Origin of the sequence: Acinetobacter sp., from assembly GCF_036666595.1 — a bacterium.
In the GTDB taxonomy this organism is placed as follows: domain Bacteria; phylum Pseudomonadota; class Gammaproteobacteria; order Pseudomonadales; family Moraxellaceae; genus Acinetobacter.
In genome coordinates this window covers 1-57,671 of sequence record NZ_JAVWVO010000012.1, presented here as the reverse complement: position 1 = coordinate 57,671, position 57,671 = coordinate 1, and the positions used below count along the sequence as shown (strand labels likewise).

Genomic DNA, 57,671 nt, shown 5'->3' with positions numbered 1-57,671 from the left:
CAAAGGGATGTCAGGAGAGGAAAACAGCTTATCAAAACTTCAAAATTCGACAATGAATCAAGGTCAGACAACTTCACCTGTTAAAGATTCTTCTACTACTCAGGGTATGTTTAATCCTGATGTTGAATGTCGTAAAGGTGCCAATGTAGAAAAACCTGAATGTGTTAAGTGGTTTGATGATCTCTCCAAAGGCAAACAATCTATTGGATCGACTGAACCAAATGCTATAACTACTGTTTCATATAATCCTAATACGCCTTTTAATGATGAATCATTTAGCAATTTAACTTATGAAGTCACTGCAAAACATGTCTTTGCAGGCTGTGCCAAATTGAACGGGAGTATATTGCATATACACAGCAGGGAACACGCTTAAAAGTCTCTCATGCTGATTGCAGATGTGTCATTAATGATGGTGATAGACCTTTCAATTATTTCGCCCAAAAACAAGAAAACAACCATCTAGAACAAACGCAAGATGATACCTATAGAAAGGCTTATCAAGAAAACATTGCTCGTTTAGATGCTGAACGCCACGTAAAGGCACAAAACCCAGATTTAAGTGGAAATTTAAATGTTTCAATTAACCTAGAAGTTTTACAAAAGATATTAAGTGATGAAGATATGTCTCATGTCTTTATTACTGAATTTAATAGTTATTTAGATAAGTACCGTAGTTGGTATTCTAAAGATCAGGCATAAATAAGATGCCGGTAAAGATTGGATATACAACAATGAATGTTCTTGAACTTTGGTTTGTTACTTCATTAATTGCTTTAACTTTTTGGCTTTTTTACGATGCCTAGCAGACACATTTACAAAACTGGAAGCTATGACAGATCAAAGGGTGTTTTAACAAAGGCTGACTATGTGTACATGCGCGATCTACTGGAGACCGTGCTAGAACAACTGCAAAATTCAGAATTAGACAACGATAGAGAAATAGATCAGCTCAAACAGTTTTTTATCAAGTTAGATCATCACATCGATAGGCTGCGCGCGTAGATTTCGGCATAACGTATATTATGTTCATTCACGGTAATCAGCAGCGTGAATATAATTGTGCAGATTCACGATGCTGAGCTGTGGCACCAACTGAGGTTGCGTAGGCTACAGTCTTGGATATACTATTTAACATAAAATTACGTTATGCGACATTCGGCTCTGAGCCAAAAGAAAAGGGAGTTTAAAAACTCCCTTTTTTAATGTGTCTAATAATCTGGATCAACATAAATAATTAATCGTCTTTTTTAAGCACCTCAGCTCGGTACTTCATTACATCTTCTGTTTTTATATCTTTTAGGTGCTTTCTGATCAAAGCATGGATCACATCAGATTCTTTAATTCTAATTTTAGTTTCGAACATCATTTCGAGAGTTACGTCTTTAATCATCTCTTCTTCATCGTCTCTTAAACGAACCGTTGTAGCCATTGTCTTCTCCAAAATTTCGACATCATATCTGATTTATATTTTATGATATGTTGCAATATCACAAATCAAATGTTATAAAACGATCAAATATCATTTGTGATAAATCATAAATATGAAATCAATCACTTTTAGCAGCCCTCAAGACTTCACCCAAGCAGCATTTAACAGGGTGGCAGAGCTTGTTTCTCAACATGGCCAATGTGCATTAGATAACTTTGTACCTGCTTTCTCCACAGAGCAGTGTTTAGAGCACTTGGCATTTGTTGCGTCTGAAATGGCTTATGACTATTCGCTGATTGATGTTCATGCAGATTTATACAAAAAAACAAACGCTGAATTAAAAGAAGAAATGGGGGATTGCTAATGAGAATTTTAAGCATCGTTCTAGGTTCAGTTGATGTTGAGTGCCCAAAGTGCTTCTCAAGATTTCATCACCAGTATTTGCCATTTCATATGTCTAAGTGTGAGGGCTGATTCATGTTAGAACCTCATCAAGAAAATTGGTTCATTGGGATTTTAATAGTTGTCTTTATTTTGGCTTCGGCTTCTTTCTTACTTTTTTTAGATCAATATTCAGGGGTACAGCTCTAATGACTTATAAATCTAAATACACAAAGACATACCCAAAAAGTCAGGGCAACACAGAAACTCGCTCAGAAACAACTCTGAAAAAACCTGTACAAAAAACAACCCAAACCCGTAAAAACACGGTGGAAAGCCCTAAATCTGCACAATTCTTCTCAGCAGAATCTAGTCGCCTGACTGATTTTTCTACCCCCGTTTATAACATGCGGGTTACGATTGACTAAATTTGAATCAAAATAGGTATAAATATGCTGTTTATTCAAGAGGCTGAGCAGATTTGGTTGTCTAAATTTGGACATATGAATTTGCCTTGTGATGATTCAGGGCATAAAGCTTTAGTGTCTAAGGTTGCGTGGGTAAATGGCTATGTATTTGCAAAGATAGATTTATCATTAGCTTTGGATAGGGAAATTCAACAGCTAATTGAAAAAGAAAAGCTACATGGTGTTTATGACATTGAATTCAATAGTGGTTGCTTGCATGGGAAGCGCTCACGGATTTCGGCATAACGTATATTATGTTCATTAGCGTACTCGACATCGTGAATATAATTTTACTGAGATTCACGATGTCGAGCTGTAGCACCAACTGAGGTTGCGTAGGCTACAGTCTTGGATATGCTATTTAACATAATATACATTATACGTAATCTAAGTTATTTATAAAAAGCTACATAATCAATTGTGGCTTTTTATAAATAACTTAGATTACATCAAACTCAATTCGACGGTTTTTCTTACGACCATCTGCAGTTGCATTATCAGCAACAGGTTTGTTCGAGCCCAATCCTTCGACGCTTAAACGTTCTGCTGCAATACTTTTATTGATTAAATAATTTTTAACAGCCACAGCACGTTCTTTACTTAAAACAAGATTCTTTGCAGCATCACCTGAGCTATCGGTATGTCCAATAATTTTGACCTTTTTCCCACCAACCTTATTTAGAGCCACCGCCATTTCATCTAAGATCTGAGTCCCACTCGCAGCCAAAACTGCACTGCCAGATTCAAATTCTATAATTCTGTTTTTAAGCGCTTCATCTATAATTTGCTGCTCAGCCTGATTGACAGAAAGCTGCGCATTTAAGCGATATGGTGGCGTTACTAAACTTTGGAATAAACTTGTTGTTGGCTGAACTTCATTTGAACTCGATATTTTCCCATTAAGTTCCATTTGCGTACCACGTACAGAAAGTTTACCTTGATGAACTTTTTTTAACTCTGGAACCACCATATTCGCAACAGATTCACTCCAACCATTCGGAGCGCTAACCGCTTTAACCTTTATTTTATCAATCACTTGGTCAGCGCCATAAACACTGTACATCTTGTTTAAAATAATTTGCTTACTGGCATCATTTGGAACAACACCTTCCACAATAATCGGTTCAGCCCAGACATTCACACTCAGGGCTAGCGTTAAAGTAAGCAGCCATTTATTTAGCTTAAGTTCATGATTTATTTTCATATTTCATTTATCTATAAAAGTTTTTTTAAAAAGTTTCACAGCTTGTATTAAGCTCAATTGCCGCTCACACAAAGCTTGCTCAAGTGTTGCCAAACCTGCATTTTGTTCTAAATATGCATCAATCCAATTGGCTTGAACCAATGAAACCCAGTGATCTGAATCTAACTTTTGCGTGAAAATTTCACTTAAAGTCATAATATCTGCCCCTTGAAAGCCAAAAAGAAGTACGGGTTTTTCGCTATGTAAAATTCCTATCAGAAGCTCAGCATTTTGATCTTGAATAAAAAAACTAATTAGATTGACCCAAAAAGCTGCAATTTCATAGCAGTAGCTAGAGTTATTAATAGGTAAAATCAACACCTTAGTTAAGCGACTAGTACCATGTTGAATAACGGGTTGTAACAATAACCCGAGTCCAATCATGCTTTGTGCAAGCTCGTAACTGCTCATTCTTAGTAATTGAGCAAATGAATGTATCGTATGGTGTTCATAAAATGCCGAAACTTCGCTGTTATTAAAAACTTGTATCTCATTATTTAATTTAGATAATTTATCAAGCACGATATTGGGGTCACGTATCGAACGTACCACACGATTTTTTTGGAATAAATCGATTAAAGTTTGCTTATAGCGATATGGCGCATAAATAAGATTATCAAAACTATTTTCAACCTCTAATAAGTGGCTCAAAACCATTGGAAATTGACGACCAGAACTATCGTGACTGGCTATCAAATTTGCCACAAGAAAATTATTTTCTTGTGGATTGGCAATAAAAAAGTCTAATGAAGGTAGCTTTTCATACGCTTGACTAAATCCCTCTGACTGCATGGCATGTTCTAATGCCTCAGTAATCCACTGATCAATCAGTTGAATTAAAGCATACTGACCGCGTGTTTTTAAGAAATCACCACGCGCAGGACATTTTCCATAATATAAAGCTAAGGTCCGCAGTTCATCCATCACAATACTCCTTACAACCCAGCCACTTTCGAGAAATCATAAACGAGACTCCTGTATGCCTGGTGTTGAAGCTTTAGGACTTGCAACTGTTGCTGACGGTGTGGTTTGCGCTGCTACCACACGTACGGATTTATTGGTGACGATTTGATCGACCAGTTGCATCCCATTGTAACTGCGCTGCCCGCCTACTCCACCATTGGCGTCTCCGCTGATTAAACGGAAATTGACTTTTACTGCAAGCTCTGGATTTTGCTGATTTCTCCAAATCATTTCATAGCTTCCGCCACGTTGCGTTCGCTCAGCACCATCAATTAAACGATTAATACCATATTCACCAGGTGCCTCAAAAATCGTATGCGTTTTCCCATCTAAATCAATGGCTGTAATACGCGCGCCTGGAATTGCTCCAGCATTTGGCCATACAAAATTCACCCATTGTTGAATGCCGTTTTCATAAAGCATTCTTTGTCCATCGATATCAATGGTATAAGATAAAAACTTAGGATTTTCAATTGGGTAAAATTGAAAATTGGATTGTGCTGTAGTGGCAGGTGCAGACGAAGCTTGATTTAACGCTCCTGTTGCCATGCCATTACTTGGCGCAACATAGCTTTGAAAACTCATTACAAATTGTGGATTTAAACTAATCCCTAAATCTTTCCATGTCTTAGAGGTCAAGGTATAGCCACGACGAATAACCAGTGGATCAAGATACTCTTTGACATAACGCGCAATACTGCCATTTTCACCAAGAATCTGGCTAATTTCATTGCTGGTTGCTTGTAGTGTCGCTGAAGAGTTAAATGGATATTTTTTACTCAGATTCGTATTGAAAGGTTGATAGACTTGCATAACCCATAGCTTATTCATCTCATCTTGTGCGGGGAGAATTAAACTTTCAAATGATTGTGTCAGAGGCGATATCAACAGCTTTTGGAGAAGTTTCTGATCAACCTCAGACAAGCCCACGGACATTTTTTCATCGACCAACTTCTGCGTTGTATTAAAGACAGAGTTTTGCTCATTAATGGTCGACTTAACCAAATTCATCGCAGATGGTCCAATATCCCCTGAGCTTTTCAAGTCATTGAATTTACTTCGGACTTGAGCTAAAGATTGCATGTATTCATCAAGCAAAGACTTATTTTGTTGATCATCACGCTTACGCACCAGCTGATAAAACATCTGGAATTCTTTAGAAATCGGGCCTTGCGCTTGATTCATGACTTTAGCATCAAGCTGAGTTTCATCTCGTCTTAATACTTTGCGTTTAAACCAAGCCACAAAACCTGTTTGTGGCGCTGCCAGCTCCGCCATTACGACTGGATTGTCCCAACTGGTTTCTTTCGCAACGCGATCAAAAACACTCCGAATGGGTGAGTTTTCAGGCTCACCTAAAACTTGGACAAAGCTCGCCTGTTGTCCATAATCCTTAGCTTTTGCATAATGTATCGCACCTAAGAATTTCCGCCATTCCGCAATATATTCTTTTTTATAGAGTTCTGTGAGTTGTTTACGGATTTGATCTGGACTACCACTAAATGATAAGTCATCCGACTGTGTGCTGTTGAGTACCCAGTCTTTAGTATCCGTAGGACGTTTTGCAACTTCATCGATGGCTTGTTCAACATATTCTGACCATGCAGCATGTGTAAACATACCCGGTAAGGCATAACTGCCTAAGACTGCATTTTGATTAGCATCACCAAGCATTTGTTTTATGGTTAATGCTGGATAACGGACAGCCGCACGCATTTTTAATTCATTATAAACGCGGTCTCGTGCAGGCATTCCACGAACAACAGACAGGAGAACTTGACGCGTTTGATCCACCACTAAGCTATCTGAGCTGAGTACTGGAAATTTAGGATCGCTAGCTAAAGTCATGCTATATGACAAAATTTGCTCTGCCTTCTGGATCATTTCTCCGCGCGGCATTTGACCACGATTATTATCTAACCATGAACGCCAGAAGCGTGTGACTTGATCACTTAAATGGCTTGCATCCATATATTGAGTATTACCCATCATTAAATAGGCTTTTAAAGCATTGTATGCATCTTGTGGATTTGCATCATTAGGCTCTAAATATTGCTGAGTTTTCGCAATAGGTGTCAGCTCTACATTTGCATGGTTTGTACGCAATTTCTCTTCATTGCTTTTCACCCGTTGTAGATATTGGGCAATATTTTGTTGTGTTGGAATCAATACGATCTGCTCAACACCTTTTAAATATTCTGTTTTTAGCTTCTCCCGCAGCTCATCTCCCTGATATAGACCAAAACCCAGCTTTAAAGGACGATCTTCTTCAAATTGGTCCAACTGTTGCATGCGTTCCTGTAAAATCAAGAGTGCACTCAATTGTGTAGACAGCTCTTGACCCGATTGCTTTTCAAGTAAAACGACTTTGTCTAAATCGGCTTGTACGTCTGCAATCAATTGCTGATTATTCCGATAAGACCACACCCATAGACTTAAAATGATGGCTACACCGAATAAAGCCGCAACAAAGGCAATATAACGCTGACGCTTTCGACTAGGGTTAATATGCTGTTTAACGAGGTTCTTGTCTTTCAGAATAATGTCTGAAAATAAACCTTTTAAAAAATAGCCATGGTTTTGCGAAACTGAGCGCGTTGGAATGCCATTTTCATTGTCTAAACCTTTTTGCAATAAAAAGTCTTGAGCAATTTGCTCTGTCATTGGACTTTCAATAATGCCTTCTTGAAGTGCGCTGGTGAAATAAAAGCCACGAAAAACAGGTTTAAATTGATAAGGGTTATCTTCAAACAACGTGCCGATAAATGTCTTTAACGCAGGCTTTAAGCTCTTAAACTCTAAAGGAAATGTCATGACACTTGGAGAAATATTCTGCGAATGTCGGCGGCTGAGATGTGTCGTACTGACGCCTTTTAAACCGTCATATAAAATTGAATAGTGTTTTTCAAACAATTCAACAGCATTATTGGCCCCATCGGTTGTATAAGGCAGTGTTGCCCCCCAAACCTGATCAAATTCACCGACTTCATAGCATTCAAAAAACTCAGTAAAACCTGCAATCAAATCCATTTTAGAGAAGACCAAATAAACAGGCGAAAAAACCTCTAAACGCTCAGTAAGATCTTGAATCCGTGCACGTAAATTCTTTGCCAGTTTGATCGACTTTTCTGGACTGTTACTCACCAACTCAGCAATACTGACAATCACAATCAAACCATTGATTGGTGCTTTTGAGCGGTTTTTTTTCAAAATATTTAAAAAACCTAGCCACTCAAAATGATCTTCTGCATAAACGGAATAACGACCCGCGGTATCTAATAACACGCCTTCTGTTGAAAAAAACCAGTCGCAGTGACGGGTTCCGCTGAGTCCAGCAGAAACTGATTTTTGATGTGTTTCTTCAAAAGGGAACTTTAAGCCTGAGTTATAAATGGCCGAACTTTTACCCGCAGCAGGATTACCAATCACCATATACCATGGCAACTCGTAGAGTGCAGCATTGCCCTTTTTATCCCCCAGTTTTGATTTTCGAATCAACTGAATAGATTCTTTCATTTGTTGCTGAATCAAATGAAGTTCATCTTTGTTTTTTTGTTTGCCATATTCCGCATGCGTATCATGCGCAATGGCATCGGCAAGAGCTTCACCTTGTGCCGCATGTCGACGACGTACAATGAGTAAATAAATCCCCCACAGCATCAACCCGAATACATAACAAATCATTAAAGGCCAAAAGATTTTGGCTGGAATGACGTTATACATGGCCATTAGTGCAACAAAACCCGATATAGCCATAATGGCTTTAGGGTTGCTCACATACTGCCAAACATAACCTAAGACGTTATAAAATAAAGAATTCACAATGCTCTCTTATTCTTTTTTAATTTAAATGGTTGGTTCTACAGAAATATTACTGTCTTCGCACGCATGTAGAAAACAATGTGTAGACAATTGATCGGTGCTATAAATCATCGCCATCAGTTCATCAGGCAAATGCATACTCAACATAAATCCAAATACTTTGGCCAAATGCTGCGTATGTCCAAAGTTTTGTTTGGTATGAATGAAGTGATGCGATTCAATCCCACTTCGATCGAAAATTTGGTTAAGTTTTTTCATGGTTTGAATGTCTGTAATATCATCGAGCATCAGTACAAAAGGCTGAATATCCTTAAATTGTTCTAATTGCTTCATCGGTGGGGATGCAAACTGATTGGCTAGATTAGCCTCGTTTAGAGCAATCTTGAGTTGTTTTAAAGGTTTGATCTCAAGTAGAGCTAAAGACGATGATGCTAAGCACCAACTAGAGGCATACTCAGCAGGCAAGTAATGATCAGTTAACCATGTTTTTTCATCGAGCAATTCTTGGTCAATTTCAGAATCTACATTCAGGATGAATGTGATTTCCTCTGACTGCTGAGAAATTTGTTCCAATAGCAGCATCCAATCTTTATAGGCTGTTTCTTGGCTGAAATAATGGTGCTCTAGATGAATTTGCTGCGTAATCACGCCCAGTGAACTTAAATAATCCTGTACGACGCCACTGCTTTGTTTTTCATTCCAAACATGTAACATCGATTCAGGCAGCAGCATATGTATATTGATACGGTTTAATTTAGCAACTTGCTGCACATCAGGTTGTTCCTCTGGTTCATTGCTATCATATTCACTCGTAGGATCAATCCATGCCGGATGCATACGATACTCATAGGCCAATTCACTGTCATAAAATAAGGCCGATTGCTTTAAATGCTGTGAGATTTGCCACAATGTTTCTGCATGTTGTTCTAGTTGATGCTCGATCAGGGCCTGAATTCGCATATGACGCGGATGATCAACTGCCTCATCATCATCCTGATCTGTAATGACATGGTCGAGTGCATGTATGCGATAAGACAGCATTGGTAAGCCATAGGCATTTTGTAATTGCGTATCGAGCTCTGGGCTTTTAAATTTTTTAATCTCGTCAAGAATCTCGTCATTTTCCCCAAAGGCACTATATGCAGACGATGAATAAATATTCAGGTTCAGCCACTGAACCTCAACAGGTTCAGCCTGTTGGTTGTCATCATCCTGATGCTGTTCTACTTGCGCTTGTTTTTGCTGCTCTTTGCGCTTTTGGTGAGCTTTAATGCCATGATAAATAAATACTGGAGACCATAAAATTACGCATAGAATCAGTGGAAATAGAAGTAAATAATTAAGCAGGTCTGCCCCAGTTGGGTCATACTGAATGTCACGCCAGTAAAAAATGACGATTCCTGCGACAAGCAACAATAAGCTGCTCAAAGTACCAATAAAGAGCTTAAGCATGCCCCATCCCCATCAATGTATAACAGGTTTCATGATTGTGTTCGGTCGGCATCGGCATTAAAAAAGCGCCTTGTGATAAACCAATGGTCATCGTTGAACTCAGCTGAATTGGTTGAATATCGTCTTTCCTCAGGATGATTCTTAAATCCACCCCAAGCGTTGGACTGAGCCAGCTCGCGAGTAATCGTTTGAGTTTTATACTCTCAGCTTGATCCGGTAAAAATTTTAAGTATTCGGCATATGGGACAGGGCCAACTTCTATTTCAATTTTTCCATCTATTTGACGGATACTTTCTCCACAAAAGGTATTGATGCCCAATTGGTTAGCATTACCCCCCAGTGTGCTTCTTTGTTCAGAGGACAAGTGAAATATCTCTTCCACAAATTCTTTAATTATAAACGGTTGCTTAAACACGCAACTCAGCATAGTTTTTAGCGCATGTGATGTATTATTTTGCCCCTGCATTAGCCCAGCGAATTCAGCAAAATAATCATCTAAATCCTGTTGCTCATGCTGCGCACTCACATAGCCATTTAGTGCATGCAAAATATCGAGGTAATGGTTTTCTTGCTCAATTTCATAGCGAATCGGTAAATGGTAAGCTAAAGATGCGTCCACATATTGCGCCGTGAGCTTATGATTAAATAAACCTAAAAAATGAAGTGTTTCATTTCGTTGTATACGCGCACTTTGTTTAATCTTATTGGTATAGCTATACGGTAAGGTGCCCTGAATCCCAGTCAAACCAATCATTAAGTTGGTTAAGTGAATTTTTTCTTCGTCAAGGGTCAAACTCTCAATTTCTGCATTCGGAAAATTGAGATTCAGTGAACTATGAAACTTAAATTGCTTTGCCCAATCCCCTTCTTTTTGAGCATGGGGAGCTTCCGCATGACGTAGTAATCGCGTGGCCTGAATAAACTCAAAAGCGTTCGGTTGTTCAACCAGTACGTCAACTATAGAAGTGTCTTGCCACCAACGTTCTGCACGCATTGGTATAACTCCTGTTGAGATTGAGCATCTGAAATAACAACATCGACAAAACTGTTCATCTGAACTTTTAGATTAAAAACATGTGACAGCAACTGACTAAAAATATACAGGCTATGTCCTCTGAACACTTTCGAATCAATCCCTAGATTTACTTTCAACCCTCGTATAAAAAGTGGGAATGGTTTTGCATCCACCATCTTTTGCTTTAATTCAAAATTAACCGACTGAATCGCATTAATAATAAGGTGGTTTTCTTTAAGCTGAGGCAGATTGTAGAGTTCAAGTAGTTCTTGAATATGACTTAAAGCATCCCCCTTAGTGAGAGATAAAGTATTTAATGATAAATGCGAAATGATCCGCCATTGCTCTTTTTTATTTTGTTCAAAGTAATAGGGTTTATTCGGTCTTTTTAAAACCACAGCTCGCCGTGCCAGACTACTGTCATTCAAATTTAATATATTGTTGGCTTGGCTCAATGCCTCATGGGGTAAATCACGATTGGAGCATAATAATTGCGTACTGATAAAATCAGATTTGGTTGTTTCAGGCGATAAATGTTTTGAAATAATACTATAACCTGTTTCAACATATTTATTTTGTAGCTGTGCCGAATTCAAACTATAAAAAAACTGAGTCTCATCCTTTTGATAATGACTCATCGCAAAGAATGGATAAATGTCAAAAGTAGTTTGATCTTTATTCGACTTTTCACGAATCATTTGCATTTTGGTAATCGAATAAGTTTGATAAAACTCAGGATGATGAGCATCGGTAATTAAAGGATATTCGAGTTGTTGATGATTAATTTTTTGAGGTTCAGCCTGTTTTTTAAATAAATTGATAACTGGTACCACATATAATTTAAAGTTTGCGACATTCAACTCAGAATAATTTCGAATATTCACCTGATCATTTAAATTCAGTTTAAGATGAATCAAAATTTCAAACTGATTTTGCTCTTTTTCTAGATGTTTTAAAAACTCTAAGTTCATATTAAGAAAGTTAAATTTTTCAGAAAAACAGAAATATTCCATCAACAGTCGATATGCATGATGTGTATGTTGATCCAAGGGCAACAGACTTTCAGTTTCAGCAAAACCCATGATACTAAACGGATTTGGGATGTCGATGACGCGATGACCAAACTTTAATGAAAAGCCTGTACTCGACTGGAACACCGCATCCAAAACTTGTAGTGGAAAATTGGATATCGCATCCAGATAAATAGGCAAATTTTCTTTTTCTAAAATTCGATGCGTCTGATTAAAAATATTAAACCCCAAGCTTAGTGTTGCATTTTGATTTAAATGCATATGCGCACTAGGATTGGTTTTAAAATTGAGGTGACTCAGCTCAATGGGTAATAACTTTAGCTCTTGTGTGATGCTAAATTCACACTGTACACCTTTAAAACTTCGTGATTTTATTGCGGTATTTTTAGGAATAAGATGAGCTTCAGTTAATTGTTTACACTTATTTAGGTCTTCAAAACTGACCACAGTACATGCAGGAAATGGTTTGAGGTATTGAGGGAACATCACCTCAAACAAAGACCGGGTAAAGATGTCGTAACTGTCCGCCAGTTTCTTATCGATTCTTGCTGCAATTAAAGAAAAGGACTGAATTAAGCGTTCAATATGTGGATCATCTACTTGCTCTTGGTTTAAGGATAAACGCTGAGCGATTTTTGGATATTTTTGTGAAAACTCACGGGACTGCTGCCCAAATTCTTGTAATTGTTTTTCGTAGTACGGTAATAATTCTTCAATCACAAATTAGCCCCATTAAGCTCTTGCAGAAATAACATATTGTTGTGTTGTCGGTTTGAGCAAAGCATCAAAAATCACGGGTTCATATAAAGGATGAATATTTAAATAGGCTTGAATACTCAAACACAAAGCCCCCATATTCTGTCCATCAAGCAACATTTCGACTTTGATTTGTTTTAGTCTCGGCTCATGCGCTGTAATAGACGCTGCAATCGACTGGCAAATTTTATCGCGATCGGTCGGATTCGCAGTCGATAATCCAACAAAATCAATGATTCCAAACTGAACAATCGACTTTTTTACCAGCGGAAAAGCATCAATAGAATCATTAAAATTGGCCATACGACTGTTCAATAAATCTTCTAAGTCGGTCGCGACGGATTCACGTAGCTCCTGAAGAGACATCCCCAATCGGTCCTGTTCAGTGGTCGGTAGTAATCGGTCAAATAGCGTTTTTCTAAACCCATAGGGATAAAGCTGATCTAGATTCATGTTGCTTAAAATCATCTCGCATAAATAAAGGCCAACGTTGGTTAGCCTTTATTTTTTCAGTTATTTTTATGCAGCGTATGATGCAGTATTGTTTGATAGAGACCATTTCTTGGTCACAGCACCTTTTTGTGTGCCATTAATATCTTGCTGATTATACGTCCATTCCACAGCAGCATATTTCAAACCAAATCCTTCAAGCGGAACACCTTCCTCACTGACTGTTGGTGTAACACTTGAAACTAAAACATGCTTCAGTTTAATTTGTAGATATTTGATGCGCTTATCGCCATTTGCGCGATAAAAATCAATTTGTACTTCATCAAAGGTATAACCGGCTGAACATGCTTCCCAAAGTTTTGGACTGGTTGCATCCAAATCTTTAACAAACAACATATCTGAATGTTCAACACGTTCCGCCGTATGACCACCAACACTTGATGATGTTGCAGACTTTGGCTGACGAATATTGTGTGACCAAGAGTTCACCTCTAACCAGCCTTGGTGCTCTGTATCACGTGACTCGCCATCGACCTTATATTTACCTCTGAACTGTACGTATATGTCTTTCATTTGTAATCTTTTCCTATTCTAAAGTTATTATGTGTTGGCACTCAAATTAGTTTGAGGACTGAGGTAACTCAGTAACAAGTCGCAGTGATACTGACAACTCATCCAACTGGAAATGTGGTCTTAAGAAAACCACAGATTTGTAGTGCCCCGGTTGTGCTGGGTTCTCTACAACTTTGACAGATGCTTCACGCAGCGGATATTGCGCTTTCGCCTCTTGTGAAGCCCCGTCATCAAGCAAAATATATTGAGCCAACCACTCATTTAAAAATGTTTCAATGTTTCCAGCCGAAGCGAAGCTTCCGACTTTGTCTCGCATCATGGCTTTTAAATAATGTGCAATACGTGAAACGGCCATAATGTACTGAATTTGGCTAGATAAAGCCGAGTTTGCATTAGCAGAATCGCTATTATACTTTTTAGGTTTCTGCGTCGATTGCGCACCAAAAAATGCTGCATAATCCGTGTTTTTACAATGTACTAAAGGAATAAAGCCAAGATCACTGAGTTCTTTTTCACGACGGTCGGTGATGGCAATTTCAGTTGGACATTTAAAGACCACTTCACCATCACTGGTTTTAAAGGTATGAACAGGTAACCCTTCAACTAAGCCACCGCCTTCAACACCACGAATGGCAGCACACCAACCGTGCATATCAAAAGCATTGGTTAAACGCGTGCCAAAAGCATAGGCAGCGTTCATCCATAAATATTCATCATGATTTTGCCCGGAGACTTCTTCGACAAAATTAAAGCCTTCGGTTGCTGTACCTTCCTTAGGGTGATAAGGCAGGCGGCCCAATACACGCGGCATGGTTAATGCAACATAGCGTGCATCATCACTTTCTCGGAAAGAACGCCACTGGACATATTCAGCAGTTTCAAAAATTTTAGATACTTCACGCGGACGGTCAATATCCGTAAAGGATTCCAACCCAAGGATATTGGCATCTGCTGCAGAAATAAAGGGTGCATGTGCAGCTGCAGCAACATGTGAAATTTGTTCCAGCAAATACATATCTGAAGGTGTGCGATCAAACTCGAAATCGCCAATTAATGTGGCATATGGCGCACCACCAAATGAGCCATATTCTTCTTCATAGATCTTTTTAAACAATGTACTTTGATCAAAGTCCGTTGCGCCTTGAAAATCCTTGATTAATTCTTTCTTCGTTGTATTTAACATACGAATCTTAATCAGTGGATTAGAGGGTGTTTCTTGGCAAAAGTAATATAAACCGCGCCATGTAGATTCAATTTTTTGAAACTGCTCATCATGGATAATTTTACTGAGCTGCGTCGAAATGAGCGCATCGATTTCAGCAATACGTTTATCAATCGATAAAGTCATATTTTCTGAAACAGTAATCGTCCCCGCCATCACTTCTTTAGCGAGCTCACCAATTAAGCTTTTCGCTCGATCATGCTCTTCTTCATTTCGAGCAATTCGACTGCGCTCAACAATTGAATCTAATAGCGTAAACTCTTCAGTAGTATCTTGGACAACTGCAGCGGATTGGGAATTATTCATTTTCAGCCTCCACACTCATTTTGCGCACTTGATCTGTATTTTGCAGAACTTGATCAAGTAGATCTTCTAAGCGCTCATTATTCGAAATTTTGTTGCGCAAATCAGTTAAACGTTCACGAGCCTCCACCAATTTTCTCAAAGGATCCACTTGCTGAACCACATTTTCAGGACGAAAATCTTCCATCGACTTAAAAGTCAAATCAACAGACATACGCCCACCATCTTCAGTCAATGTATTTTCAACTTGATAGGCTGCACGTGGCGCTAAAGACTCCATGACTTCATCAATGTTTTCTAGATCAACATTAATAAATTTTTTGTCTTTTAGCTTGGTTTTTTCTATTTCAGATGCCGCCGAGAAATCACCTAAAACACCAACAACAAATGGTAATTCCTTGATTTCTTTAGCATCGCCGACTTCAACATCATAAGTCAGTTGCACCCGAGGTGGTCGAATACGCTGTAACTTTTTTTGGACGCTTTCACGTTTAGCCATATGAAAATCCTATTTTTTATTATTTCAAAAATGAAATTTTTTAAAGTGAATTGAAGGGATTTGTATTCGGTTTGCTCGCCACTTCAGTTGATTGTACTTTCTCAACTTTTTTGGGTTTTGCCACCTGAGCTGTTGTTTTCTTTGTGGTTTGTTTGGTTGAACTTGCGATTTTACGCGTGGTTTTTTTTGGTGTTTTGATTACCACAGCCTTTGCATCACTCGTATCTGGAGCAGGCAAAGAGTTTCGAACGAGATTAGACAAATCTTTGGCAGGCGGATAAGTTAAGTCTGCAGATAAATAGCGCATTTCTTCTTGGCGCATATGGTTTAACGCCGTATTTGCAATTGAAACACCAGCTAAAAACCGAGTATCAGTTAATGATGTATGATTAATATTTCGCGCATTTAACTCTTCAACCAGTTGAAGTGCTTTATAACTTTTCCCAAGTTCTTGATAGCGGCTTGCAGCTTGAACCAATAATTTATTTTTTAGCTCATCATTTTTTTTATTTTTACTATCACAAATTTGTGCATATAAACTTAGTAAATTGTGATCAGTCTCACCATTTACTAATGGGTAATCTTTAATACACTTATTTTTTAAACTAATACCCTCTTCTGCCGCTGCAAAAGTAAATGGTGTCACCGTTAATAAAACGAATGTAGGTAAAATTAAATAATATTTTTTCAAAACTTGCCTCAAATCTTTATGAATAAAAAATTAAAATTATTATCAGTAACTTCGATTTAAAATATACGCATCCTAGGTAAATATTTCTGGTTATATAATGCGCTTGGATTTAACAAAAATATGGCACCTAAAGTCAAGGAAAGAAATGTTACTCAAAAGTAACCATGTTTGTTTTTTGTAATATATCTTCTTTTTTATCTAAATTTCATTTGTGTATTCTGATGGCATATATATAAAATACCCGCAAAATAGCATTTATAATGACTTGTAAAATGCTAATTTATAAATAATTTTATATTTACACTAAAAACACGGATAGCCATTGGCATATTTGTCTTGTAAAAACTTTGCTATAAAGCATGACTGAGTTACATATGAATAACCTTAAAATATTAATTAAGAAGCTATCTAATCATGCACGTGTTGCTCTAGAGAAGTCTGCAAATAGTTGTATTAATCAACAAAATTATGAAATCGAAATTGAGCATTTTTTTCTTGAATTATTAGAACAATCAGAACCAAATGATCTCCACTTATTAGTTGAAAAATATAAAATTTCCCATGATTTTTTAGTTAAGGATTTACAACTCAGTCTTTCCCAATTGCCTAAAGGAAATACCCGCACCCCTATATTTGCTCAATCCATTATTCGTTTATTAGAGCAAGCGTGGTTACTTGCTTCAGCCGAACAAAATCCTGTCATTCGAACGGGTCATATCTTGGTAGCACTTTTAACAGCACCAGATTTGCATCAAATGGCATTACGCGCTTCGAGCCAATTTGAATTGTTCCCAATCGATACAATGAAACATAAATTTTTAGACCTTTGCTCAAACAGTATCGAACAAGACGTTTTACAGGAACCCGTGCCAATCGAAAGCAGTGAACCTGCGCAACATCTGGTTAAAAACAAAACTCCAGCACTTGATCAATATACGATTAACCTGACCCAAAAGGCACAAAATGGTCTTATCGACCCTGTTATCGGTCGTGAGTTTGAAATACGTTTAATGCTCGATATTCTGATGCGTCGACGCCAAAACAACCCCATCTTAACTGGCGAACCTGGTGTAGGAAAAACAGCTGTCGTTGAAGGGTTGGCATTAAAAATAGTGAACAATCAGGTGCCTGATACTTTAAAGAATGTCCAACTGCATACGCTTGATATGGGGCTATTACAAGCAGGTGCCAGTGTAAAAGGTGAATTTGAAAATCGCTTGAAACAAGTGATTCAAGAGGTTCAGTCTGCCACTCATCCTATAATTTTATTTATTGATGAAGCTCACACTTTAATTGGTGCAGGAGGTCAAGCAGGCCAAAATGATGCTGCCAATCTATTAAAACCTGCACTGGCTCGTGGTGAGTTACGTACCATTGCAGCAACTACGTGGGCTGAATATAAACAATATTTTGAAAAAGATGCGGCGCTCAGTCGACGTTTCCAAGTCGTTAAAGTTGAAGAACCAACCGAAGATGTCGCCATCGATATGTTACGTGCCATGCTACCAGTCATGGCCAATCATTTTAATTTAAATATTGATGATGAAGCCATCATCACAGCCGTACACTCTTCGCATCGTTATATTAGTGGTCGCCAACTCCCAGATAAAGCCATTAGCGTACTCGATACAGCCGCAGCGCGTGTAGCACTCACTCAGAATGCACAACCTGTGAAGTTAGATCAGATACTTGCTCAACAACATAATCTCAAACTTGAATATGAAATTTTAGAAAATGAACATAAAAATTTACCGATTCATCATGAGCGCTTGCACGATTTGAAACAAAAACTAGCGCAGCTTGAGTGTGAAATTGAACACACTCAAACGCAATGGCAAAAAGAAAGAGCGCTTGTTGAACAGATAAAACAACGCCAACAAGATACAACTGATAACAACGATCAAAAAGAGATTGCTTTGCTTCGTGAAGAATTAAGCAATGTACAAGGCCAGAATCCCTTAGTGTATGAGCGCGTTAATGCACAAATCATTAATGAAATTATTTCAGACTGGACCGGTATTCCTGTGGGCAATATGGTGAACGATGAAATAAAACAAATTCTCAGCCTAGAAAGCAAACTGGCCGAGCGTGTTATGGGGCAAGACTCTGCTCTACATCAACTGGTTCAGGGAATTAAAACATCTAAAGCAAAATTGGATGATCCCAATAAACCGCAAGGTGTGTTCATGTTGGTGGGGCCAAGTGGGGTCGGTAAAACTGAAACTGCACTTGCGCTGGCGAGTGAGCTTTACGGTGGAGAATCCCACTTGATCACCATTAATATGTCTGAATACCAAGAAGCACATACCGTTTCTTCTTTAAAAGGCGCTCCGCCTGGATATGTGGGATATGGTCAAGGTGGTGTGTTGACTGAAGCAGTTCGCCGCAATCCTTATAGTGTGGTTTTACTGGATGAAATTGAAAAAGCGCACAACGATGTTCAAGAACTCTTTTATCAAGTTTTTGACAAAGGTACGCTTGAAGATGGTGAAGGTCGAATCATCGACTTTAAAAATACCACCATTATTTTGACCTCTAATGTGGGTTCGAATGCCATTATGCAGGCATGTTTGAATCAACCGACTGAGACATGGCCAACCGCGGAAAGCTTAGCTGAGCAGTTAAAACCAAGTTTATATAAACAATTTAAACCTGCTTTTTTAGGGCGCATACGTATCGTTCCCTATTTCCCACTGCATGATGATTTACTGATTCAAATTATCCATCATAAAATCAAAAAAATAACCTCTCGCCTTGAGAAACAGTACCAAACCAAAGTTCAATATTCAGAGGAACTGGTAGAACTGTTATTAAGTCGCTGTACAGAAGTCGATAGCGGTGCCCGAAATGTTGATCACATTTTAAATGCCAGCATATTACCTGCTTTAGCCACAGAAATATTGATGGCTTTAGCAGCAGATCATTTGCCTAAAGTTATTCAGATTGATGTCAAAGATGATGAAATTACTTATATTTTAGACCCTGTTGAAAAAACCACGGCTAAAAAGAAACGACATCCTGCTAAAAATAAAGCGAATCAAGTTTAATAAAATATATAGAGTGTAAAATTATGAGCTTAGAAATCGAGCCTTTATTGTCTCCTATCTCAAGCGATCAACCATGTGGACAAGACTTGTCTTTTTCCAATGAATTCCACGCTATCAAAATTGCAAAAACTCAGGATGATCCACTACTCGATCAAGGCGACTGGGTCGCTGAACCGAAGCAAGCAGACTGGCAGTTCGTTGAACAAAAATCAATCGACCTTCTCACGGGAAAATCAAAAGATTTACGCTTATTGGGCTGGTTACTTGAAGCGTGGTCAAATTTATACGGATTCGAAGGCACCGCAAAAGCCTTAGAGCTTATGCATCGAACGCTAAATGAGTATTGGACACAACTTCATCCAGAAATTGAAGACGAAGATTTAGATCAACGTCTAGGTTTATTACAAGGTTCAATTAATCATTTGATTCCACTGATTAAACAAGTCGCTATCGTGAATGTTCCTGCATTTTCACTCAGTGATTATGAAGCCTTACTGAGACAAAAAAACCATTTGTTGAAACAAGTCGAAAGTTATACGGATGATGCCAATAGCTCTCAGATTTTAGAACAATTTGAGCAAAGTTTGTTCAACACATCAAAATCATTTCAATATCAGAACTATCAACATTTTTCGGCGATTCTGGCTGAATGGTCAATTTTGAAAAGTGTACTAGATACCTTGATGGGCTTAGACGCACCAAGCTTTGCTGCGATTGATACTCAGCTTGAAAACATCCACACCAGTTTAAAAAAGCTCTACAAAACCGATGTTTTTACTCAGCCTGTAATGGCGACACAAACGCCTGAGTCTTTTGCTGCCGCAACAATAACCACACAGGCACTTTCATTTACCCAGCACAAAGAACAAGAGATTGACATGAACACCGTCCATCCATCCAAAGGCTTTCAGGTTCAACCGCAAAATCACTTGGCAAACCGTGAACAAGCCATGCGGGTATTACAAGAAATTTCTGATTATTTCCAAGCTAATGAACCACATAGTCCGGTAAGTTATATGTTACAGAAAACCATCAAGTGGAGTCAGATGCCCCTACATGAGTGGTTAAATCAGGTCATTAAAAACGAAAATCCACTGCATAACGTCCAAGAACTACTGGGCGTGCAACAAGCAAATGAATCAAATGATTGGTAATCTAAATGTTTAAAGCAGAAAAAATACTTTGGGGTGAAGGTCTATTTTTACGTCCTCAACATTTTCAATTACAAGATGCGTATCATGAACAACGTCTGAATCATACCATTCGTTCCACGATTCCATTTGCCTACGGCATTCAAAATATTCAATTTGATGAAACCCAGTTACACACACATATCTTGGCACTCGAAAGTATTAGTATGATTTGGCAAGATGGCGAAATTTATCAAGCGCCGACACGTGATTTACTGCCAGAGCCAGTGCTATTAGATGAACTGAACTTACGTGGCGAAATCCTAGTTTATTTAGCCTTGCCGATTGTACAAGCCAATAAGAAAAATGTGAGCGCTGAAAATAGTGCACAGTTCGGTCGCTATCACTCTTATCTAACCTCAACTCACGATTTATTTACAGATGCAACTGCGGCAGATATCACCTTATTGCGTCGCCGTGCAGAGTTTCGCTTGTTAGACGTCAACGCGGAACCGAATCAAGAACTTGATGGCTTTTTGTATTTATCTTTAGCGAAAATTAAACGTCAAAGCTCAGGCCAATTTGAATTTGATCGTCATTTTATTCCGCCTATTTTGCATATCGAATCTTCTGAAAATCTTATTTCGAGTTTGAAACGCAGTTTAAATGTCATCAAAGCGAAAATTAAAACCATTCAAAGCAATAATCGAGAAAATGAGCAAAAGCTGATTGAATTTCGCTCTGGCGACATTGTGTCATTTTGGTTGGTCAATGCACTCAACACAGCACACGCGACGTTGAATCATTTATTGCAATACCCGCATATCCATCCAGAGCGACTGTTTTTTGAATTATTACGTTTAACAGGCTCATTGCTGACCTTTTCAACGGCTCATGAGGTTGATCATTTACCTCGCTATCAACATCATAATTTACAAGAAAGTTTTAGTCAGCTCGATGTCATTCTACGTGAGTTATTAGATACGATTATTTCAAACCGCTACATCAGTATCCAACTGAAAGAAACACGACCATCCTATTGGTTGGGTAGTTTAGAGTCAGATAAAATCACCCGAGATTCAAGACTTTACTTGGCTGTTTCTAGCAGCATGATGCAAAGCCACGAATTGATTCAATTGGTTCCGTTACGATTTAAAGTGGGCAATACCGTAGATGTTGAACAACGCGTCATCGCCGCACTTCCTGCAGTTCCTTTGCATCATTTAATGCAGGTTCCAACCGCTATTCCAGTGCGATCTGGTGTGAGTTACTTTGAAATTGAACCAAATAATGACTTATACCAACGCATGTTGGATGCCGAGTCGATTTGTATTTATATTCCGGCAGGTTTCCAAGATATTGCTGTTGAATTGATTGCTGTGATGAATGGCTAAGGAAATGAATCATGAATAATGCCCCTTCACTTTTTGATGATGGACAAATTGGAACTGGTTCAATTTCTCAGCCCATGACCGCCAAAGTCAGCAGCACAACCAACTTGGTCGACTTACTCCATGATGGTTTTTATATTGTATTTTTATTAAAAAACAAATATATACCGAGTAGTTCGACTGAATTTCGCGAAAAAATCATTGCCCTACTCAACCGTTTTGAAAACCAAGCCCGAAAATTACAATTTTCATCAGATGACATTCAAGATGCTAAATATGCTTACTGTGCATTATTAGATGAAACCATTGTGACTCAGCAAGATGCACAATTTTTCGAGCTACAAAATAGTTGGTTAATCAGTCCTTTACAGCTTAGTTTATTTGGCTCGCAACTTGCGGGTTATCGTTTTTTTGAAATTTTAGAAGAGCTACGCCGTAAAGGAAATAGTCGATTGGCCGCACTTGAAGTTTATCATTACTGCATGCTATTAGGTTTTCATGGTAGATATCGTATTGAATCTATAGAAAATTTAAACCATTTGGTCGCACGTGTAGGCGATGAAATTGACTATTTGAAAGGGAAAAAGGCAGCCTTTTCTCCTTTTGCATCACTACCCGATCAAATTAAGCACATGATTCACCGTGAGCTTCCTTTTTACTGGATTTTACTTTTTCTAATCGTATTCGCGCTCTTATCCTTTGCAGGCTTGCGCTATATGTTATCTAAGCAAAGTACGAATTCTTTGGCCACATATGAAAATGTCATTTCTACGCCAACAGAACAGGCACATATCACTATTCATTTACCCTAAGAACTAACTCCATGGCTCATGAAAAACGGACTTCAGTCAAAATTTTGACGTCTACAAAAAAGAAAAATATTTCACCTATGCTCTATGCGCTTGGTGGTTTTTTAGGTGGTGTCGTATTGATGGCCACTCTTGGTTTTACTTATTTTTTTACACAACAAAAAAATGATTCAATACAGGTTAGTCAAAGTTCTATCGTCGATGTCACTGAACCCTCAGTCGATAATGAAGCCCCGACGCGGGAACCAGAAGCTATTTTTGAAGCGACTAAAGCCATCCCTTCTAAAAGTGTTCAACCTTCAAATGTGACTGAACCGCCTTCTGATTTTCCTCAACCTAGAGAAGATGAATTAAGCAAGGCTTTTCTTCGTCCAGCTGAAACAGTTGCTGCACCATCGATGAAGAGCGCTAGTCCGCAACCCTTACCAAAAGAAAATAAGAAACAAAACTCGTCAGCGCAAAGTTCGGCCGCACCGAAAGATAAAAATCACGGCAAAGTAACCAAAGCAGAACAGCCGGTGGAAAAAGTGGAAGAATCTCCCACTGGTAGTGTACAAACCAAGATTACAACTCGTACCGTCGAGGCCCAAATGCCAGCTACTATCAGACTATGATTTATGCACTTTTTTCGATTTTTCTAATCCTAGCGATAGGACTAAGTTTGGCACTGTCCTACGAACTCAGAGCAAAATTTGCTGGCTTTTTTGTCTGGTTAATTCCTCAAGGAAAAAAAAGATTTCAATCCGCTCGTCATTTTGCACAGCATATAAATCATGCTGCTGCGCCCGAGCAATTGCAATCGCATTGGCATATTCAACAGTGGTGGATATTGGTTGCGGGTCTATTTTTATTTGCTAGCATCTTAATGTTTGCTTTTACCAGCCCCGTCACGCCCACTAAAATCGAAGCGGATTATTTAAGACAATCGGATCCACAAATTTATGCCCTACTTGATGGACAAATTTTGTCTCCGCCACCAGAGATCGAAGAAGCCTTAGTTGCTGCGGCCATAGTTGAAGCAAGTATGCTTGAGCAAGTGGATCTTAATAATAATTCTATTCAAGCCAGCGCTTCGAGTTACGATCCGAGTATTCAGGATGTACATTCAACCCATTCACATGACAATTTAGCAACGGCTGACCGTAAGTGGCACAAAATGAACCCACGCTATAAACAACGTCTACTGATGGTATTTAAAATAATGCGTGAGCAGCATGGATATGAACTCGTTTTACTGGAAGGCTATCGTAGCCCGCAGCGTCAGAATTCTTTAGCCAACAATAAAAATACGACTTTGGCGCGTGGTTACCAAAGTTACCACCAATTTGGCTTGGCGGCGGATGTCGCATTTAAGCGAGATGGAAAAGTCGTTATTTCTGAACGAGACCCATGGGCGATGCGTGGCTATCAGCTCTATGGTGAAGTTGCAGAATCTGTAGGTTTAACTTGGGGCGGGCGTTGGAAGTCGATCCAAGACTATGGCCATACTGAATATCGAATGCCGAATTTAAAGAAAACTGCGGAAATGGCTGAAAAGCTGACCTCTGAAGGACAACTTTCAGCTGCGAATTTGAGTTAATCAGGTTGAAGGCTGACTCAAATATTGAGTGATGATTTGCAAAACTTGAGCAGTTTTCTCTGCATGTAACCAGTGTCCTGCATTTGCAACCGTTTGAATCTGGGCTTGAGAAAACTGCGATTGGATAGCTTCTATATATTCTGGCTTTTCTACATATGGTGAGTTTCCACCACGTATAAATAATGCAGGCTTATGCCATGTTTCTATATTTTCCCATGACAGAATTTGGGCATAGTTCTGATACAGTGCGTCTACATTAAACAACCACTTCCCTTTACTAAAAGATTTCAAGAGAAACTGAATCACCATTTCTTCTGTGAGATATTCACGCATGATTTCTATGGCTTGTTGACGTGTTTCAATATCTGCTTTTTGTACTGTAAAGAGCGCTTTAAAAATCTGCTCATGATGATTTTCTTTATAAGCAATAGGCGTAATATCCAATACCACCAATTGATCTAGTCGATCGCCTGCGAGCTCTGTCACTTTCATCACCAGCTTTCCACCCATAGAATGCCCGACCAAAGAAAACTGCTCGATATTGAGTTCATCTAAAGTTTCAATTAGATCGGCTGCCATTGCCTCATAATTCATCACATTTGAGTGTGCAGATAGTCCATGATTACGTACATCTATCTGTAATACATGGTGGCTTGAATAAAACTCCCGAGCCAACATCCCTAAATTACTTAAACTGCCAAATAAACCGTGAACAAAGACCATTGTTTTTGCAGCTGACTGCTCATTTTGATGAAATTGATGATTAAGGATCATATGAAACTTACTTTATTTGATTGCTATAGATATTGAATTTTTAATGGAAATAAATCAAATGACTTTTTAGATTAAGTTCAATTTTGCTTAGGCTATTTTGAGTGGGATATTTTTGCTTAGGCTAAATTTAAAACCATGAGGTAAATGTCTGTCCGTAATATAGATTTGATTTTTTAACCAAATTTTGAGCAAGTGAATAAGTACTCAAAGCTTTAAGTCTTTCTATTTTTAAAAATAATTCAGCGGAATTTTTAAGTAAGAAACACCATTGTCTTCTGGTTTAGGAAATTTACCTGCAAACATATTGATTTGAATCGCTGGCAATATCAATTTCGGCATACTTAACGTTGCATCACGGCGGTTTCGCATTTCGACAAAATCAACTTTTCCCGTTGTAGTATTGATATGAATGTTTTTATGCTTTTGCGAATAAACCGATGTTTCATATTGGTATTGATCACGACTTTCGGGTAAATAGTCATGGCATAAGAACATCCGCATTTGATCTGGCAATGTGTACAAAGTCTTCACCGAGTCAAATAAAGCCGCCGCACTCCCCTTTGGGAAATCACAACGTGCCGTTCCATAGTCAGGCATAAACAAAGTGTCCCCCACAAAAACAGCATCACCAATGACATAACTGAGACACGCGGGCGTATGCCCAGGTGTCGGAATATTATAAGCTTCTATGTTGCCTATCAAAAATGTCTCGTGATCTGCATAAAGATAATCAAATGACTGCATAGCATTTAAATTTTTAATATCTAAATGATAAATCTCACCAAAAGTTTGTTGTACGATCTCAATCTTATGACTAATCGCAATTTTTCCGCCTAGTTTTTGCTTTAAGTACTGTGCAGCACTTAAATGATCTGCATGAACATGTGTTTCTAAAATCCAATCTATGCTTAGGCTATTTTCTTGAATATAAGTAATGATTAAATCGGCCTGCTCTGTTTTAGTCGTTGCCGATGCTGCATCATAGTCCAACACACTATCAATCACGGCGCAGCGCTGAGTGTCTGGATCACTCACCACATAACTAAACGTATTGGTCTGTGTATCAAAAAATGCTTTTACTTGCGCGGTTTGCTTCATGGCATTTTCTCCATCACTTTACGATGTAGTAGCACACCAACGAACATCGCAATTATAAAATAGATCGCTTGATAATAACCCAGTCCAATCAAAGTAAAACTCGGCGCAGGACAAATTCCCGCAATTCCCCAGCCTATACCAAATAGCAGACTTCCCAAGATCAGTTTTCTGTCGATTTTCGTATTTTTAGGAAGTTGTATGGCTTCACCATAAAAGGTTTGTGGATGTGGCTGACGTACAGCTTTTTGAAAAGGAATAAATGCAACTGCAATCGCACCCATCATCACAAAAGCCAAACTGGCATCCCACTGCCCAAAAATATCTAAAAAGCCAATCACCTTCGCAGGATTCGACATTCCTGAAAGCATGAGACCAATTGAAAATAATCCACCCCAAATGAACGCCCAAACATTTCTCATTTTAGATTGCTCCAAGCATATGACGAACAACATACACAGTAATAAAGCCTGCGAACATAAAACTGATTGTAGCGATGATTGAACGTTTGGATAAGCGACTGATACCACAAATACCATGCCCGCTGGTACAACCAGAGCCTAAGCGAGTTCCAAAGCCTACCAATACGCCCGCAATAATTAACATGAAAGGTGTAGCCTCAATATGGATCTCTGGCTGAACAAAAGCGGCACATATAAATGGAACAATGAACAAGCCCAATAAAAACCATAGTGCAGGCGTATTTATGATCCCTTTTAAATTTAAAACTTGAGAGACCAGACCACTGATTCCTGCAATCCGTCCATTGGTATATAAATATCCAACGGCAGAGATGCCAAGTAATATTCCACCTATAAAAGACCACACAAAATCATACATTGGCAATCCCCCTTAAAACAATATATGTTTTTATAATATATATAATTAAAAAATAATCAAGCGTACTTTGTGCCTAAAAGTGCTTGCTATGTCTATGACCACTGTTTACGAGGCCCTTTCATCTGGGTTTAGATATTTGAATGGGCACTACCTGTTCGTTCTCGAAGCTTTTAGTCTTTTAGATAACACCTTAAAGTATTTCTTTTACATAGTTATTCTTCACAATAACGTAAAAAGCTTGAATATATCCCCGAGGGATTTTGTATTCAGCTCTTTTTTAGATTAGAAATACTTAACTTATCTCGTTTTATTTCATTATAGTTTTCATTTAAAGAAACTGAATAGAGTTAGGGGGACATCTCTACATCATGATCATTATTCTGGGTTTATAAAACACATTCACGGCGTTTGAATATATTTTCATGTAGGTAGACACATGAAAAGTGATGAAATAACCAGATCATTTTATAAACAGTTTATTGAAATTCTGATAGTACGCGTTCTGCAAACCATCTTGGGAGCTTAGACACGGCGGCATTCATTTTTAAGGTTTCAGCTGCTTCTATTTCTGCAAGAAAAGACGCTTGTATACCGTCAGAAGAGTTATCAAACAAGTAAGCGCGATCGCAGCACTCTATGGCTTGCATGAGCAGGTCCATACTGCGGTAATAACGCTCGATAATTTTCTGCTCAGGGACAGGATGCCCACCTACACTGACACGATACTTGACCCGAGCAATATTGATTTGTGGATCGACTGTTGAAACATAATATAGATAGGTTTTATAACCCTGACGTTTCGCTTCTCGGAGAAATTCAACTTTAGAGATATGTGACATTACCGTCTCAAAAGTAAAACTGACTTTTAAGCGCAGAAACTCAAGCCGGATATAGTCAATAATACGTGCACAGAGATAAGAGTCGATTTCATTAGTTTTAAACTCGACCTTCCATTCATCTAGTACCATCGGTTCATGCGCAAGTAAGGCCACGAACTGTCCCGCCTGAGGACGTTTCTTACTTTTTAAAAATGTGACCAACTCTGAAGCTTTTAAGGAAGGATGATAATGCAATAAATCAAGGCGTTGACTCTGTCTTAAGTTTTGTTCCAGTTCATCTGCATTTAAATATGCCCCAATATGTTGGGGCAAGAGGTAATCTTTAACAGTGCTTTTACCAGAACCATTCGGTCCTGCAAACATTCTTATTCTAGGTTGTCGAGGTGGCATATCAATCTATACGGTTGCGTGTTTCTTTTTACGTGTCAATGTCGGTAAAACGCCTACATCGACATAAGCACTACTTAAGTCTTGTAAAACAGTTTCATTGCCATGAATATCTCGTTCAACCAACTGTTCAGCTTTTGCATAAACCACAGAAGAACGAGTGATTGCTTTTTGAAAAGCATCATGAAAAGCATGAATGGCAAGTTTAGGAATCATATCATCCTCATATTTGCCTACTTTAATGTCGGTATAAGCTGCCATACACCAACTCCTACTCAAACGATGGTGGATTTTTATTTATCTTAACACAATCGAGGACATTGTCTATTTATACAGCATCCTGAAACAATAAATTAGATCTTAATATCTACACTAATTTCATGCTGTCTTATTCGGTTACTTTACTTTTTAATCGTTTCGTATCTTCAACTTTTAAAGCTTTAGCCGTTGGGCAGAAGGCACTTTCATTCATCCCTGCATCGGTCAGGCTTTTTTCTTGCTGATCAAGATAACGGTTGGCCACCATCAGCATCACTGAAGCGGTACTTAACTCAATATTGGCTTTAGATAGCGCAGCAATTTGATGATATGCATCCATACGCTGACAAAATGCGGTTTTCATTTCTGTTGCTGTCGCTGGATTATCTTTTGCATCTAGAACAGTTTTGGTTGAATTCACAGTTGCTGTATATTCTGCCATCTTCTGATCATACTGCGCCTGAGTTAGCTTCGTTGTTTCTGCATAGCTCAGGGTTGATAGAAACGATGATAAAAATAACGAAAGGCTAAGCAACGTCCATGTTTGTTTTTTCATGTATTAAGACTCATCGCCTTCTTTCCATACGTCTTCATAGTCATCGCCATCAATCATAAAACGATAACCTTCACTTAAAGCCAAATATGGAAGTACATCAGGCAAGATATCTTGTAATTCACGTATAGTCATGGTTGTAAAAAAGTCTTGGCCTTCACCCAATTCACCACCATAGATGAACCAAGCGACATTCTCTTCAGTTTCTGGCTTTTTACGTAAACCGACAATGGGTTCTTGATTTAAAGTCTGCACAGCAACAGCAACGACATCATCACCTTTTACTTCAACATAAGCCGAGTCAAATTCTTCACACAGTAGTTTTTGTTCTGCAATCAATTCATTCAATGCAGATTGCTGTGACTTTTGTGCCATGCGATGCTGCCCCTTTTGAGCGTCAATCTATCGATAGCGCATTTTAAAACATATTTAGGTCAAAGGCTGTTTTTATTTAAACAATTAGCACACAGGTGAACACTCAATATCACTACAAATGTGGCATTCATTTTGCTTAGCAGTATTACGTTTTATAAAAAAAGTAATATCGGGGCTAAGCAACTATGGGTTATGTCGCGCGAGAACTCAGTCCTCAAAGCAAAATATTGCTGGGCTTTGGATCATTTCTACTACCAATCCTCATTTGGTGTGCTGTGAGTTATTTGCCCTTTATTTGGCATCCTCAGGTACAAATCACCAAATCTGGCAGCGTCTCTTTTCTACAAGTCGGTAGCCGTGTAGACAAAAGTGTGTTCTATGAAGAAGCACAAAGTGCCGTCAATGCAGGCACAGAGCCACCGCAGGGTAATTTGGTCAATCCCATTTATTTACCAGCACCTCATCAAGTTGCGATAGCCTTAGTGACGGCATTTACCACACCACCCACTCAAGCCGATGCATCATGGTTTCATCAAAGTCTTTGGCACAGTATCAATATTGTATTTAGTGCTTTCTTTATTGCATCACTCGTTGGTATTCCATTGGGGATTTTATGTGGTTTTTCCAACAAAATTTCCAAGCTCACTGAACCCTTTGTTGAGTTCTTTCGCTACTTACCTGCGCCTGCCTTTGGTGCATTGGCTGTTGCCATATTAGGCATTAATGATGCACCAAAAATTGCCATCATCGTGATTGGGACGCTGTTTCAGCAAATTCTGATTATTGCCAATACTACGCGTATGGTGGACCGCGGGCTGATTGAAGCGGGTTATACCCTAGGGACGAATAAAGCAAAAAGTCTGTTTCACGTGGTCATTCCAGCAGCGTTACCCGATATTTACCGTGATTTACGTGTTTTGCTGGGCTGGGCGTGGACCTACTTGATTGTCTCTGAGTTGATTGGCACCACCACAGGGATCACTTGGTTTATTACCCAGCAAGCACGCTACCAGAACTTTGACAATGTCTATGCTGCGATTTTAATTATTGGCGTGATTGGCTTGGTCTGTGATGTGATTTTAATGAAGCTCGGACAACATCTCTTTAAATGGAAAACGGGAGCAAAATAATGATAACCACAGATATAAAAGCGACGGAGTTCAATGCTCGTCAGTATTTTGATCACATTTATCAACGTCCTATCATTTTAGAGGCCAAACAACTTAGTCAAGTTTTTCAGCATGGTAAAAACTCACGCACGATTTTAAATCAGCTCGATTTGAAAATTCATAAGCGGGAGTTTATTTGTGTCATTGGTCCATCTGGTTGTGGAAAATCGACCTTTAGTCGTGTTGTTGCGGGGCTAGACCCTTATAGCAGTGGCGAATTGCTAGTAGATGGACAGCCCATTTCAGGCCCTAGTCCAGAGCGAGGCATGGTGTTTCAAGGCTATACCTTATTTCCTTGGAAATCGGTTAAAGAAAATGTGATGTTTGGTCCACTGATGAAAGGTGCAAGTCATGCCTCAGCTGAAGCGGCTGCACGAGAATGGATCAATATTATTGGCTTAGAGAAGTATGAAAACCAATATCCGCATCAACTGTCTGGCGGGATGAAGCAACGTGTTGCGATTGCTCGTGCTTTAGTCAATGAACCGAAAATTTTACTGATGGATGAACCTTTCGGTGCGCTTGACCCGCATACCCGTCAGAAAATGCAAAAACACCTGATGGACTTATGGCAAAACATTGATATCACCATCATCTTTGTAACCCATGATATGGATGAGGCTATTTTACTGGCTGATCGTATCGTCGCGCTTAAAGCCAATCCAGGTGAAATTAAAGAAATTATTGAAGTGGATTTACCCCGTCCACGAAGCGCTGAACTGATGTCCAGCCCTGCCTTTAAGCAACTTCGAGAGCGAGTCGATTTCTTAGTACATGCACAAGAAGAAGAAATTGACCCAGCACTGGAGGATTTACCCAAAATCCCACGTATGACCCAAGTCAGTACACACAAGTAACTCATTGATCTAGCCTTAGGGACGACCCTTAGGCTTTATGCACTGTTGGACGGCCAACGCGAGGATTTTACCATGCAAGATAAATATGTCCTTCCACTGGTGGATATCAGCCTTTTAAATAGCCCAAATCTAGATGCGCGTATGCAAGTTGCTCAAGCACTTGATCAGGCCTGTAAAGAAGTTGGATTTCTCTATCTCAAAGGTGATCAATTTCAACCTGCATTATTTGCACAGTTATGTGACATCGCGGAACACTATTTTGCCCAAGATGACGCATTAAAAATGCAAAATTATATTGGCAAATCGGTCAACCATAGTGGCTATGTACCTATAGGTGAAGAACGGTTTTCGAGTAACAGCTACGATTTAAAAGAATCTTATGATGTAAATTATGACTATCAAGGGTCTGCATTAAATTATCCCTTACTTGGCCCGACACAATGGCCAGATGATCCCACATTTAAACGCCATGTCTCACAGTACTATCAGCACTTAAAAGCAATTGGTCATCAACTGTTTCGCTGTTTTGCGCTGGCTTTAGAGCAGAAAGAAGACTTTTTTGATGTGCATATTCAACATGCACCCAGTCAGTTACGACTCATTCACTATCCATATAATCCTCAAGCGACAGATGTAGAAGGCATCGGGGCACATACCGACTATGAGTGCTTTACTTTATTATTGCCGACAGCACCCGGTTTACAAGTCCTCACTAAGCAAGGCGAATGGATTGATATTCCTCTACTTGAAAATACGTTGGTGATGAACATTGGTGACATGATGGAAATATTGTCCAATGGTAAATATTTAGCCACCAAGCATCGGGTCAAAAAAGTCCAACAAGAACGCTACTCCTTCCCTTTATTTTTTTCTTGTGACTATGACTATGTCATCCAACCGATTAATACAAATGAGCCACCTAAATATGCGCCACTGGCAGGTGGAGAACATTTGTTTAATCAAACGGCTCAAACCTTTCATTATTTAAAACAACGTGTAGCCAGTGGTGAGTTGGCCTTAAAGAATGCCGTTCCGCTTTATTCTTTTGGTCTGACTGAGTCAAACATGGAGTACACCCCATGAATTTATTCGAAACTTTAAGTCAACTAAAACCTATCACAGCTGCTTCAGGCAGCGTACCAAACTATTTAATGGGCGCATTTCGACGTAAGAGTATTAGCTTTTACAATGGTCTGACAGATGAAAATACGATTGTCTATTGGTTTCAGTCCAAGAGCTTCACCATTGACCTACGTCTCAAATCAACAACAGATACACCCATCACAGAGCGTCAAGCATGGGTCGGTTATACGCATTGGGATGCACAAACTGCATCACTGTCATGGGAGCTAAGTAGCAATTATCAGAACCATACCCAATGGCCTGAGCCAGCAACCCTGCATAGCATTGGCAATTGTATTTTGGAGTTCTCACCGAGTAATGCCTATGTTGAAGACTGGCGTCAACAAACCAGTACGGGTTTATTTTTAGGACTACGCTTACTCAAAGCCGTACATGTTGCCACGCAGCAAGAAATTTCGCTTGATGGCGGTCTCATCATCTGCGGTGAGTATATGGCATATGCAGAGTCACGTTTACCCCATATTCAACAGAATATAGACGCGTTAGGGGTTCTTTCTTATGTGGAGCAAAGTCCTTCTGACTTAAATCAAATTGAAAGCTATGAAGTATCAGTTTCAACTCAGGATCAGCTCATTCAATATTCAAGCTGCACCCAAATGACTCAACAACAACTCATTCTAGATGGTTTTGAAGTCGTTGATACTGAAACCCTCATACAGCATAAATTGATCGGTGGAGAAGCGTATCAGTTGGAATTTGTCGTGGATGTGTATGAACCTGAATATACTTTTCAAAATGTAACACCTACCACGGCGGATAGTCAGCATTGGCTGAAACAAGAACAACATCACCTCATGCATCATGCAACTGTGGTTGCGTAAGGGAGCTTTAATAAGCTATGGCTTTTCTCTATTTATTGATTGCCGTGATTGCAGAAGTCCTCGCAACTTCTGCATTAAAAGCGACCAATGGTTTCACTGCACCTTTACCTATTGTTTTAACTATTATTGGTTATGCAATTGCGCTCTTTTTCTTAGGTCTAACGTTTAAATCCATCCCTATGGGGCTAGCTTACGCACTGTGGTCAGGTGCAGGCATTATCCTGATCTCTACAGTCGGTTGGATTTACTTTAAACAGCAACTCGATTTTGCGGCGGTTGTTGGTTTAAGTTTTATGATTATCGGCATCGTGATTATTCATATGTTTTCTAAAAGTACGCATTTATAAATACATGCCTTAAAATCTACTCTTTATTTAACATTAGATCTTTCTTTGCTTTTTAAACACACTCATACAAAAAAGCCCAAGTTAACTTGGGCTTTTAGTTTCTACGGAGTCTTACTTTAACTCTTCAACCAAAGCTGGGTAAATTGCGCCATCAACATCCATTTCTGTTTTATAAATGCCATTTTTAACGTTGAATTTGTTTACGTGATAGCTTGAGCCATAAATCGAGTCAAAACCTGAACCTTTCTTAAAGACGGTTTTATTGGCTGCCAAATCGAGTAAATGCGTTCCACCAATAAATTGTTCATATTGTTTTGGATCGACTCCAACACGATTCGACATAATTTTCACGGCGTCTTCATGTGTTGCAGGGTCATTAATGTATTTGACCGTTTTATCCCACACTTGGATCATCTTTTTCCAATCTTCTTTATTGGCAGAAAGATGGCTCATATTCACGGTCAGCGTGTCATAAATTAAACCTGGCTTATCTTTAGAACTATAAATAATTTTAGACCCTGCAACAGACTTCAAAGCTTGATTGGCTACAGGTTGCCAGACCGCAATTGCGGCAATATCTGGACTGGCAAAAACTTGTGGAAGCTCATTGGTCATGGAGTTGACCAATTTAATGTCACTGGTCTTAATTTTTGCATCTGTCAGTGCTGTACTTAGCAATAAATGGTCAACCAAACCTTTTTCAGTGGCAATGCTTTTGCCTTTTAAATCGGCAATGCTGTTAATTCCATCTTTTGCAATGATCACATCATTACCTGCGGAGTAGTCCGTCGCCATAATCATTACACCTTGAGTTCCACCAGAAGCTGTGACTAGATTATCTCCATTGGTCACCAGTACTGCATCTAGCTGATTGGCTGCAAAAGCAGAAAGCGATGATGAATAATCAAACCATTTAAACTCAACATTCAAACCAGCTTTTTTGAGCCAACCTTTTTCAATTGCCACTTGCCAGGCAACAAAACCCGGCCAATCACTATAGCCAATCGTGATGGTCTTGGTGGCTGTGCTCTCAGATGCACTGTTTTTTGTTTCAGGAATTTTGGCGGTGTTATCACAACCTGCCAATAAAATAGTCGAAACAATAGATGCTGATAAAAACGCTTTTTTAATCATGATGCAATTTTCCCGATGCTGTAAATGTTTAAACTTGCTATGTATGGAGTGAGTCATTGAGGACGGTGAACATGGTCACGATTTCAACGCTCTCTGTTTTTCATTTTGTGGAATCGGCGGCATCACTGCATCCATCAGCTCCAAATGTCCTTTGATCACACCTTTCAAAGCAATGAATTGCTGGCTTAATGCTTTTAACTCTGTAGTTAAGCCCTGCAAAATCATCACTTCTAGAATTTTTTGCTCATCTAACTGAATATGCAGTGAACTGACCACTTGCTCTAAAAATTGTTGCTGCAAGTCCTGCAATTGGACTCTAAGTGGCGTGACACTGGCGTCATAGAGCAAGGTAAATGTCCCCACCATCACGGCGTTACGTTGCTCCTGATCCGCAATCAAATGTTTATTAATCATGTCGACAATGGCTTGAGAACGACTTTCGTAGTGCTGATCAACAATTTTCTGATCCAATGCATCGACAGTTAGTTCGGGCACAGTGATGCTGATCCGTGCCAATTTATGTTTCGACACGTGCTTATCCTTTTTCGGATGGATCTTGCTTGATATAAATGCCCGCTCTAGCGCTTAAGATGGCGACCACGAACTGTTTAAATACGGTGAAGAATACATTTAAGTCATCTTTGAATTTTTTAGACATTTGCTGCTCCTTTCGGTATTACCAAAAAAGGTTTTTGTAATACCTAGAACTAAGCAGAATACATGCCAATTTTTTGATTAGATTGACAGCAACAGCGCATTAAAAAGTTTATTTTTCGTGCAAAAAATATTTATATTTTTAAAATTGATACATCAAAGTGCATTTCGGGCTATTCAGCTTGACTTTTCATCCGTCAAAGGCCCAATGTTTACGTCCCTATAGACAGAATACTTTCTGGAAATGAGATCTTATGTCCTCACAACTTTTAGTTTTCTCTCACTTATAAGCAAAAAAAATCGCCAGATGGCGATTTTTCTTTTATTGATAAACTTTTTGGAACTCACCCAAAATTGGAGCTGAGACGCCATCTTTATACACATATCGAGAGATAATACCTTGATCTGTATAAATATTCATTTTAATCGAATTTGTACCTTTTAAGCTACTCATCAAATTTACAGGCGCTAAAATATAATTGGTCGAACGGTTTGTACCTAACACATGATCATGCTCGGTTGGCCCAGTGACAGCAAAAGTTTGGCTTTTTTGTCCATTGGTAAACACGACCTTTTGAATGTCGTATTTATTGTAAGTACTGCTCAAATGCATTTTTAACTTAAGCAGTTCTTTGTTGGATTCATTCCAGCTCACAGTGACCACTGGACAAAGCTCATTCTGCGCACAGATGAGTAACCCTGTGGTCCCCACATTTTGACGACTTGGATCTGTAGAGGTTGTCGCACAACCTGAAAGCAACATCGCCCCCAAACTCATGAGTAACCATTTTTTTGGCGATACGTTCGTTATCATTATATTTACTCCCAGAAACTTAAAAGGCTTTGAAATTCTAAAATGAAGCTTTGATTTTTCCCAGTCCCTATTTTTGACGAATCTGCACCTAAATCAAGCTTTTTCGTTCATTCAGGTTATAAATTTTAAAATTTATATCTCTTTATACAAATATGAAAGAAAAGAACCTGCTGAAAAGCTCGCTACTAACCAAGCACATGTATTCTTTCTAATATGCTCTCAATGAATACTCAACTTTGCAAGCCTATCAAAACAGATGACAGAACATGACGAAGGGAATCAACATCCTTTATACTGGTTCTAAAAGCTCACCAAAGACATAGCCGCCGATGAAATTCTTTAGTTGCGCATCCTGTCAAAACCAAGTCTTTTTTGCCAACTCACAATGTGTGAGCTGCCAAACTACACTCGGTTATATTGCATCAGAAAAAGATATGGGGAGCTTTGAACAGCACAGCCCTGTTCTTTGGTTAGCGCTAAATGAAAAATACCAGACGAAGCGCTATAAGCCTTGTTATAACTATCAGCATCATCAAGTCTGTAATTGGGTTATTCCCGCAGAGAGCAACGACATCTACTGTGAGTCTTGTGTACTCACATATACCATTCCTACTCTCGACAACCCTGATCATATCGTCTATTGGTCACGGCTCGAACATGCTAAACGGCGTTTTCTGTATTTAATGCAACGCCTGAATATTATGCCAAGGCCCAAATATAACGATGATGATCGCTACGGACTCCGTTTTAATTTTCTCATGCCTGAGCCAGAGCATCCTGTGCTGACAGGACATGCTAATGGCGTCATTACACTCAATGCCAGTGAAGCAGATGTCATCTATAGGGAAACGACCCGTATTAAAATGGGTGAAAACTACCGTACGCTTTTGGGGCATTTCCGTCATGAAAGTGGTCATTATTATTTTGACCTCATTAAATCGCTACATCCTGAGCTGGTCGACGAGTTCCGTCAGTATTTTGGAGATGAGCGTCAAGACTATAATGCAGCACTACAACGCCACTATGAAGATGGCGCACCGCAAAACTGGGACAAGTTTTATGTCAGCTCTTATGCCAGCACACATCCTTGGGAAGACTGGGCAGAAACATGGGCACACTATTTACACATGATGGACACATTGGAAACCGCTTACTATGCAGGATTAATTGTGCGCAATAATCGAAAAGATACCCATGACTTAAGCTTTTATGAAAATCCAATCGGCGCTCAAGATTTTGATTTACTCCTCAAACAGTGGATGACACTGACTTTTAACTTAAATGCGTTAAATCGCAGTATGGGTTTAGAAGATGCTTATCCCTTTACACTATCAGGACCAGTCCTCGATAAATTAAGATTTATACATAAACATGTTTTGGGCAAAGCCTTTGCTCGCCAAATCGCTTGAGCTGAATATAAGCGTTCTTAAGTTATGTCTAGGGACACCAAAGATTGGACCAAATCTGGATGTAACTCGGTAAAAATTATCTTAAAATGAAAGACATCTTGAGCCTATATAGATAACGTCCGTGCTAAAAACTATGCTTTTAATGAGACATCATGCTTTCACGCGACCAATCATTTTAGGGCTAACGATTGTTTTACTGCCTGCCTGCCAGTTGGTCAAAGTCAAAGAAAATAATATCCATCAAGCTATTCGTAGCAAGTCTGAAAATATCTTAACCCATGACCAATTGAGTGCGGAAACCACAAGCTTACTCAAATTACTCAGCCTGACGCCACAGCAATGCACCGCTGAATTTGAAACATGTTTAAAGCGCTTAAACACACAAACAGATATTGCAGCAGATGAGCGCTATGCCGCTTTAAGTGAACTGTATTTGGCCCAAGCTTTAGAGTTTTCAAAACAACGCAACTGTACCCAAGCACAGCCACATAATGAAAATAATCACTGCTTAGAACAGAGCCTTGAGGTCTTCGACCAGAGTTTACGTTATAGCTATGTGTATTTATTTAAAATGCAAGAAAGCCCAAGTACCCGTGTTTTTGATCAAAGACAAATGCATGTCCGCACTTTTTACAATGTTGCTTTGTCGCGTTTAATTACCACGGCGTACCGTACGCAGCCTTTTCATCAAGTTCCCGCACAACTCAACGTCCAACAACGTCAATATATTGTAAATTTAGAACACTATCCTGAACTGAAAAGTAAAACCATTGACCGAGTTCAATCCAGTTATAACTTAAATTTTTCAGGTTTTTATCAAGTCAACCGTCAAGATGGTCTGGGCGCAGAGTTTGTAGTTGTGACTGAAGCGGATCCTATTCATAAAAATGACTTTATCCTTGACCCGATATCGCGTTATCAAAATCAAACCAATCCCAATATCCATCCTGCACGCTATTTGTCCGTAACCGCAGCGGCACAGCCATTAAACCCTGAAAGCAGCATTGAAGATGTGCTTAATGGCAAAGCCATTTTTGAGATTGAGCTATTTAATCCTTATACGCAAAAGTATGTAGAGATTCATCAACAAAAATATATCCTCACGGCGAATTATTCTGTGCCTTTTGCCTACTGGCTGGCAGAAAATAAACTGGGCTCTACAGGCTACTTAACCCTGCTCGATAAAACTGAGCGATTGCGTATGCCACATGTCTATATGCTTGAACCTTACCAGCCGAATAAAAAAGTGATTGTACTTATTCATGGTCTCGCCAGCAGCCCTGAAACTTGGGTCAATCTGACCAATAACATTTTGGGTGATAAAGTTTTACGGGAAAACTTTCAGGTATGGCAGGTATTCTATTCAACCAATATGCCGATTGTTGAAAGCCGCTATCAGATTCATGCACTACTCAAACAAGCCTTTGCACAAGTTCAACCCAACTCTCGCTCGGCCAGTGACGCCGTGCTGATTGGACATAGTATGGGCGGTGTCATTAGCCGCTTACTGATAAGTGAGCACGATATTTCTGAGCAAGTGATTCCACTGTTAAACTATGAGCAATACACTCGATTACAACAATACCCCGTAATCAAAGAACGTTTTCAATTTCATTCCGATTTACCCATTGGACGTGCAATTTTTATTGCCTCGCCTCACCGTGGCAGTGAACTGTCTGACCGCTGGTACATGGAGTTGGTGAAGAAAATGGTGAAGTTGCCGATCACTTTCTTTAACCAAGTGGATATACAGCTCAATGGTAGCTCAAGTACCAAAGGCATGGTGCAATCTGGCCCTGATGACTTAAGTCCAAAGTCACGCTTTATGGCTTTGACCAGTAACATTATGCCGGTATCCACAGTTCCTTATCATTCTATTATTGGCAATCACCATCAGACCAATGACACACATGACATGAGCGATGGTATTGTGCCCTATTCAAGTTCACATCTAGAACAGGCAGTCTCTGAAAAAATCATTAAAGGCAACCATTCGGTGCATGAGGAAGCAGAAACATTATTAGAGTTGCGCCGTATTTTGAGGCTACACCTTGAGCAAACTCAGGCTCAATGATCAACAGTACTAAAAATGTTTACTACTTGGAGATTTTTATCCAAATACTCTAACCCAGCTAAATGAGCATCGAAAACTTGAAAAGCAGCAGTTTTAAGACCTAGCGCATGGAAAGGTTTTGATATACTTGCTTTATCTAAAAAATACATGCATTTATCTGCTCGGAAACATCATGCACATTAAAAATCAAGTTGTACTGGTCACAGGTGGCGCACGCGGTTTAGGTCTTGCGATTACACACGGCTTAATCAATGAGGGTGCTCGTGTAGTCGTGAACTATTTGAACAGCCAAGTTGCAGCGCAAACCTTAGTTCAGCAATATCCCGAGCAGATCTTTATCTACCAAGCTGATGTTACAGACAGTGCACAAGTTAAAAGTATGTTTGACGCAAGCTTTCAGCATTTTGGACAGCATATCAACGCCGTGATTAATAATGCGCTGATTCAGTTTGAGTTTAATGGTGAGGCCCGCCCAAAAGTTCATGAGCTATGCTGGGAAACTATGCAACAACAATTTGAGGGTGCAGTTAAAGCCGCTTTGAATACTACCCAAGCGGCGCTTAAAGGTATGAAACAAAACCAGTTTGGGCGCATTGTAAACATCGGAACCAATCTGGTGCAGAACCCAGTGGTACCTTATCATGACTATACCACGGCGAAGGCTGCACTATTGGCATTTACGCGTACCTCAGCACATGAACTTGGCCAATATGGCATTAATATCAATATGCTCTCTGGCGGTTTATTGCAAACCACTGATGCCAGCAAAAGTACGCCCAATGAAGTTTTTGATTACATCGCGAGTGCAACACCACTGCGTCGTGTAGTTACACCTGAGGAATTTGCTTCAGCCATTTTAATGTTCTTATCGCCATATTCTTGTGCTGTGACAGGTCAAAACTTGATTGTCGATGGTGGTTTAGTCAAAGGCTAATTCGCTTTAATCCTTACACTTTAAGTAAGTATGATTTAAACAATCCATTTTTAAACTTCTCAAAGCTTCATCGACTTGAAGTTTTGTTTTAGGTTCAAGTCTTCTTCAGAATCTGCTCACCCTAGCAAGGAATACAGTACGATGCTTTCTTTCCCCATTCGGCACCGACTGGCTGGCTTTTACTTTTTCTATTATTCCATTGTGGGCACGTTCATGCCGTTTTGGAGCCTGTATCTCGAAGATCAAGGCTTTAATTACAGTGAAATCGGTATCCTGTCCTCAATTGCGATCATTACCCGCTTTTTTGCTCCTTTTATTTGGGGCTGGATTGCAGATAAATCAGGAAAGCGGATGCTTTTGGTCAGAGTCGCAACGTGGATGGAAGCCTGTATTTGGTTCATGATTTTTATCATTCCAAACTCCTTTCAGGCGATCGCCCTGCTCATGCTGATCTTTAGCTTTTTCCAAAATGCCATTCTGGCTCAGTTTGAAGGCGTAACTCTATTTTGGCTCGCGGAACAGCGCAGTGCTTTGTATGGAAAAGTTCGAAAGTGGGGATCAATCGGCTTTATTGTCGGGGTTTTTGGTATTGGAGCGTTATTGGAAATTTTACCCATTTCTATGCTGCCAGTTTTATTGCTGTGTATTTCATTTTTGGCCTTTATTTGGTCATTTAGCATCAAAGAACCGACCACTGCACCCCATTCACAAGGGCAGCTCGAGCCATTATTACCTATTTTAAAAAAACCCGTTGTCGCTGCATTTTTCGGTATCGAGTTTATTCTGCTTTTTTCGCATGCGCCCTTTTATAGTTTTTATAGCAACTTCTTAAAACAAGCTGGTTACTCAACCACAGAAATTGGTTTTTTGTGGGCTGTCGGTGTCACGGCCGAAATTATTATGTTTGCCATTGCTCACGTTTTTTTCAAACGTTTTTCATGGCGACTCATGGTGTCTATTTGTCTGATCCTCACGGCGCTACGCTGGTTTATGGTGGGTTCTTTTCCACAAATCTTTGCGATCCAGTTCTTCGCACAAACCATCCATGCCTTTAGCTTTGGTTTATTTCATCTCATCGCGATGCGTATCATTTTCCAAAACTTTAGCTTAGGGCAACAAGGACGTGGTCAAGCCTTATATAGCACCATGTGGGGACTGGGTGTAGCGTCTGGAAGTATTCTTGCAGGACATTATTGGCACAGCCTGTCAGGCGAACATATTTTTATTCTGGCAGGCTGTGCTGTGCTACTGGGCTTGGGTTTTGTTCGGTACTTACCCAAAGAAGTTCAAGCTTAAAAAGCTCCCTTATAATCTGCCTGCATAAATTGCAGCAGTTTTACTCTACTTTCTAAACTTTGATTTCACTATATTTATGAAACCATGGCTGGGCTTGTTCAAGTTGACTAGCCAGCTGTAATAACAGATCTTCACGGGCAAAAGGCGCAATGAACTGTGAACCAAGCGGAAGATTGTCGGCATTCCAATACAAAGGTACAGACATCGCGGGTAAACCTGTGATGTTGGCTAACTGAGTAAAAGGCACCCAACGTAAATTATCTTTCACAATTTTATCGACCAATTTTCCTTGTGCCAGCAGGTGTGCTTTGCCGACTTTTAGTAAGCTTTTTAAAATTGGTTTTTGCCATGATGGGGTAGAAATTTGCCCATTTTTAGGTGCGACTGAAGCTGTAGCGGGAGTCAGATAAAGATCATAATGATCAAAAAATTGGTTCATTTTGGTGACATACACTCCCCAATTATTCAGGTTATGAATATATTCTAACGCAGTCGTTTTCGCACCAAAGGCAGCCAAAGCTAAAGAATCCAGCTCAAAGTCTCCTGCTGTGGTCGGAACGTGTTGCTTGATCTGCTCTAGCATATAAGAAAACTGACTAAACCACGTCGTGATGAAGTCTCTGGCCAAAGACATACCATCTATCTCAGGTTGTGCTTCGACCACTGTATGCCCTAAAGACTCCAACAAACGTGCAGTATGCTGCACCGCATCAATTGCATCTTTAGACACTGGGGTTCCGATAGGCGATTGAGTACTAAATGCAATTTTAAGTTTTTTTACAGGCTGCTGTAGACAAGCCAAATAACTTTGGTTGGGCTGTTCAATTTTAAACAACGAGCTATGCTCTGCACCCTGCGTTGCATCTAACATCGCGGCACTGTCTCTTACACTTTTACTCAATACATGCTGTATCGCGGCGCCGTGCATTGCCTCACTCATATCTGGGCCCCACGGCGTACGTCCACGACTCGGTTTTAAACCAAATAAACCGCAATACGATGCAGGAATTCGAATCGACCCACCGCCGTCGCCCGCACCCGCAATAGGAACAATCCCTGCGGCCACTGCAGAAGCGGAACCACCCGATGAGCCACCACTATTATGTTTTAAATTCCAAGGATTATGACAGGCTCCCCAGGCATCTGATTCCGTAATGCCTTTGATGCCAAACTCAGGAGTATTGGTACGGCCAAAGGTTAAAATGCCTGTGTTTTCCCAACGGTTTACAATTTCTGCATTATGTTCTGCAATATGGCCCGTGCGTTTAAATGCTTGGCAGCCATAAGAGGTTGGATAACCTGCATATTCTTGAAATAAATCTTTTACTAAAAATGGCACCCCTGTAAATGGACCAGACAATGCATTTTGTGCTCTGTTCTTGGCATAATCATGCATAGGAATAATAATCGCATTTAAAGCAGGATTGGTTTGTTGGCTACGCTCAATTGCAATTTGTAATAATTCAGCGGGATGGATTTGTTTTTGTGCAACCAACTCAGCCAAACCCAGCCCATCATAACGAAGGTATTCAGAAAAATTCATTTTTATCCAAGTATATAGTTTTTATTGTTTTATACTTTTACTAAATTTTAACCTATGAGGCAAGTTGTACTTGATTGCGTCCTAAAGTTTTGGCTTGATATAGCGCCCGATCAGCACGATTTAACAAGCTCTGTAGGCTATTTTGCGTTGGTAGAACTTGATGCACCACACCAAGACTCACTGTCATACTCAAAACCGCATGCGCCACTTGCGTTTTTGAAGTAGCAACAGCACGGCAGATACGTTCCGCAATGATTTGTGATTCAATCTCGGAGATATTATTTAACACCACCACAAATTCCTCACCGCCCATACGCGCAAATAAATCCTGTTCACGCAAATTACTTTTCACCGTCGTGGCAAAGCTTTGTAGCAATACATCACCAATATAATGACCATATTGATCGTTCATTTTCTTGAAATGATCAATATCTAGCACAATGATACTCATCGATTTAACCAGATTTTCCTTCAATAAGTTTTCAGTTTGAGTGAAGAAAAAACGGCGATTTCCCACATGAGTTAAGGGATCATGGTTGGCCAGATAGAGCACTTCTTTATACAAATCATGACGATTTCGACTCACAATACATAAAAGCAAAGGTGCAATCATCAGCATACACAGCCCTATACGCACGGAAATAGAACTGGCCAAGAAGTTATCTGCCGTACGTGAAATATAATAGGTCGTTAAACTATGGTAAGTCACAAAACAAACTAAGCTGTTAATAATACTCACATAAAATAAGTTATAACTCAAAGCCGCCCAAATCAGCCCAGCTAAAGGGAAAAGTAAGGCACCTGGACCAAAGAAAAGATGAGTACATGCCACAGAGATTAAAACTGAGAGTAAGGGTAAAACATCGACAAACTGGGTTTCACACTGTCTACGGTTATTCCAAAGATACTTTAATTTCTTCGCTGCTGGAAAGGTCAACATGAGGGGTAAAAGTGAAATACAATTGAGCACTTCCCCCGTCCACCAAATATAAAACTCAGCCCACAGGTCTTGCGTGCTCACAAAGGTGTGTGGCATATACGGAACGACCGCAACGGCAAATATCGCGCTGGAAAAACACCCAAGAAAAACACAAACCAAGAAAAGATAAAGAAAATTTAAGCCTTTGTTATATGCACGATAGTCAATTTGTAAATAATGGATAAAAAATAACGAAACGCCTACCGTCATAAAATTGGCGATCGTTAAAGCCAAAGTCAGCTCAAGATGATTTCCTGTGACTAAGTCTGCCGACATATAACCAATAAAAGCGCCCAACCAACCACCGACATTTCTGAGTGGCTTAAACCGTAAAAATAAGCCGATCAGTACAGCATTAGCTGGCCAAAAATAAGCGAAATATGCAATCGGCCGAGTGAATATCCCAAGCAAGCAGCAGACAAAAATCACCGCAGCAACAATCAAACATGCTCGGCCATGCTGTTTAAAATTCAACGATACTTCTGTGAGCTTAACTGCGTACAAAATATTCCCTCATTTTTACATGAGTTATGATTAAACATCATGTTTTCTACTGTCTATTTGCTTGCAAACGATGCGTTGATGAAAACCATCACAGATTGACAATATTTACTAAATAAACTCTATCGATTGTTCGTTGTGGTTTCAATATGATTTTTTGATTTATATCCTGAATCTAGATATTTACGATTAAATGCTGATATCACTCTCACCCATAAAAAAAGCCTCCACATCGGGAGGCTTTTTGATCTTTGGACTTATTTTGCTTCAGAAGCTGCCGCTGATGCACCTGCTTCTTCAGACTCTAAAGGTGCAGCATCAATCATCTCTGGACTAACTTCAATATTGGTCACTGGTGTTTCAGTTGCTGAACTTTCCACTGGCGTTTGTTCAGTCTCTTGTTTTTTGTCACTACACGCAGCAAGCAACAGCATGGTTGCAGAAGCTAAAACCACCAAAGCCATTTTCATGTTAATCATTATTCACCTTCACATTAGTCATCAATTGCTTGAAACAATACTACTTATTTTTGCCCAAGTTTAAAGTATTCGTTTGTGAGCAATCTTTTGAAATTAAGGCAGAATTATAGCATCATTGCACAAAAATGATAAAACAAGCTCGAAGCAAGCTTGTTTTTATCTATCTAAGAATACACTCGAATTAAACAGGATACGCTGTCGCGACTTCCTGACTAATCATTGCCGCAGTTGCCGCAGATAGCGTCCAACCTAAGTGCCCATGTCCCGTATTAAAGAACACACGTTCTAACTTTCCACGGCGAACTACAGGCATCATATTCGGCATCATCGGGCGAAGACCTGCCCAAGGGACCGCATGCTCTGTCGAAACTTTAAAGTTGCGGTTGGTCCAATCTACAAGAGGTTGAATCCGATCTGCACGGATATCACGGTTATAGCCATTAAACTCAGCAGTGCCCGCAACACGGAAACGATCTTTGCCTAAGCGTGAAGTTACAATCTTCGCGCTTTCATCCAGCAAGCTCACCCACGGCGCATTTTGCTGACTCTCTTCATCATTCAACATCACCGTAATCGAATATCCCTTTACAGGATACACATTGACGCGTTCTTGGACCAATTCAGCCAATTGATAGCTACCTACCCCGGCACAAACCACAACAGCATCGGCAGAGAGCATTTCAAATTCATCTGGCGCAAGTTCTACATTTTCTGAACTGGGTTGTAACTTCACTTCAACACCTGAAGTTAAATGCTGAATATCTGTCACATCCATACCAAAACGATACTTCACACCTAACTTTTTGGTGACTTCAGCCAAACCTGTGGTGTACTTATGAATATCACCGGTCGCATCGCCTTCACAATAAAATCCAGCATAATAGTCGCCGGTCAATGTCGGCTCAATTTGCTTAATTTCTTCATTGCTTACCCCACAGCGTTCAAGTCCACCTTTATTGAGTAAATCATTGACTCGAATGGCAACGTCATAATCTTGTTTATTATGATAAAAATGCAAAATACCACGTTTTTCTAAATTGAAGTCGATTGACTCTTTATCCGCAATTTCGAACAAGCGTTGACGAGCCAATAAAGCCAAACGTACTGTTTCGTGGGTATTGGCCTCATAATGTTTAATATTGCCCAGAAATTCCATCAGCCATGCATATTTATGCACACTAAACGCAGGATTAAGCAATAAAGGGGCAGATTTTTGAGACATCCATTTCATGCCTTTCAGCACTGTCGATTTTTGGTTCCAAACTTCCGCATTGCATGCAGACAGTTGTCCACCATTTGCAAAAGAAGTTTCCATGGCTGGAAATAAATGCCGATCCACAACTGTCACTTGATAGCCAAGTAAGCTTAATTCATATGCAGTTGTGACGCCTGTTATTCCAGCACCAATGACAACGACATGACACATAGACACCTCCTTTTTATTGTTTGATGTCAACCCCATCTGTCATGTGTACCTGAGAGCTTCGACCTAAAACATCCCATGACGTTTTAAACCATCCCCTTCGGTGAGTGATTGAACACTTCTCTCCAGAGTTTTTTCATTATTACAGTCCTTTTGCCTGAGAGTTTCCGGGGTCGTTGCTCCTTCGGCGAATGCAGAACATTTCTCTCCTGCAATAATGATTATTATTCTATGAGCAATTTATATACCATGTAATCACCCGATTGGAAACTGCTCTTAAAGTATTATCTTTCGTTTATTTTTATAGGGCACAACCTAAACTTAGGGCAAACGTTGCACTATACTGGCTAACATGACTATATTTTGCTTCAAAAGAGGACACGTGCTGTCGGACATTAGCGCTATCCTAAGGTCATCTAAACATCTTTAATAGTGATATACATATTAAGATGTTTCATTCTGTTTCTCTCCTGTATTAAAAGAATGAATGAGTTGTTCTGCATCATGATAAATTTCTTGCCAATGAGGCAGTAATTCACTATGAAAATCGATCTTTATATAACTCGTATTAAACCCATAATTGGGCTGATGTGTATTAGATTCACAACTTGTTGCACCATCCTTAAAATAAAGACACTTAATGGTTAGGCTTACCCCTTTACCTTTACGCTCCTGCCAATACACCTTTTTTCCAACACCGCCATCACTTTTTACCTCTATTTCATAGAGTCCCAAATCTGAATTAAATGTTTTTGTTTCATCTATCCATATTTCACTCACCTCTTCCCCACCAGAAGACATTCCTTTCCTTAAGTATTGTTTTAAAAGCCAATACTCATTAAAAAAGTCTTTATTTCCCTGTTCCTCTTTCCAAACTGAGCGTTGGTTTAATGCTATTTTGATATCATTTTTATACTCAGAACCTAGTCTAAAGCCTTCACTCGACGTTGTCATTTCAGGCCATTTCACTTTCAAAGCAATACTTTGAATTTGATCATCACAACCTTTGGCCTCGTGTTCTTCTTCGATATTTTTCCCCCAATAATTCACACCTTGATAAGTCACTCTGCCAAAAAGTAAATACTGCTTATCAATAAGCATATGCTGATCACCAAATTTTCCACAAGCATATAAGCGTGCTTTGACTTTTTCAGGGTTATGCATACTGTCATAGCCGTATATCAACAATGAAATAACCAAAACTGTGAGTAATGATAAAAATATGATGGTGCCTCGTCTGACTGTGCTTATTTTTTTATTCATACGACTCTAGCCCTTATGTTCCTTGTGCTATAAATGGCTCATACCCAATTATTCTGTGTTATTGATGATTTCTTTCAGAAACGAGAAAGACTCGAACTCTAAATTTGTTTACTCAGTAAGAGCAAATGAAGATTAATCAAAGGTTGTCCTACATTGGCATCTAATGGATAAGATGCCGTTTGATGAGTATCGTGATAACCATGGCGCTCATAATATGCCACCAACTCTTTTCTTATATTTAAAACAGACATGTTCAGCCTAACAATATGCTGCTTTTGTTTAGCAAAAAATTCTGCAAAATTGAGTAATTGCTTTCCATAACCTGCATTCTGATGCGTAGGTAAAATCGCAAAACTCCCAATTTCAATAGAGTCAGCATCTTCAGTTAAGCCGATGCATCCCAAAATTTGACCTTCTACTTCTAAAACAAAGAGCTTAAAATTTTCTTTTTGTAGTTCGATTTTTAACTGCTTTGGAGATATACGATCTCCAGCAACAACATTAAATTCATGGGTCCAACCTTGGTTGGTACGATAGGCAATATTGATGACATCTACAATGTTTTGAATATCATTAAATTCTACCAAGCGAATTATATTGTCTTTCATATTCAAATAAAAAAGTCAGACCGAAGTCTGACTTTAATGTGTACTCTTTTAAATATAAAGAGAATTTTCTAGTATTCAATCGGTGCAAATGGTACAACAACGTCTGCATTTTGAGCACGATGACGCATAAAGTGATCCATTAAAACAATCGCAAGCATTGCTTCTGCAATCGGAGCCGCACGCACACCCACACAAGGGTCATGACGACCTTTGGTTAATACGTCAGTATCTTCACGATTAATATTAATCGTTTTACCCGGTGTGGTAATAGATGCTGTTGGTTTAAGTGCAATTGCAACACGAATGGTTTGACCACTCGAAATACCACCTAAAATGCCCCCTGCATGGTTCGCAAGAAAGCCATCAGTGGTTAACTCATCACGGCTCTCATGTCCAAACTGACCAGCAACGGCAAAACCATCACCAATCTCAACCCCTTTGACCGCGTTAATAGACACCATGGCATGGGCAATGTCAGCATCTAGACGGTCAAAAACAGGCTCGCCCCAACCTACAGGCACTTTTTCAGCCAAAATTTCAAGCTTTGCGCCGCAACTGGTACCTTGTTCACGTAATGAAGTCACGAGTGCTTCAAAACGCGGTACGGCATCGACATCGCCACAGAAAAATGGATTATTGGGTACTTCATTCCAATCCAATTTTTCCGCCATTTCAGTCCCAATTTGGGTCACATGACCACGAATTAAAATACCAAACTTTTCAGCCAAGTATTTTTTCGCAATTGCACCCGCAGCCACACGCATAGCTGTTTCACGCGCACTTGAACGACCACCACCACGGTAATCACGGAAACCGTACTTTTGTGTATAAGTATAATCTGCATGTCCCGGACGGAAGCTTTGTGCAATATTGCCGTAATCTTTGGATTTTTGATCGGTGTTACGGATCAATAAACCAATTGGTGTACCAGTTGTTTTACCTTCAAACACACCTGAAATGATTTCAACTTCATCAGGTTCTTTGCGCTGCGTCGCAAATTTAGAGGTACCCGGCTTACGACGGTCTAAATCTTTTTGTAAATCGTCTGCTGTAAGCTCAAGGCCCGGTGGAACACCATCCACAATCGCCATTAAGCCTACACCATGAGATTCACCACAAGTCGTTACACGGAAGAGTTGCCCTATACTATTACCTGCCATGTCTAACGACTCCTTTTATGCTTGAACAGATTGAATGAATAAATCACGGAATTGACGGCATTGAGCAGCGGTCAATGCAAAGATTCCTGTACCGCCTTTTTGGAACTGTAACCAGTAAAAATCAACAGTATTAAAGTTTTGGCGCATTGCCCATTCAGAATTACCCACTTCAATCACGATGAGACCATCTTCAGTTAAGTAATCTGGCGCTTGAGCTAACATTTTACGAACCAAATCTAAGCCATCTTGACCTGCCGCCAGTGCCAATTCTGGCTCATGGTGGAATTCTTCAGGTAAATCTGCCATGTCTTCAGCATCTACATAAGGTGGATTCGACACGATAAGATCATATTGATTTTCAGCAGGAATTTTGGAAAACAAGTCAGACTCAAGTAAAGCCACTTGATACTGTTTGTCGTGGTGTTCTGAGTTAATTTGAGCCACTTCTAAGGCTTCTTTAGAAATATCCGTTGCATCTACTTCGGCATCTGGATACGCATAAGCCAAATCAATCGCGATACAACCTGAACCCGTGCACATATCTAAAATACGTTGTGGCGTTTTCGGATTTGGGTTTTCTGGCAAGTTATTGACTGCCTCACCCATTTGGCCATTTTCACCTAAGCAATAAGGTGCAAAACGGTTTTGAATCAATTCTGCAATCGGTGAGCGTGGAATCAGCACACGTTCATCGACATAATATGGTTTACCGTCAAAATAGGCCAAATTCAACAAATATGATGTTGGCATACGTTCATTGATACGTCGTTCAAGTAATGCTAAAAACTCAGTTTTTTCGCTTGGTAAAAGTTTTGCATCAAAAATTTCTGGGTCTGCTTGCCATTCTAAAGACATTGTTTGCAAAACCAATGCTGAGCTTTCAGCAAAATAGTCTTCTGTACCTTGACCTAAATGTGCATCGTATTGACGTAATGCTGTCACTCCAAAACGGATAAAATCACGAATTGTGCTTAAGTTTTCAGCGGCTTCCTGTATGTGTTCAGGGCTAATAGTCGGGCGATCCACTAAAGGCGTCTCCAAGGTCATAATAAAAACGCCTTATGATACCCTGTTTTTCTATGATTTATAATGTTTTGATGCACAGCAAACACATTTTCATACGCTTTGCACTTATTTGCTTATACGGCCTGTACGTGCTTCGTACATATCTGCACGGGTTTGCGTCATTTGCACCAGACACGAAATACGCTGTAATTCAGTCTTTTCATTTTTCACAATAGGTTTGTTATTACAAATCTGATCACGCTGCGCCAGCCATTGCTGATGAGACTGTTTAACCAATCCTTGCTCTTCTGCAGGAGCCTTCGCTAAATACGGCTTAAATACTTTCTTTAAGCGTTTTTTTTGTACTTTATATTCTTTACTCATGCACGCATCAATTTCACTCAACACATTGCCAGTTTGCTTCATGCATGCTTCATATTTTTTAGTTGGGCCCATTGCATAGGCTGAACCACTGAATAATCCCACAACAAGCAACGCACTGAATATTTGTTTCAATTCCTTTCCCCAAAGTAAATTTTCTTCATTCATTTTTAATCTAATCATTCACAGCATCTACGTGCTGCAGCGCTTTAATATAACATCCTATTTTGTATGAACATACTAGCCCCCTATAAAATTTCCACCTCACAGCTTTTTACATGAAGTCACAGGCTTGGCATTGAAACCTGATCAAACAGCCTTATTATAAGGTGAGTTCTTCTGCCAATATTCCCCAAACTTATGAGTTATAAACACAACAACTTAATGGCGATGCGTGAACGCTATTGGAATGACACTGAAAACAATCATGTCGACACTGAAAAAGCTTTCTTTCAGAAACTGTTACAGCAGCAAGGGATCTATGAATGTGCAACCATTGAAGATGCTCGATACTTCTTTTTTAGTCTACCGAGCATCATCATTGTTAAAGGTTATGCACATGGGTTTATGCACCAACCGGTACAAGAAATGATACTCCAACACATACAAACGCATAAAGATGAATTGATTCAGAAAAATACGCTTAAAGTAAAATTTCGCATGTAACAATCCCGATTAGGCTGTATTTAGATGGTTGCTTAACACTTATGGCCTTTTTTAACTCGAGATTCAGCAAGTTGAACTTTTTTAATACGTGAATACACGATATTATCCGTTACAATCTAAAATGCTGCCCTTGCTGATGAAAGGATTTTACTGAATTATGTCAGATCACAACGATAAGCTTAAACAACTGAAAACCTCCTCTATGGATCGTCGTTTATCGATTGCCAAAGCTTCGTTGCTTGCTGGAACACGTTGGGCTGCTTCTAATGCGACAACTATGTTTTCTAGCGAAGAAGAAAAAGAAAAGAAACGCAAAAAAGCAATGAAAGAACAGGCCGATTATCTTGTTTCTGAAATAGGCAAACTTAAAGGTTCTATCGTCAAAATTGGCCAAATGATGGCGCTTTATGGTGAACACTTTCTACCTGAAGAGATCACGCAAGCCTTAAATACTTTAAATAATCAAACAGTCGCTTTAGCGTGGCCTGCGATTAAACAGCAACTACACAGCCAGTTGGGTTCTAAGCTGGATGATTTGACCATCGATCATGAGCCACTGGGCACTGCATCACTAGCACAAGTCCACCGTGCAACGCGCAAGTCTGATGGTTTAGAGATGGTATTGAAAATTCAATATCCAGGCGTTGCTGAAGCCATTGACTCAGACATGAGCCTGTTTAAAAACATGCTTAAACTGACACGAATGGTGCCGCAAACACGCGAGTTCGACCAATGGTTCGATGAAGTTCGTGAGATGATGCACCGTGAAGTGAATTATAAAATTGAGGCTGCAACCACACGCCGCTTTGCTGCTCGCTTAAAAGAAGACCCACGCTACATCGTTCCGCAAATTATAGATGGCTACTGCACAGACCAAGTATTGTGTATGACATTTGAACGTGGTGTGCCGATTAACAGCCCAGTCATGCTGTCTCTGCCGCAAGAGCGTCGCAACAAACTTGGTGAAGCATCACTTGAAATTGCGGTACGCGAGATTTTTGAATGGGGTGAAATGCAGACCGACCCGAACTTTGGTAATTACCTCGTTCGCTTAGGCAATGGCAATGACATCTTGGACAAAATTGTTCTGCTTGATTTTGGCGCAATCCGACAGTTTGATGAACACTTACTCGGTGTTGCACGCAGGCTCATTCATGCTGGGTTTAATCATAGTAGTGAAGAAATGGTTCAAGCAATGACAGGATATGAGTTTTTCGACTCTATCCCTCAAAGCATTAAACCGGATATGGCTAAAGTCTTCTTACTTGCAACTGAAGCATTCAGCAGCCCAAGCAACAACCCAGACTTACCTGCTGGTGTTATGGATGAACACTTTGCTTATGACTGGAAAGCAAGCCAGCTTCATAGCCGTGTAATGCAGCAAGCTTCAAAGTCAATGGCATCTCGTTATTTCAGTGTTCCACCCAAAGAGTTTATGTTTATCAGCCGTAAATTCATCGGTGCTTATACCTTTATGACTGTGATTGAAGCGAAAACCAATGTTCGCGCAATGGTCAAAAACTTTATCTAAAAGTACATTGACCATAATGACGCGATGTCATTTTGGTCAATTGATCAATCATTTCAATTCCAAACGATTCAATAAAAAACTTAAAAAACAAAATATTAGAATAATTTAAAATACACCACCTACCGTTTATCTTTGACAATACATCATGTCAGTCATGACATAGTTATTCGTGTGCCGCTATGTCAGCATAAAACCACAGAATAATTCTGCTGGATGAAAATAATGACAAATATGGTAAATAAGGCGCAGGGATTTGGCTTATCACTGATCACAAAAATGGCAAGTAGCGACGTACTTGACCAATTAAAACTTAGAAAATTTATCGAGAAATCGCTTTATCAAGGCTCAAAAGCGGGCTATAAAACCCTATCAAAAACACAAAAAGCCTTTAAAGCCAATAAGGATCTGCATAAACAGCGACTCAACAATCAAGAAAAATCATTATTTGATCTGAACTATTCTGAAGATCAGAAAATGACCATTGACACCATGTCACAGTTTGCCGCCGATATACTTTACCCATTAGCCGCAAGTGCCGATCAAAATGAAACTTTTCCAACAGAACTTTGGCAATATATCGAAGACCTAGGTCTCAACTTTTATGCTTTGCCTGAGGCGCTTGGTGGTGTCGCTGCTGAGAAAAATATTCTGAGTAATGTGCTTATTGCGGAGCATCTGGCCAAAGGTGATTTTAGTTTAGCCGCTGGTATGCTCTCTACCTTTAGTGTGATTAATGCCATTACACAATGGGGTTCTGAGCAAGTACAAGCTTTATATTTAAACAGTTTTGCGCAAGACAGTAGCATTCGCGCTAGCTTTGCAATTCAAGAAGCTACGCCTGCTTTTAATCCTTACCAGTTAAAAACCAAAGCCCTTTCACGTGATGGTCAGTATTTTATCCAAGGCGAAAAGACACTGGTACTATTGGCTGAAAGTACAGATATTTTCCTAGTCAGTGCCGAACTGAATGGCCAAGCTGAAGTTTTTATTCTCAGACGAGATGAAAGTATCCAGTTTAAAAAATCACCCGCTATGGGGCTCAAAGCAACCGAAACAGCAACTTTAATTTTTAATCAGACCCCTGCTTTACGCTTAGGTGATGAAGATTTCAACTACACGGCATTTTTAGACCTCGGCAATTTAATGTGGTGTGCAATGGCGGTCGGCACATGTGAAGCGGTCAAAAAATATTGTATTGAATATGCCAATGAACGTACCGCCTTTGGTGAACCAATTTCTCACCGTCAAAGTGTTGCTTTTATGATTGCAGATATGGCCATCGAAATTGATGCCATGCGTATGCTCATCCTAAATGCTGCAAGTCTCGCTGAATCTGGGCAGACATTTCACCGTGAAGCTTATTTAGCGCGTTTGCTTTGTGCCGAAAAGTCCATGAAAATTGGTACCGATGGCGTACAGATTTTAGGTGGGCACGGATTCACCAAAGAACACCCTGTTGAGCGTTGGTATCGTGATTTACGTGCAACAGCAATTGTTCACTCTGGCCTACATGCATGATAAAAAAGGAAAACTAGCATGAATTTACAAAACCCTAAGAAATTTAAATTACTGATTGATCAAGCCCACCAAGTGGCTATCAACGTACTTCGTCCTATCTCTAGAAAATACGATAAAGCAGAACACAGCTATCCTAAAGAACTGGATATGCTGGCCTCCTTAGTTGATGGTATGAATGAAGGCGGTGAAGGTATGAACGCGGGTGCTGCTGTCGGCAAGCGAGGTACCAATGAACAAGGCAATAAAAATGGAGTGAATCTCTCTACCGCTTTAAGTGTAATTGAGATGTGTTATGGAGACACAGCTTTACTCCTATCAATGCCCCGCCAAGGTCTAGGAAATTCAGCAATTGCAGCTGTTGCCAATCAAGAGCAGTTAGAGCGATTCAAAAATACATGGGCAGCTATGGCAATCACTGAACCAAACTGCGGCTCGGACTCTGCCGCTATTCGCACCACTGCAACAAAAGATGGTGATAATTACATCTTAAATGGTGAAAAAATTTTCGTGACTTCAGGTGAACGTGCTGATGCTATCGTTGTTTGGGCAACTCTGGATAAAAAATTAGGTCGTTCAGCGATCAAATCTTTTGTGATTCCTAAAGGAACTGCTGGCATGACAGTAGAACGGTTAGAGCATAAACTAGGAATTAAAGCCTCTGATACCGCAGTTATTCGTTTAATCGACTGCCAAGTACCAGCCAACAACCTATTGGGAAATGCAGAAATTGACATTGCTAAAGGCTTTGCTGGCGTGATGGAAACTTTTGATAATACCCGTCCACTCGTTGCAGCGATGGCTATAGGCTGTGCTAAGGCCTCACTAGAACGTATTAAAGAGATATTCAGCGATTACTTAGATCCTCAGTATATAACACCATACTTACAGACGACTCATATTGCGAGCCAAATTTATCGTATGGAAGCCGAATGGGAAGCGGCACGTTTACTGACCTTAAAAGCTGCATGGATGGCAGATAACAAAAAACCGAACTCAAAAGAAGCCTCTATCTCCAAAGCCAAAGCTGGTCGAATTTGTAATGAAATTACCCTTAAGTGCGTCGAACTTGCGTCAACAGTCGGCTACAACGAAGATGAGCTTTTAGAAAAATGGGCCAGAGATTCTAAAATTCTAGATATTTTTGAAGGTACGCAACAAATTCAGCAACTTATTATTGCACGCCGTGAACTAGGGAAGTCATCAAGCGAATTGAAATAATATAAAACATCTTATTTAGATATGTTGATGCCGTAGTTTTTATAAATAGAAGATTATGGCTTCACATTGAAAGTGCTATAAAATAAGAAATCGTCAAACTCAAATTAATACTATCTAACAACGGCTTAAATTATTTCCTGCACTTCAAAAGCGTACCACAATTACAGAACCTAATTTTATTGAGTAAGCTTAATATTAGATAAACCCTTTTAATTTTCCACGTGTCTCTATTCTATTTTCTAATAGTGTTGATAATTATCTTCATAAAACAAATAGTCGATGCTGTTTTCTGTTATGTGTAAATCACTCTTTTTGAAATTTGAAATTTTTTTATAAGTCATCAGTCATGTCTTTACATTAGCGTTTGTATACTCCTAATTTCCACGTTTATATTTGGAGAATAGCCAGTCTTACAAATTTAGATGCTTAGACTCTACTTAGGCTATTTACTATAAGCAAGAGTAATTTCTTTGACTTATCCATGCAATCACTTATGGAAAAGTTAAATACTATGGGTTTATATGACAAAACGGTCTTTGCAAGTGACTCTACTCACCGCATAAAAATATAGATTTTTGACTAATCGCCACTATTTCGATTAAATAAAGTACGGATTTAACAAAACCATAAAATAGTACCTTCTGTCTCAACTTGACTGTAATTGCACAGCTCAATATGATCTTCTCAGACATTATACCAATGGATTTACAGTTTGCTGAATTATCAACGATACCTGCCAACATCTCATATTAAAGCTAAATCTGTTTTAATTTTAACAACAACTTTAGTATTCACTGGTTGTGCATCACTTGGTGGCGGTTCCGTTGAAAAGCGTTCAGCAAAATTAGCCAATGGCATTCAAAAGGCATTTGCTGTTGAACCAACTACAGCATTACGTATTGCACCCATGATTGTACAAAGTGCCGATCGTTATAATGTCGATCCATTGCTAGTTGCAGCGGTCATAAGACAAGAATCTAGCTATAGAAATTATGCTGTTTCCCCTGCTGGTGCTATTGGACTTACTCAAGTTATACCGCGCTATTGGCAACAAACCTGCCCTGGCGATTTATTCGAAGAAATTAATAATATTAATTGTGGCACCTATATTCTAGCTAACTATAACCAGAAAGCAGAAAGTTGGCCCAAAGCGTTGGCTTATTATAATGTCGGTCCAACAGGCTACCATTCGAGCTGGAAGATGAAGCGTCAAGGTAAGAAATATGCCAAACAGGTTAAAGCACATCAAGAAAACTTAAAAGGCGCTCTATAACCTCTTTTACATAAGATATAAAAGCCAGCAAATGCTGGCTTTTTTAATTTAGGCTCTTATAGATAGCTTATTTTCTGCTCTTTTCATCTGTTTA

General features: G+C 39.5%; 56 protein-coding genes and 1 riboswitch (1 of these 57 running past the window's edge). Of the genes, 24 read left to right on the top strand and 32 right to left on the bottom strand.

Translation table 11 applies throughout. From position 1 onward, the window contains the following. Positions 1-376 carry the final stretch of a zonular occludens toxin domain-containing protein gene (locus RR876_RS14135; protein WP_332481900.1) on the top strand. 809 nt of this gene lie to the left of the window's left edge, so the window shows 376 of its 1,185 coding nt (coding positions 810-1,185); the start codon falls outside the window, past its left edge; it ends in the stop codon at positions 374-376. Between the two features lie 861 nt (positions 377-1,237). Here the strand turns inward: RR876_RS14135 and RR876_RS14130 are convergent. Continuing rightward, positions 1,238-1,432 carry a hypothetical protein gene (locus RR876_RS14130; RefSeq protein WP_224469230.1) on the bottom strand — a complete coding sequence of 65 codons (195 nt, stop codon included), beginning with the start codon at positions 1,430-1,432 and terminating at the stop codon, positions 1,238-1,240. Between the two features lie 112 nt (positions 1,433-1,544). On the opposite strand from RR876_RS14130, the gene RR876_RS14125 reads away from it, so the two are divergent. The 3 genes from RR876_RS14125 to RR876_RS14115 all read left to right on the top strand — a co-directional run bounded on the left by RR876_RS14125 (position 1,545) and on the right by RR876_RS14115 (position 2,526). Then, a complete protein-coding gene (locus tag RR876_RS14125; protein ID WP_332637096.1) occupies positions 1,545-1,796 on the top strand; it encodes a hypothetical protein in 252 nt (83 codons plus the stop codon). 226 nt (positions 1,797-2,022) lie between these two features. Further along, entirely contained in the window at positions 2,023-2,241 is a 219-nt protein-coding gene (locus tag RR876_RS14120; protein ID WP_224469239.1) for a hypothetical protein, read from the top strand. A gap of 24 nt (positions 2,242-2,265) precedes the next feature. After that, positions 2,266-2,526 carry a hypothetical protein gene (locus tag RR876_RS14115; protein ID WP_332478296.1) on the top strand — a complete coding sequence of 87 codons (261 nt, stop codon included), beginning with the start codon at positions 2,266-2,268 and terminating at the stop codon, positions 2,524-2,526. A 193-nt stretch (positions 2,527-2,719) separates the two neighbouring features. Here the strand turns inward: RR876_RS14115 and RR876_RS14110 are convergent, their stop codons facing one another. The 11 genes from RR876_RS14110 to RR876_RS14060 form a co-directional block, all read right to left on the bottom strand. Then, positions 2,720-3,484 (bottom strand): OmpA family protein, encoded by a 765-nt coding sequence (locus RR876_RS14110; protein WP_332478297.1) that lies wholly within the window; start codon positions 3,482-3,484, stop codon positions 2,720-2,722. A 3-nt stretch (positions 3,485-3,487) separates the two neighbouring features. Further along, positions 3,488-4,447 carry a type VI secretion system-associated protein TagF gene (gene tagF / locus RR876_RS14105; RefSeq protein WP_332478298.1) on the bottom strand — a complete coding sequence of 320 codons (960 nt, stop codon included), beginning with the start codon at positions 4,445-4,447 and terminating at the stop codon, positions 3,488-3,490. 36 nt (positions 4,448-4,483) lie between these two features. Beyond that, a complete protein-coding gene (gene tssM, locus RR876_RS14100) occupies positions 4,484-8,242 on the bottom strand; it encodes a type VI secretion system membrane subunit TssM (protein WP_332478335.1) in 3,759 nt (1,252 codons plus the stop codon). A gap of 90 nt (positions 8,243-8,332) precedes the next feature. Further along, complete coding sequence (locus RR876_RS14095; RefSeq protein ID WP_332478299.1) at positions 8,333-9,760, bottom strand: hypothetical protein; 1,428 nt, start codon at positions 9,758-9,760, stop codon at positions 8,333-8,335. Next, positions 9,753-10,754 carry a type VI secretion system baseplate subunit TssG gene (gene tssG, locus RR876_RS14090; RefSeq protein ID WP_332478300.1) on the bottom strand — a complete coding sequence of 334 codons (1,002 nt, stop codon included), beginning with the start codon at positions 10,752-10,754 and terminating at the stop codon, positions 9,753-9,755. Before tssG ends, RR876_RS14095 begins: the two co-directional genes overlap by 8 nt. Next, positions 10,718-12,526, bottom strand: a complete 1,809-nt coding sequence (tssF, locus tag RR876_RS14085; protein ID WP_332478301.1) for a type VI secretion system baseplate subunit TssF — start codon at positions 12,524-12,526, stop codon at positions 10,718-10,720. The genes tssG and tssF overlap by 37 nt, the downstream gene beginning before the upstream one ends. Before the next feature lie 12 nt (positions 12,527-12,538). Then, positions 12,539-13,015 (bottom strand): type VI secretion system baseplate subunit TssE, encoded by a 477-nt coding sequence (gene tssE, locus RR876_RS14080; protein ID WP_010326723.1) that lies wholly within the window; start codon positions 13,013-13,015, stop codon positions 12,539-12,541. A gap of 66 nt (positions 13,016-13,081) precedes the next feature. Next, on the bottom strand, positions 13,082-13,585 hold the full coding sequence (locus RR876_RS14075; RefSeq protein ID WP_004693082.1) for a type VI secretion system tube protein Hcp: 504 nt from the start codon (positions 13,583-13,585) through the stop codon (positions 13,082-13,084). Positions 13,586-13,631: 46 nt separating this feature from the next. Beyond that, positions 13,632-15,113: a type VI secretion system contractile sheath large subunit gene (gene tssC, locus RR876_RS14070; RefSeq protein ID WP_332478302.1), complete on the bottom strand. Its 1,482-nt coding sequence runs from the start codon at positions 15,111-15,113 to the stop codon at positions 13,632-13,634. Then, on the bottom strand, positions 15,106-15,609 hold the full coding sequence (tssB, locus tag RR876_RS14065) for a type VI secretion system contractile sheath small subunit (protein WP_005399429.1): 504 nt from the start codon (positions 15,607-15,609) through the stop codon (positions 15,106-15,108). The genes tssC and tssB overlap by 8 nt, the downstream gene beginning before the upstream one ends. A gap of 40 nt (positions 15,610-15,649) precedes the next feature. Further along, positions 15,650-16,300, bottom strand: a complete 651-nt coding sequence (locus RR876_RS14060) for a hypothetical protein (protein WP_332478303.1) — start codon at positions 16,298-16,300, stop codon at positions 15,650-15,652. Between the two features lie 374 nt (positions 16,301-16,674). Between RR876_RS14060 and tssH the strand changes: the two genes are divergently transcribed. From tssH to RR876_RS14030, 6 genes are read left to right on the top strand one after another with little or no spacing between them, the layout of a single operon-like run. After that, positions 16,675-19,347: a type VI secretion system ATPase TssH gene (tssH, locus tag RR876_RS14055; protein WP_332478304.1), complete on the top strand. Its 2,673-nt coding sequence runs from the start codon at positions 16,675-16,677 to the stop codon at positions 19,345-19,347. 23 nt (positions 19,348-19,370) lie between these two features. Continuing rightward, complete coding sequence (gene tssA / locus RR876_RS14050) at positions 19,371-20,501, top strand: type VI secretion system protein TssA (RefSeq protein ID WP_332478305.1); 1,131 nt, start codon at positions 19,371-19,373, stop codon at positions 20,499-20,501. Between the two features lie 5 nt (positions 20,502-20,506). Then, positions 20,507-21,871: a type VI secretion system baseplate subunit TssK gene (gene tssK / locus RR876_RS14045; protein ID WP_332478306.1), complete on the top strand. Its 1,365-nt coding sequence runs from the start codon at positions 20,507-20,509 to the stop codon at positions 21,869-21,871. A gap of 11 nt (positions 21,872-21,882) precedes the next feature. Further along, complete coding sequence (gene icmH, locus RR876_RS14040) at positions 21,883-22,680, top strand: type IVB secretion system protein IcmH/DotU (RefSeq protein WP_332478307.1); 798 nt, start codon at positions 21,883-21,885, stop codon at positions 22,678-22,680. An 11-nt stretch (positions 22,681-22,691) separates the two neighbouring features. Further along, positions 22,692-23,291: a hypothetical protein gene (locus tag RR876_RS14035; protein ID WP_332478308.1), complete on the top strand. Its 600-nt coding sequence runs from the start codon at positions 22,692-22,694 to the stop codon at positions 23,289-23,291. Beyond that, positions 23,288-24,256: a M15 family metallopeptidase gene (locus RR876_RS14030; protein WP_332478309.1), complete on the top strand. Its 969-nt coding sequence runs from the start codon at positions 23,288-23,290 to the stop codon at positions 24,254-24,256. The genes RR876_RS14035 and RR876_RS14030 overlap by 4 nt, the downstream gene beginning before the upstream one ends. Here the strand turns inward: RR876_RS14030 and RR876_RS14025 are convergent, their stop codons facing one another. The 8 genes from RR876_RS14025 to RR876_RS13990 all read right to left on the bottom strand — a co-directional run bounded on the left by RR876_RS14025 (position 24,257) and on the right by RR876_RS13990 (position 29,377). Further along, positions 24,257-25,030, bottom strand: a complete 774-nt coding sequence (locus RR876_RS14025) for an alpha/beta fold hydrolase (protein ID WP_332478310.1) — start codon at positions 25,028-25,030, stop codon at positions 24,257-24,259. Between the two features lie 228 nt (positions 25,031-25,258). Then, on the bottom strand, positions 25,259-26,128 hold the full coding sequence (locus tag RR876_RS14020; RefSeq protein ID WP_332478311.1) for an MBL fold metallo-hydrolase: 870 nt from the start codon (positions 26,126-26,128) through the stop codon (positions 25,259-25,261). Beyond that, positions 26,125-26,547: a DUF6691 family protein gene (locus tag RR876_RS14015; RefSeq protein ID WP_205666665.1), complete on the bottom strand. Its 423-nt coding sequence runs from the start codon at positions 26,545-26,547 to the stop codon at positions 26,125-26,127. The genes RR876_RS14020 and RR876_RS14015 overlap by 4 nt, the downstream gene beginning before the upstream one ends. A gap of 1 nt (position 26,548) precedes the next feature. Beyond that, a complete protein-coding gene (locus RR876_RS14010) occupies positions 26,549-26,965 on the bottom strand; it encodes a YeeE/YedE thiosulfate transporter family protein (RefSeq protein ID WP_332478312.1) in 417 nt (138 codons plus the stop codon). A 476-nt stretch (positions 26,966-27,441) separates the two neighbouring features. Next, positions 27,442-28,167, bottom strand: a complete 726-nt coding sequence (locus tag RR876_RS14005) for a zeta toxin (protein WP_332478313.1) — start codon at positions 28,165-28,167, stop codon at positions 27,442-27,444. 33 nt (positions 28,168-28,200) lie between these two features. Then, entirely contained in the window at positions 28,201-28,452 is a 252-nt protein-coding gene (locus tag RR876_RS14000; protein WP_332478314.1) for a hypothetical protein, read from the bottom strand. Positions 28,453-28,579: 127 nt separating this feature from the next. Next, complete coding sequence (locus RR876_RS13995) at positions 28,580-29,005, bottom strand: hypothetical protein (RefSeq protein ID WP_234964205.1); 426 nt, start codon at positions 29,003-29,005, stop codon at positions 28,580-28,582. A 3-nt stretch (positions 29,006-29,008) separates the two neighbouring features. Further along, on the bottom strand, positions 29,009-29,377 hold the full coding sequence (locus RR876_RS13990; protein ID WP_332478315.1) for a hypothetical protein: 369 nt from the start codon (positions 29,375-29,377) through the stop codon (positions 29,009-29,011). 185 nt (positions 29,378-29,562) lie between these two features. Here RR876_RS13990 and RR876_RS13985 point away from each other — a divergent pair, with 185 nt between their 5' ends. The 5 genes from RR876_RS13985 (at position 29,563) to RR876_RS13965 (ending at position 33,714) form a co-directional block, all read left to right on the top strand. After that, entirely contained in the window at positions 29,563-30,507 is a 945-nt protein-coding gene (locus RR876_RS13985; RefSeq protein ID WP_332478316.1) for an ABC transporter permease, read from the top strand. 14 nt (positions 30,508-30,521) lie between these two features. Beyond that, positions 30,522-31,403 carry an ABC transporter ATP-binding protein gene (locus RR876_RS13980; protein ID WP_332478336.1) on the top strand — a complete coding sequence of 294 codons (882 nt, stop codon included), beginning with the start codon at positions 30,522-30,524 and terminating at the stop codon, positions 31,401-31,403. Between the two features lie 72 nt (positions 31,404-31,475). Continuing rightward, a complete protein-coding gene (locus RR876_RS13975) occupies positions 31,476-32,486 on the top strand; it encodes a 2OG-Fe(II) oxygenase family protein (RefSeq protein ID WP_332478317.1) in 1,011 nt (336 codons plus the stop codon). Next, positions 32,483-33,367: a hypothetical protein gene (locus RR876_RS13970; RefSeq protein ID WP_332478318.1), complete on the top strand. Its 885-nt coding sequence runs from the start codon at positions 32,483-32,485 to the stop codon at positions 33,365-33,367. Before RR876_RS13975 ends, RR876_RS13970 begins: the two co-directional genes overlap by 4 nt. Positions 33,368-33,384: 17 nt before the next feature. Continuing rightward, on the top strand, positions 33,385-33,714 hold the full coding sequence (locus tag RR876_RS13965; RefSeq protein WP_126036587.1) for a multidrug efflux SMR transporter: 330 nt from the start codon (positions 33,385-33,387) through the stop codon (positions 33,712-33,714). 111 nt (positions 33,715-33,825) lie between these two features. Here RR876_RS13965 and RR876_RS13960 read toward each other — a convergent pair whose 3' ends face one another. From RR876_RS13960 to RR876_RS13950, 3 genes are all read right to left on the bottom strand, one after another. After that, positions 33,826-34,848: an ABC transporter substrate-binding protein gene (locus RR876_RS13960; protein ID WP_332478319.1), complete on the bottom strand. Its 1,023-nt coding sequence runs from the start codon at positions 34,846-34,848 to the stop codon at positions 33,826-33,828. Between the two features lie 75 nt (positions 34,849-34,923). Then, a complete protein-coding gene (locus RR876_RS13955; RefSeq protein WP_332478320.1) occupies positions 34,924-35,379 on the bottom strand; it encodes a transcriptional regulator in 456 nt (151 codons plus the stop codon). A gap of 445 nt (positions 35,380-35,824) precedes the next feature. After that, on the bottom strand, positions 35,825-36,316 hold the full coding sequence (locus tag RR876_RS13950) for a hypothetical protein (protein ID WP_224469177.1): 492 nt from the start codon (positions 36,314-36,316) through the stop codon (positions 35,825-35,827). A 329-nt stretch (positions 36,317-36,645) separates the two neighbouring features. Between RR876_RS13950 and RR876_RS13945 the strand changes: the two genes are divergently transcribed. The 4 genes from RR876_RS13945 to RR876_RS13930 all read left to right on the top strand — a co-directional run bounded on the left by RR876_RS13945 (position 36,646) and on the right by RR876_RS13930 (position 42,029). Next, positions 36,646-37,725, top strand: a complete 1,080-nt coding sequence (locus RR876_RS13945; protein ID WP_332478322.1) for a putative zinc-binding metallopeptidase — start codon at positions 36,646-36,648, stop codon at positions 37,723-37,725. Between the two features lie 133 nt (positions 37,726-37,858). Continuing rightward, positions 37,859-39,799: an alpha/beta hydrolase gene (locus RR876_RS13940; protein WP_332478323.1), complete on the top strand. Its 1,941-nt coding sequence runs from the start codon at positions 37,859-37,861 to the stop codon at positions 39,797-39,799. A gap of 172 nt (positions 39,800-39,971) precedes the next feature. Next, complete coding sequence (locus tag RR876_RS13935; RefSeq protein ID WP_332478324.1) at positions 39,972-40,733, top strand: 3-oxoacyl-ACP reductase; 762 nt, start codon at positions 39,972-39,974, stop codon at positions 40,731-40,733. Between the two features lie 141 nt (positions 40,734-40,874). Further along, entirely contained in the window at positions 40,875-42,029 is a 1,155-nt protein-coding gene (locus tag RR876_RS13930) for an MFS transporter (protein ID WP_332478325.1), read from the top strand. Positions 42,030-42,081: 52 nt separating this feature from the next. On the opposite strand, the gene RR876_RS13925 is transcribed toward RR876_RS13930, so the two are convergent. The 9 genes from RR876_RS13925 to RR876_RS13885 form a co-directional block, all read right to left on the bottom strand. Beyond that, a complete protein-coding gene (locus tag RR876_RS13925; RefSeq protein ID WP_332478326.1) occupies positions 42,082-43,572 on the bottom strand; it encodes an amidase family protein in 1,491 nt (496 codons plus the stop codon). 52 nt (positions 43,573-43,624) lie between these two features. Beyond that, a complete protein-coding gene (locus RR876_RS13920; RefSeq protein ID WP_332478327.1) occupies positions 43,625-45,055 on the bottom strand; it encodes a diguanylate cyclase in 1,431 nt (476 codons plus the stop codon). A 254-nt stretch (positions 45,056-45,309) separates the two neighbouring features. Further along, positions 45,310-45,531, bottom strand: coding sequence for a hypothetical protein (locus RR876_RS13915; protein ID WP_332478328.1), 222 nt, complete (start codon positions 45,529-45,531; stop codon positions 45,310-45,312). 181 nt (positions 45,532-45,712) lie between these two features. Next, the gene (locus tag RR876_RS13910; protein ID WP_332478329.1) at positions 45,713-46,957 is read right to left on the bottom strand and encodes a D-amino acid dehydrogenase; all 1,245 of its coding nucleotides are present in this window, start codon (positions 46,955-46,957) and stop codon (positions 45,713-45,715) included. Positions 46,958-47,089: 132 nt separating this feature from the next. After that, positions 47,090-47,176: riboswitch (glycine riboswitch) on the bottom strand. Positions 47,177-47,398: 222 nt separating this feature from the next. Then, on the bottom strand, positions 47,399-48,217 hold the full coding sequence (locus RR876_RS13905; protein WP_332478330.1) for a hypothetical protein: 819 nt from the start codon (positions 48,215-48,217) through the stop codon (positions 47,399-47,401). A 98-nt stretch (positions 48,218-48,315) separates the two neighbouring features. Further along, positions 48,316-48,825, bottom strand: coding sequence for a GNAT family N-acetyltransferase (locus RR876_RS13900; protein ID WP_332478337.1), 510 nt, complete (start codon positions 48,823-48,825; stop codon positions 48,316-48,318). A gap of 68 nt (positions 48,826-48,893) precedes the next feature. After that, positions 48,894-49,985, bottom strand: a complete 1,092-nt coding sequence (aroC, locus tag RR876_RS13895; protein WP_332478331.1) for a chorismate synthase — start codon at positions 49,983-49,985, stop codon at positions 48,894-48,896. A gap of 15 nt (positions 49,986-50,000) precedes the next feature. Next, on the bottom strand, positions 50,001-51,011 hold the full coding sequence (gene prmB / locus RR876_RS13890; RefSeq protein WP_332478338.1) for a 50S ribosomal protein L3 N(5)-glutamine methyltransferase: 1,011 nt from the start codon (positions 51,009-51,011) through the stop codon (positions 50,001-50,003). Between the two features lie 105 nt (positions 51,012-51,116). After that, on the bottom strand, positions 51,117-51,506 hold the full coding sequence (locus RR876_RS13885) for a lysozyme inhibitor LprI family protein (RefSeq protein ID WP_332637094.1): 390 nt from the start codon (positions 51,504-51,506) through the stop codon (positions 51,117-51,119). Between the two features lie 225 nt (positions 51,507-51,731). Between RR876_RS13885 and RR876_RS13880 the strand changes: the two genes are divergently transcribed. From RR876_RS13880 to RR876_RS13860, 5 genes are all read left to right on the top strand, one after another. Next, positions 51,732-52,037, top strand: coding sequence for a hypothetical protein (locus RR876_RS13880; protein WP_201706538.1), 306 nt, complete (start codon positions 51,732-51,734; stop codon positions 52,035-52,037). Positions 52,038-52,194: 157 nt separating this feature from the next. Then, entirely contained in the window at positions 52,195-53,568 is a 1,374-nt protein-coding gene (locus tag RR876_RS13875; RefSeq protein ID WP_332478333.1) for an AarF/ABC1/UbiB kinase family protein, read from the top strand. 231 nt (positions 53,569-53,799) lie between these two features. Next, positions 53,800-55,086, top strand: a complete 1,287-nt coding sequence (locus tag RR876_RS13870) for an acyl-CoA dehydrogenase family protein (RefSeq protein WP_332478339.1) — start codon at positions 53,800-53,802, stop codon at positions 55,084-55,086. Between the two features lie 18 nt (positions 55,087-55,104). Further along, complete coding sequence (locus RR876_RS13865) at positions 55,105-56,304, top strand: acyl-CoA dehydrogenase family protein (RefSeq protein WP_126036610.1); 1,200 nt, start codon at positions 55,105-55,107, stop codon at positions 56,302-56,304. Positions 56,305-57,016: 712 nt separating this feature from the next. Further along, positions 57,017-57,577: a transglycosylase SLT domain-containing protein gene (locus RR876_RS13860; RefSeq protein ID WP_332478334.1), complete on the top strand. Its 561-nt coding sequence runs from the start codon at positions 57,017-57,019 to the stop codon at positions 57,575-57,577. Positions 57,578-57,671 lie beyond the last annotated feature (94 nt).

What these genes read in the sequence shown, in the direction of transcription:
- RR876_RS13915 (WP_332478328.1), bottom strand. Translation starts at nt 45,531, where the DNA reads ATGATTAACATGAAAATGGCTTTGGTGGTTTTAGCTTCTGCAACCATG.
- RR876_RS13910 (WP_332478329.1), bottom strand. Translation starts at nt 46,957, where the DNA reads ATGTGTCATGTCGTTGTCATTGGTGCTGGAATAACAGGCGTCACAACT.
- icmH (WP_332478307.1), top strand. Translation starts at nt 21,883, where the DNA reads ATGAATAATGCCCCTTCACTTTTTGATGATGGACAAATTGGAACTGGT.
- RR876_RS14125 (WP_332637096.1), top strand. Translation starts at nt 1,545, where the DNA reads ATGAAATCAATCACTTTTAGCAGCCCTCAAGACTTCACCCAAGCAGCA.
- RR876_RS14110 (WP_332478297.1), bottom strand. Translation starts at nt 3,484, where the DNA reads ATGAAAATAAATCATGAACTTAAGCTAAATAAATGGCTGCTTACTTTA.
- tssG (WP_332478300.1), bottom strand. Translation starts at nt 10,754, where the DNA reads ATGCGTGCAGAACGTTGGTGGCAAGACACTTCTATAGTTGACGTACTG.
- RR876_RS14000 (WP_332478314.1), bottom strand. Translation starts at nt 28,452, where the DNA reads ATGGCAGCTTATACCGACATTAAAGTAGGCAAATATGAGGATGATATG.
- tssK (WP_332478306.1), top strand. Translation starts at nt 20,507, where the DNA reads ATGTTTAAAGCAGAAAAAATACTTTGGGGTGAAGGTCTATTTTTACGT.
- RR876_RS14015 (WP_205666665.1), bottom strand. Translation starts at nt 26,547, where the DNA reads ATGAGAAATGTTTGGGCGTTCATTTGGGGTGGATTATTTTCAATTGGT.
- RR876_RS13905 (WP_332478330.1), bottom strand. Translation starts at nt 48,217, where the DNA reads ATGAATAAAAAAATAAGCACAGTCAGACGAGGCACCATCATATTTTTA.
- RR876_RS13995 (WP_234964205.1), bottom strand. Translation starts at nt 29,005, where the DNA reads ATGAAAAAACAAACATGGACGTTGCTTAGCCTTTCGTTATTTTTATCA.
- RR876_RS14120 (WP_224469239.1), top strand. Translation starts at nt 2,023, where the DNA reads ATGACTTATAAATCTAAATACACAAAGACATACCCAAAAAGTCAGGGC.
- RR876_RS13880 (WP_201706538.1), top strand. Translation starts at nt 51,732, where the DNA reads ATGAGTTATAAACACAACAACTTAATGGCGATGCGTGAACGCTATTGG.
- RR876_RS13960 (WP_332478319.1), bottom strand. Translation starts at nt 34,848, where the DNA reads ATGATTAAAAAAGCGTTTTTATCAGCATCTATTGTTTCGACTATTTTA.
- RR876_RS13865 (WP_126036610.1), top strand. Translation starts at nt 55,105, where the DNA reads ATGAATTTACAAAACCCTAAGAAATTTAAATTACTGATTGATCAAGCC.
- RR876_RS14020 (WP_332478311.1), bottom strand. Translation starts at nt 26,128, where the DNA reads ATGAAGCAAACCGCGCAAGTAAAAGCATTTTTTGATACACAGACCAAT.
- RR876_RS14025 (WP_332478310.1), bottom strand. Translation starts at nt 25,030, where the DNA reads ATGATCCTTAATCATCAATTTCATCAAAATGAGCAGTCAGCTGCAAAA.
- RR876_RS14095 (WP_332478299.1), bottom strand. Translation starts at nt 9,760, where the DNA reads ATGCTTAAGCTCTTTATTGGTACTTTGAGCAGCTTATTGTTGCTTGTC.
- RR876_RS13940 (WP_332478323.1), top strand. Translation starts at nt 37,859, where the DNA reads ATGCTTTTAATGAGACATCATGCTTTCACGCGACCAATCATTTTAGGG.
- RR876_RS14130 (WP_224469230.1), bottom strand. Translation starts at nt 1,432, where the DNA reads ATGGCTACAACGGTTCGTTTAAGAGACGATGAAGAAGAGATGATTAAA.
- RR876_RS14075 (WP_004693082.1), bottom strand. Translation starts at nt 13,585, where the DNA reads ATGAAAGACATATACGTACAGTTCAGAGGTAAATATAAGGTCGATGGC.
- RR876_RS13935 (WP_332478324.1), top strand. Translation starts at nt 39,972, where the DNA reads ATGCACATTAAAAATCAAGTTGTACTGGTCACAGGTGGCGCACGCGGT.
- RR876_RS13925 (WP_332478326.1), bottom strand. Translation starts at nt 43,572, where the DNA reads ATGAATTTTTCTGAATACCTTCGTTATGATGGGCTGGGTTTGGCTGAG.
- RR876_RS13930 (WP_332478325.1), top strand. Translation starts at nt 40,875, where the DNA reads ATGCTTTCTTTCCCCATTCGGCACCGACTGGCTGGCTTTTACTTTTTC.
- RR876_RS13975 (WP_332478317.1), top strand. Translation starts at nt 31,476, where the DNA reads ATGCAAGATAAATATGTCCTTCCACTGGTGGATATCAGCCTTTTAAAT.
- RR876_RS14035 (WP_332478308.1), top strand. Translation starts at nt 22,692, where the DNA reads ATGGCTCATGAAAAACGGACTTCAGTCAAAATTTTGACGTCTACAAAA.
- RR876_RS14115 (WP_332478296.1), top strand. Translation starts at nt 2,266, where the DNA reads ATGCTGTTTATTCAAGAGGCTGAGCAGATTTGGTTGTCTAAATTTGGA.
- RR876_RS13875 (WP_332478333.1), top strand. Translation starts at nt 52,195, where the DNA reads ATGTCAGATCACAACGATAAGCTTAAACAACTGAAAACCTCCTCTATG.
- RR876_RS13945 (WP_332478322.1), top strand. Translation starts at nt 36,646, where the DNA reads ATGAAATTCTTTAGTTGCGCATCCTGTCAAAACCAAGTCTTTTTTGCC.
- RR876_RS13870 (WP_332478339.1), top strand. Translation starts at nt 53,800, where the DNA reads ATGGTAAATAAGGCGCAGGGATTTGGCTTATCACTGATCACAAAAATG.
- tssA (WP_332478305.1), top strand. Translation starts at nt 19,371, where the DNA reads ATGAGCTTAGAAATCGAGCCTTTATTGTCTCCTATCTCAAGCGATCAA.
- tssH (WP_332478304.1), top strand. Translation starts at nt 16,675, where the DNA reads ATGAATAACCTTAAAATATTAATTAAGAAGCTATCTAATCATGCACGT.
- RR876_RS14030 (WP_332478309.1), top strand. Translation starts at nt 23,288, where the DNA reads ATGATTTATGCACTTTTTTCGATTTTTCTAATCCTAGCGATAGGACTA.
- tssB (WP_005399429.1), bottom strand. Translation starts at nt 15,609, where the DNA reads ATGGCTAAACGTGAAAGCGTCCAAAAAAAGTTACAGCGTATTCGACCA.
- tssM (WP_332478335.1), bottom strand. Translation starts at nt 8,242, where the DNA reads ATGGCTATATCGGGTTTTGTTGCACTAATGGCCATGTATAACGTCATT.
- tssC (WP_332478302.1), bottom strand. Translation starts at nt 15,113, where the DNA reads ATGAATAATTCCCAATCCGCTGCAGTTGTCCAAGATACTACTGAAGAG.
- tagF (WP_332478298.1), bottom strand. Translation starts at nt 4,447, where the DNA reads ATGGATGAACTGCGGACCTTAGCTTTATATTATGGAAAATGTCCTGCG.
- RR876_RS13900 (WP_332478337.1), bottom strand. Translation starts at nt 48,825, where the DNA reads ATGAAAGACAATATAATTCGCTTGGTAGAATTTAATGATATTCAAAAC.
- RR876_RS13965 (WP_126036587.1), top strand. Translation starts at nt 33,385, where the DNA reads ATGGCTTTTCTCTATTTATTGATTGCCGTGATTGCAGAAGTCCTCGCA.
- RR876_RS13950 (WP_224469177.1), bottom strand. Translation starts at nt 36,316, where the DNA reads ATGATAACGAACGTATCGCCAAAAAAATGGTTACTCATGAGTTTGGGG.
- RR876_RS13985 (WP_332478316.1), top strand. Translation starts at nt 29,563, where the DNA reads ATGGGTTATGTCGCGCGAGAACTCAGTCCTCAAAGCAAAATATTGCTG.
- RR876_RS13990 (WP_332478315.1), bottom strand. Translation starts at nt 29,377, where the DNA reads ATGGCACAAAAGTCACAGCAATCTGCATTGAATGAATTGATTGCAGAA.
- RR876_RS14005 (WP_332478313.1), bottom strand. Translation starts at nt 28,167, where the DNA reads ATGTTTGCAGGACCGAATGGTTCTGGTAAAAGCACTGTTAAAGATTAC.
- RR876_RS13970 (WP_332478318.1), top strand. Translation starts at nt 32,483, where the DNA reads ATGAATTTATTCGAAACTTTAAGTCAACTAAAACCTATCACAGCTGCT.
- aroC (WP_332478331.1), bottom strand. Translation starts at nt 49,985, where the DNA reads ATGGCAGGTAATAGTATAGGGCAACTCTTCCGTGTAACGACTTGTGGT.
- tssE (WP_010326723.1), bottom strand. Translation starts at nt 13,015, where the DNA reads ATGAATCTAGATCAGCTTTATCCCTATGGGTTTAGAAAAACGCTATTT.
- RR876_RS14010 (WP_332478312.1), bottom strand. Translation starts at nt 26,965, where the DNA reads ATGTATGATTTTGTGTGGTCTTTTATAGGTGGAATATTACTTGGCATC.